At 49.2% G+C, this 57671-nt stretch carries 45 protein-coding genes, 13 tRNA genes, 3 pseudogenes and 1 riboswitch (2 of these 62 cut by a window edge); of the genes and pseudogenes, 10 read left to right on the top strand and 51 right to left on the bottom strand.

Annotated features, from left to right (window positions below):
* The 4 genes from THEAE_RS0114305 to THEAE_RS21145 all read right to left on the bottom strand — a co-directional run.
* Positions 1-1043, bottom strand: the 5' portion of a protein-coding gene (locus tag THEAE_RS0114305; protein ID WP_281169610.1) for a heavy metal translocating P-type ATPase. 1399 nt of this gene lie to the left of the window's left edge; 1043 of the gene's 2442 nt are visible here — the first part of the coding sequence; the start codon lies at positions 1041-1043; the stop codon falls past the left edge of the window.
* A 124-nt stretch (positions 1044-1167) separates the two neighbouring features.
* A complete protein-coding gene (locus tag THEAE_RS0114310) occupies positions 1168-1368 on the bottom strand; it encodes a cation transporter (RefSeq protein ID WP_028987956.1) in 201 nt (66 codons plus the stop codon).
* A 34-nt stretch (positions 1369-1402) separates the two neighbouring features.
* On the bottom strand, positions 1403-1729 hold the full coding sequence (locus THEAE_RS0114315; RefSeq protein ID WP_028987957.1) for a metal-sensitive transcriptional regulator: 327 nt from the start codon (positions 1727-1729) through the stop codon (positions 1403-1405).
* Positions 1730-2068: 339 nt separating this feature from the next.
* Entirely contained in the window at positions 2069-3277 is a 1209-nt protein-coding gene (locus THEAE_RS21145) for an IS4 family transposase (protein ID WP_052330039.1), read from the bottom strand.
* Between the two features lie 244 nt (positions 3278-3521).
* Between THEAE_RS21145 and THEAE_RS0114325 the strand changes: the two genes are divergently transcribed.
* Positions 3522-4163, top strand: a complete 642-nt coding sequence (locus THEAE_RS0114325) for a class I SAM-dependent methyltransferase (RefSeq protein ID WP_052330041.1) — start codon at positions 3522-3524, stop codon at positions 4161-4163.
* Positions 4164-4186: 23 nt separating this feature from the next.
* Here the strand turns inward: THEAE_RS0114325 and THEAE_RS0114330 are convergent, their stop codons facing one another.
* Positions 4187-4426: an SHOCT domain-containing protein gene (locus tag THEAE_RS0114330; protein ID WP_245605568.1), complete on the bottom strand. Its 240-nt coding sequence runs from the start codon at positions 4424-4426 to the stop codon at positions 4187-4189.
* Positions 4427-4704: 278 nt separating this feature from the next.
* Between THEAE_RS0114330 and THEAE_RS23095 the strand changes: the two genes are divergently transcribed.
* On the top strand, positions 4705-4902 hold the full coding sequence (locus THEAE_RS23095; protein WP_156920638.1) for a hypothetical protein: 198 nt from the start codon (positions 4705-4707) through the stop codon (positions 4900-4902).
* 35 nt (positions 4903-4937) lie between these two features.
* Here THEAE_RS23095 and THEAE_RS0114335 read toward each other — a convergent pair whose 3' ends face one another.
* Entirely contained in the window at positions 4938-5159 is a 222-nt protein-coding gene (locus tag THEAE_RS0114335) for a hypothetical protein (RefSeq protein WP_028987960.1), read from the bottom strand.
* 383 nt (positions 5160-5542) lie between these two features.
* Between THEAE_RS0114335 and THEAE_RS22695 the strand changes: the two genes are divergently transcribed.
* A complete protein-coding gene (locus tag THEAE_RS22695; RefSeq protein WP_084213572.1) occupies positions 5543-5875 on the top strand; it encodes a four-helix bundle copper-binding protein in 333 nt (110 codons plus the stop codon).
* Positions 5876-6175: 300 nt separating this feature from the next.
* Here the strand turns inward: THEAE_RS22695 and THEAE_RS0114345 are convergent, their stop codons facing one another.
* The 5 genes from THEAE_RS0114345 to THEAE_RS0114365 all read right to left on the bottom strand — a co-directional run bounded on the left by THEAE_RS0114345 (position 6176) and on the right by THEAE_RS0114365 (position 10896).
* On the bottom strand, positions 6176-6889 hold the full coding sequence (locus THEAE_RS0114345) for a cytochrome c biogenesis CcdA family protein (RefSeq protein WP_028987962.1): 714 nt from the start codon (positions 6887-6889) through the stop codon (positions 6176-6178).
* 206 nt (positions 6890-7095) lie between these two features.
* Entirely contained in the window at positions 7096-7854 is a 759-nt protein-coding gene (locus THEAE_RS0114350; protein ID WP_028987963.1) for a ZIP family metal transporter, read from the bottom strand.
* 72 nt (positions 7855-7926) lie between these two features.
* Complete coding sequence (gene lspA, locus THEAE_RS0114355) at positions 7927-8394, bottom strand: signal peptidase II (RefSeq protein ID WP_028987964.1); 468 nt, start codon at positions 8392-8394, stop codon at positions 7927-7929.
* A gap of 32 nt (positions 8395-8426) precedes the next feature.
* Entirely contained in the window at positions 8427-10535 is a 2109-nt protein-coding gene (locus THEAE_RS0114360; RefSeq protein WP_028987965.1) for a heavy metal translocating P-type ATPase, read from the bottom strand.
* Positions 10525-10896 carry an ArsR/SmtB family transcription factor gene (locus tag THEAE_RS0114365; RefSeq protein ID WP_028987966.1) on the bottom strand — a complete coding sequence of 124 codons (372 nt, stop codon included), beginning with the start codon at positions 10894-10896 and terminating at the stop codon, positions 10525-10527. The genes THEAE_RS0114360 and THEAE_RS0114365 overlap by 11 nt, the downstream gene beginning before the upstream one ends.
* A 407-nt stretch (positions 10897-11303) precedes the next feature.
* Between THEAE_RS0114365 and THEAE_RS21150 the strand changes: the two are divergent.
* Positions 11304-12764, top strand: a pseudogene (locus THEAE_RS21150) (electron transport protein); the annotation flags it as partial.
* Between the two features lie 50 nt (positions 12765-12814).
* On the opposite strand, the gene istB reads toward THEAE_RS21150, so the two are convergent.
* The 4 genes from istB to istA form a co-directional block, all read right to left on the bottom strand.
* Positions 12815-13570 (bottom strand): IS21-like element helper ATPase IstB, encoded by a 756-nt coding sequence (gene istB / locus THEAE_RS0114375; RefSeq protein WP_028987967.1) that lies wholly within the window; start codon positions 13568-13570, stop codon positions 12815-12817.
* A 1-nt stretch (position 13571) separates the two neighbouring features.
* On the bottom strand, positions 13572-14084 hold the full coding sequence (locus THEAE_RS0114380) for a hypothetical protein (protein WP_028987968.1): 513 nt from the start codon (positions 14082-14084) through the stop codon (positions 13572-13574).
* A gap of 164 nt (positions 14085-14248) precedes the next feature.
* Positions 14249-15526, bottom strand: a complete 1278-nt coding sequence (locus tag THEAE_RS0114385; RefSeq protein ID WP_028987906.1) for an ISNCY family transposase — start codon at positions 15524-15526, stop codon at positions 14249-14251.
* A 42-nt stretch (positions 15527-15568) separates the two neighbouring features.
* Positions 15569-16603 carry an IS21 family transposase gene (istA, locus tag THEAE_RS21155; RefSeq protein WP_245605569.1) on the bottom strand — a complete coding sequence of 345 codons (1035 nt, stop codon included), beginning with the start codon at positions 16601-16603 and terminating at the stop codon, positions 15569-15571.
* Positions 16604-16717: 114 nt separating this feature from the next.
* On the opposite strand from istA, the pseudogene THEAE_RS23590 reads away from it, so the two are divergent.
* Positions 16718-17216 (top strand): annotated as a pseudogene (locus THEAE_RS23590) (electron transport protein); the annotation flags it as partial.
* Between the two features lie 449 nt (positions 17217-17665).
* Here THEAE_RS23590 and THEAE_RS21160 read toward each other — a convergent pair.
* From THEAE_RS21160 to selA, 18 genes and pseudogenes are all read right to left on the bottom strand, one after another.
* Positions 17666-18286, bottom strand: a pseudogene (locus THEAE_RS21160) (flavin-containing monooxygenase); the annotation flags it as partial.
* 99 nt (positions 18287-18385) lie between these two features.
* Positions 18386-18823 carry a MarR family winged helix-turn-helix transcriptional regulator gene (locus THEAE_RS0114410; RefSeq protein ID WP_028987970.1) on the bottom strand — a complete coding sequence of 146 codons (438 nt, stop codon included), beginning with the start codon at positions 18821-18823 and terminating at the stop codon, positions 18386-18388.
* Positions 18824-19036: 213 nt separating this feature from the next.
* Positions 19037-19678, bottom strand: coding sequence for a hypothetical protein (locus THEAE_RS0114415; RefSeq protein WP_028987971.1), 642 nt, complete (start codon positions 19676-19678; stop codon positions 19037-19039).
* Positions 19679-20110: 432 nt separating this feature from the next.
* Entirely contained in the window at positions 20111-24829 is a 4719-nt protein-coding gene (locus THEAE_RS0114420) for a DUF3320 domain-containing protein (protein WP_039944485.1), read from the bottom strand.
* A 145-nt stretch (positions 24830-24974) separates the two neighbouring features.
* A tRNA-Leu gene (locus THEAE_RS0114425) sits at positions 24975-25057 on the bottom strand.
* 414 nt (positions 25058-25471) lie between these two features.
* Positions 25472-25548, bottom strand: a tRNA-Arg gene (locus tag THEAE_RS0114430).
* A 39-nt stretch (positions 25549-25587) separates the two neighbouring features.
* Positions 25588-25676: transfer RNA gene (locus THEAE_RS0114435), tRNA-Leu, on the bottom strand.
* Between the two features lie 12 nt (positions 25677-25688).
* Positions 25689-25764: transfer RNA gene (locus THEAE_RS0114440), tRNA-Gly, on the bottom strand.
* Positions 25765-25788: 24 nt separating this feature from the next.
* A tRNA-Gln gene (locus THEAE_RS0114445) sits at positions 25789-25863 on the bottom strand.
* Between the two features lie 127 nt (positions 25864-25990).
* Positions 25991-26066 (bottom strand) — tRNA-Phe (locus tag THEAE_RS0114450).
* A 13-nt stretch (positions 26067-26079) separates the two neighbouring features.
* Positions 26080-26155, bottom strand: a tRNA-Asp gene (locus THEAE_RS0114455).
* A gap of 20 nt (positions 26156-26175) precedes the next feature.
* Positions 26176-26252 (bottom strand) — tRNA-Met (locus THEAE_RS0114460).
* Between the two features lie 30 nt (positions 26253-26282).
* Positions 26283-26358, bottom strand: a tRNA-Val gene (locus THEAE_RS0114465).
* A gap of 42 nt (positions 26359-26400) precedes the next feature.
* Positions 26401-26475 (bottom strand) — tRNA-Glu (locus tag THEAE_RS0114470).
* Positions 26476-26536: 61 nt separating this feature from the next.
* Positions 26537-26612 (bottom strand) — tRNA-Thr (locus tag THEAE_RS0114475).
* Between the two features lie 5 nt (positions 26613-26617).
* Positions 26618-26710: transfer RNA gene (locus THEAE_RS0114480), tRNA-Ser, on the bottom strand.
* A gap of 1 nt (position 26711) precedes the next feature.
* Positions 26712-26786 (bottom strand) — tRNA-Asn (locus THEAE_RS0114485).
* Positions 26787-26933: 147 nt separating this feature from the next.
* Positions 26934-28406, bottom strand: a complete 1473-nt coding sequence (gene selA, locus THEAE_RS0114490) for an L-seryl-tRNA(Sec) selenium transferase (protein ID WP_028987973.1) — start codon at positions 28404-28406, stop codon at positions 26934-26936.
* Between the two features lie 88 nt (positions 28407-28494).
* Between selA and mnmH the strand changes: the two genes are divergently transcribed.
* Positions 28495-29562: a tRNA 2-selenouridine(34) synthase MnmH gene (gene mnmH / locus THEAE_RS0114495; protein ID WP_028987974.1), complete on the top strand. Its 1068-nt coding sequence runs from the start codon at positions 28495-28497 to the stop codon at positions 29560-29562.
* A gap of 31 nt (positions 29563-29593) precedes the next feature.
* On the opposite strand, the gene THEAE_RS0114500 is transcribed toward mnmH, so the two are convergent.
* From THEAE_RS0114500 to THEAE_RS0114555, 11 genes are all read right to left on the bottom strand, one after another.
* A complete protein-coding gene (locus THEAE_RS0114500; protein WP_028987975.1) occupies positions 29594-30385 on the bottom strand; it encodes an NAD kinase in 792 nt (263 codons plus the stop codon).
* An 11-nt stretch (positions 30386-30396) separates the two neighbouring features.
* Positions 30397-31266, bottom strand: coding sequence for a fumarylacetoacetate hydrolase family protein (locus tag THEAE_RS0114505; protein ID WP_028987976.1), 870 nt, complete (start codon positions 31264-31266; stop codon positions 30397-30399).
* Positions 31267-31318: 52 nt separating this feature from the next.
* A complete protein-coding gene (locus THEAE_RS0114510) occupies positions 31319-32260 on the bottom strand; it encodes an RluA family pseudouridine synthase (RefSeq protein ID WP_028987977.1) in 942 nt (313 codons plus the stop codon).
* A gap of 63 nt (positions 32261-32323) precedes the next feature.
* The gene (locus THEAE_RS21165) at positions 32324-33739 is read right to left on the bottom strand and encodes an LCP family protein (RefSeq protein WP_169729998.1); all 1416 of its coding nucleotides are present in this window, start codon (positions 33737-33739) and stop codon (positions 32324-32326) included.
* A 205-nt stretch (positions 33740-33944) separates the two neighbouring features.
* Positions 33945-35783, bottom strand: a complete 1839-nt coding sequence (locus THEAE_RS0114525; RefSeq protein ID WP_028987978.1) for a cation:proton antiporter family protein — start codon at positions 35781-35783, stop codon at positions 33945-33947.
* 106 nt (positions 35784-35889) lie between these two features.
* On the bottom strand, positions 35890-37908 hold the full coding sequence (locus tag THEAE_RS0114530) for a hypothetical protein (protein WP_028987979.1): 2019 nt from the start codon (positions 37906-37908) through the stop codon (positions 35890-35892).
* A 101-nt stretch (positions 37909-38009) separates the two neighbouring features.
* Entirely contained in the window at positions 38010-39515 is a 1506-nt protein-coding gene (locus THEAE_RS0114535; protein ID WP_028987980.1) for an extracellular solute-binding protein, read from the bottom strand.
* Between the two features lie 15 nt (positions 39516-39530).
* Complete coding sequence (locus THEAE_RS0114540; protein WP_005583720.1) at positions 39531-40442, bottom strand: ATP-binding cassette domain-containing protein; 912 nt, start codon at positions 40440-40442, stop codon at positions 39531-39533.
* A 1-nt stretch (position 40443) separates the two neighbouring features.
* Complete coding sequence (locus THEAE_RS0114545; RefSeq protein ID WP_028987981.1) at positions 40444-43362, bottom strand: ABC transporter permease; 2919 nt, start codon at positions 43360-43362, stop codon at positions 40444-40446.
* Between the two features lie 3 nt (positions 43363-43365).
* Positions 43366-44553, bottom strand: a complete 1188-nt coding sequence (locus tag THEAE_RS0114550) for an efflux RND transporter periplasmic adaptor subunit (protein ID WP_028987982.1) — start codon at positions 44551-44553, stop codon at positions 43366-43368.
* Positions 44510-45199, bottom strand: coding sequence for an ABC transporter ATP-binding protein (locus tag THEAE_RS0114555; RefSeq protein WP_005588232.1), 690 nt, complete (start codon positions 45197-45199; stop codon positions 44510-44512). Before THEAE_RS0114555 ends, THEAE_RS0114550 begins: the two co-directional genes overlap by 44 nt.
* Before the next feature lie 197 nt (positions 45200-45396).
* On the opposite strand from THEAE_RS0114555, the gene THEAE_RS0114560 reads away from it, so the two are divergent.
* The 3 genes from THEAE_RS0114560 (at position 45397) to hutH (ending at position 48911) form a co-directional block, all read left to right on the top strand.
* Positions 45397-46479 (top strand): type III polyketide synthase, encoded by a 1083-nt coding sequence (locus THEAE_RS0114560; protein WP_028987983.1) that lies wholly within the window; start codon positions 45397-45399, stop codon positions 46477-46479.
* Between the two features lie 2 nt (positions 46480-46481).
* Entirely contained in the window at positions 46482-47084 is a 603-nt protein-coding gene (locus THEAE_RS21170) for an isoprenylcysteine carboxyl methyltransferase family protein (protein WP_211233506.1), read from the top strand.
* 306 nt (positions 47085-47390) lie between these two features.
* Complete coding sequence (gene hutH, locus THEAE_RS0114580) at positions 47391-48911, top strand: histidine ammonia-lyase (protein WP_028987985.1); 1521 nt, start codon at positions 47391-47393, stop codon at positions 48909-48911.
* A 10-nt stretch (positions 48912-48921) separates the two neighbouring features.
* On the opposite strand, the gene THEAE_RS0114585 is transcribed toward hutH, so the two are convergent.
* The 3 genes from THEAE_RS0114585 to cysK form a co-directional block, all read right to left on the bottom strand.
* Positions 48922-51054 carry a DUF2325 domain-containing protein gene (locus tag THEAE_RS0114585; protein WP_028987986.1) on the bottom strand — a complete coding sequence of 711 codons (2133 nt, stop codon included), beginning with the start codon at positions 51052-51054 and terminating at the stop codon, positions 48922-48924.
* Positions 51055-51213: 159 nt separating this feature from the next.
* Positions 51214-51795 (bottom strand): ECF transporter S component, encoded by a 582-nt coding sequence (locus THEAE_RS0114595; RefSeq protein WP_028987987.1) that lies wholly within the window; start codon positions 51793-51795, stop codon positions 51214-51216.
* A gap of 138 nt (positions 51796-51933) precedes the next feature.
* A riboswitch (FMN riboswitch) is annotated at positions 51934-52064 on the bottom strand.
* Between the two features lie 78 nt (positions 52065-52142).
* Positions 52143-53075 (bottom strand): cysteine synthase A, encoded by a 933-nt coding sequence (gene cysK / locus THEAE_RS0114600; RefSeq protein ID WP_028987988.1) that lies wholly within the window; start codon positions 53073-53075, stop codon positions 52143-52145.
* Between the two features lie 158 nt (positions 53076-53233).
* On the opposite strand from cysK, the gene THEAE_RS0114605 reads away from it, so the two are divergent.
* Positions 53234-54385, top strand: coding sequence for a THUMP domain-containing class I SAM-dependent RNA methyltransferase (locus THEAE_RS0114605; protein ID WP_028987989.1), 1152 nt, complete (start codon positions 53234-53236; stop codon positions 54383-54385).
* Positions 54386-54440: 55 nt separating this feature from the next.
* Here the strand turns inward: THEAE_RS0114605 and sleB are convergent, their stop codons facing one another.
* From sleB to zwf, 4 genes are all read right to left on the bottom strand, one after another.
* On the bottom strand, positions 54441-55079 hold the full coding sequence (gene sleB / locus THEAE_RS0114610; RefSeq protein ID WP_028987990.1) for a spore cortex-lytic enzyme: 639 nt from the start codon (positions 55077-55079) through the stop codon (positions 54441-54443).
* Between the two features lie 227 nt (positions 55080-55306).
* The gene (locus THEAE_RS0114615; RefSeq protein WP_028987991.1) at positions 55307-56095 is read right to left on the bottom strand and encodes an SDR family NAD(P)-dependent oxidoreductase; all 789 of its coding nucleotides are present in this window, start codon (positions 56093-56095) and stop codon (positions 55307-55309) included.
* A 44-nt stretch (positions 56096-56139) separates the two neighbouring features.
* The gene (locus THEAE_RS0114620) at positions 56140-56787 is read right to left on the bottom strand and encodes a cyclase family protein (RefSeq protein ID WP_028987992.1); all 648 of its coding nucleotides are present in this window, start codon (positions 56785-56787) and stop codon (positions 56140-56142) included.
* Positions 56777-57671: the 3' portion of a glucose-6-phosphate dehydrogenase gene (gene zwf / locus THEAE_RS0114625; RefSeq protein ID WP_028987993.1), read on the bottom strand. 650 nt of this gene lie beyond the right edge of the window; only the last 895 of its 1545 coding nucleotides appear in the window; the start codon falls outside the window, past its right edge; the stop codon is at positions 56777-56779. Before zwf ends, THEAE_RS0114620 begins: the two co-directional genes overlap by 11 nt.

The raw sequence follows: 57671 nt of genomic DNA on the forward strand, positions 1-57671 counted from the left end.
ACTTCCCCGTCAACCGGTACTTTCTCTCCCGGTTTGACAAGCACGATGTCCCCTACAACCACTTCTTCTACAGGGACACGGATTTCTTGGCCGTTTCGTATCACCAGCGCAGTTTTTGCGCGCAAACCCATCAACTTTTTGATCGCTTCGGACGTACGCCCCTTGGCAAGAGCTTCAAAGAGTTTCCCGAGGACGATCAGGGTAATTAAAATGGCACTCGTTTCGTAATACATGGCCGGGGCATGATGTCGCTCGGCCATATTGGCCCATTGCGCAGTCAGAAACAAGCTGTAAAAATAAGCGGCCGATGTGCCGAGTGCGACAAGCACATCCATATTGGCGCTTTTGTTGCGCAACGCTTTGTAAGCACCGACATAAAACGGTTTGCCGATCACAAACTGAACGGGGGTAGCCAGCGCAAGCTGGACCCAAGGATTCATAAACCATGATGGCACCCAAATAAAAGACGTAAACGAAAAGTGGCCGACCATCGACCAAAGCAAAGGGAAGGAAAGAATAGCCGAGAGCACAAACCTGCGTTTTTGCCGGTCAATTTCCTGCTGCCGATGGTCTTTCGCATCATTCTGCTCTTCTTTTGGAATCGCTTTGTATCCCAGTTGTTCCACCTTGCGAATCATTTCTTCAACTGAAACAGCTGAAGGCGAATATTCCACATGCGCCGTTTCCAAAGCGAAGTTCACATTGGCTCTGGTTACACCAGACAGCTTGTTGAGCCCTTTTTCAATTCGGTTGGCACAGGCTGCGCATGTCATTCCGCTGATTTGTAAATCGACAGCCTCTTTTGCTGTTCCGTAACCTAATTTTTCTATACTTTGCTCCATTTTGCTTAGATCCACTTTGCTTGGATCGTAAATGACCGTTGCTTTTTCCAAAGCGAAGTTTACATTCGCTTCCGCGACCCCTTCCAGTTTGCTCAAACTCTTTTCAATCCGGTTTGCGCAAGCTGCACAAGTCATTCCGGTGATTTGGATTTGAGCCTGGTTCATTTCCTTGGCCTGGTTCATTTCCTTGGCCTGGTTCATTTCCATAAAAAGCACCTCTGAAATATACCCCTATAGGGTATAAAATTAATCAAAAAAAAATAAGGTTTGTAATAATGATAGGGCCGCTCGACTCATCTGAACCGAACGGCTTTGGCCGGTTAGATTAAACAACGTCGTAACCTTGATCTTCAATGGCCTGCTTCAACTTTTCCAAAGAAACTTTGTTTTCGTCATATTCAATCGTCACAGTCCCATTTGCCAGATCAACCGAACCTTTGGCCCCAACTTGTTTCAATGCATTCTCCACAGCGTTTACACAATGCCCGCAGGACATTCCTTCCACCTTCAACGTAACTTTTTGCATATATCCTCTTCTCCTTTACCCGTTATTGTAAATCTCATTTTAACAACTTATTCACTGTGGTGAGCAACTCGTCGATGACATCGAGATCGCCTTCCTGAATCCGTTCCACCACACAACTTCTCATATGTCCGGCAAGCAGTAGCTTACCTACACCATTCAGAGCTGACTGAACTGCGGATATTTGATTGAGCACGTGATCGCAATACGTATCTTTTTCAATCATGCCTTTTATGCCGCGGATCTGTCCCTCAATACGATTCAACCGAGTAATGAGATCCGTTTTTACTTTCTCGGAGTGGTGGCTTTTCCTGTGATCTCCATGAGGACAAATTTCTTCTTCTGCATCATGAATGGTTTCCATTACATTCACCTTCCTTGTTTTTATAGTATACCCCTGTATAGTATTTGTCAAGGTTCAAATTGAACTACGATATCGGTTTTCGGTTGTCAACATTTTTTCAATCTGTTTTAATTTCGGTATATTATTAAATATCGGGTGAAATCCAATTAAACGTGGTAAAACGCCTTTAGGACACTAGCGTTGCACTAAAGCTACCATTGGATTCCTTATAAAGGAGGTTTCGTCTATACCAACAAAGAGAGCAAAATATTTACATTTGCATTTCCTGGTCCAGCGCCAAAAGGTGAATGACGCCATAAACGTAGAGCATGTTACCAGGAAATGTAAATCTCGGTTGTGCTATTTCACAATCAGTCGTGCCGGTTTTAGCTTCAGCGGATGCTTGCGTGGTCGGCCTCGCTTGCCTTTCTTCACGCGCCCTCTGCTGGTGCGACTCGGCTGACGATTCAACGCCTGCAGAAACGCTTCCCAACTCAGGCTCATGTAAAGCCTGAGCAACCGGAGCACTTGCCATGGTGTACGCGTTGTTCCGGTCATGTGTTTGACGATGAGCACCAGCGCGTAGGCCGTCAGGGCAAGGTACATCTGCGTCCAGACCGCTTCCGGATCATAGCTGTACAGTTTCACCAGCTTCAGATGGCCTTTGATCCATTTGAAGAACAGCTCGATCATCCAGCGGTGTCGGTAGACTTCGCAGATTTGCTCCGACGTAAGGTCTTGCACATTGGTGAGCAAGCGGTACGTCTTGCCCTGGTCATCGGTGAATTCCACCAGGCGAAGGTCCGCTGTTTTCACCTCGTGGTTCCATCGGAACGCCATGCGGACATCCGCATCGCGCAACACCTTCGCCCCTTCCGGAACCGGCCGTTCGCGCAGGATCTCCACCCTGTTGCGCTGCTGGATGCGCGCCACAAACCGCTTGTTTTGCTCGGTCCAGCGCGCGAAGTTGCCGTACACGATATACCCGCGGTCCATCACATGGATGGCATCATCGTCCACCACCAGATCCATCACGACTTCGGAGTCGGCTACATCCGCCGTGGAAGCGATGATTCGCTCCGGGTAAACCGTGTCGGGATCGGTGACGATGAGCCGGGTATGCATCTTCACCGCATTTTTGTGTTTCGAGCAGTACGCCCAGCGGCCGACAATTTCCGGCAGAGCGAGCTCCGTGGAATCGATGATGCGCAGTCGGCCGAGTCCCGGGATGCCCTTGCCGTCTCGGGTGAGCTCTTGCAGTTTGCAAACGGCATTTAGAAACAACTGCTGGCAGTAGATGTACGGCAAGGTCCGCAGCTTGCGGGAGATTTGGGACTCGCTGATCGACGGAAGCCCGAGGTACTCTTGAAGCACGCTTGAGGAACGCAGATGTTCGGTGATGACCGCATAGCTGCTGTGTTGCTTCAACTGAGCTTCGATCATCAATTTCACGAAAATTGCGACCGTGAGCTTCTGCGTGCGAAAATCTAAGAAATCATGGCGTTTGCTATCGATGTCGAGCAAATCGAGACATTTACAAATCACCTGGTCGCTTGGTATGTTACCCATGCGTTTGACTCCTTTGTTGTGGAGTAGGGTAACATGCCTACACCTCAACAATAGGAGCTTTTTTATGCCTTGAACAGGTGAAATGCATCTTTATCTTGCAGAAATAGGAATTTATTCAACCTAACTTTCTTGATGTGAAGTTTGATGCAACGCTAGTGCCTTTAGGAACCAAGTTGTTGATTATTTTTTCGTATATTCATAATAAAACCTTAAAACCTTTGTTTACTTTTCTTTTAAGAAGGAGATGATAAACTTTATCGAAATCGGGGAGGCAGGAATCCATGGAGAAAATAAATTAGTTCAAAAGTTTGATAAGCAAGCGGCCAAATATGCCAGAAAGCGAAAAAAACAAGAACAAAATAAATGGCGAAGGCAAATTTTTCAATTTGTCAGAGGAAAGACTCTTGAAGTGGCTGTTGGAGCCGGAATGAATTTCGCCTTCTATCCTAAAGACATTGAATATATAGGTGTTGATTTCAGTCCCAAAATGATTGATGAAGCCAAAGAAGCGGCAAAAATTTATGGGATCAAAGCCGATTTTATCTTATCCGATGTTGAAAGCCTTGACTTCCCGGAAAATACCTTTGATACAATTGTATCGGCAGGTTCTTTATGCGGTTATGACAATCCTGTCCATGTTTTAAATCTTTTCAATCGATGGTGTAAAGAAGACGGGCAAATCTTGCTTATGGAGCATGGGTTATTTTCTGTGCCAGCACTGGCCTGGATTCAAAAAAAATTGGATTCTCTGGCCTTCCAAGTTATCGGCTGCCATCAAAACCGGGATATCTTAGATATTATAAAGCAATCCAATCTAATAATTAAAAGGGTTGAACGTGCTTTGTTGGGATACCTTTATTTGATCTGGGCAAAACCACAAAAATAGTACGAAATGTATCCCTTCATTATTTATTTCAACTCATTAATGGTTTTTCTTATTCGCGCATAATCTTCATCGCTAATCTCGCCTTTCACGTAACGCAGTTTCAGCATCATTAAAGGTCGGTCCACAACCCTGCTCTTCATCATGAGCCATCGGGCAACAACATAAACCGTCGCCCCGATAATAATGATAAACATCAGTCCTCCAATCCACATCATCATGCACATCATGAACATCATCGAATTATCGATTATCATGCCATCCATCATCGCATACACCTCCCATCTTAGGATTTTTATTTTTTAAATAATTATTCGTCTTAGCTAGCGGCCCTCTTTCAAATTCATTAATGGATAACGGATCGTATGAATAACCCACTTTTCGCACAAATTTTTTCGCGCAGCTGAATTATCCGAGGCGCCTGGGGCGTTTTGAAAGCGATCGGGAAAAATCGAGAAGTTTTTGTGACCGTGGTCAACGTCAGACACTTTCGAATGCCATTTGCCTTTCCTTAAGTGGATCGCTCCTTGAAGCGGGTTCAGATATGGGCTGTTTCGACAAGCCCGGTCATATAGCTCAACAAGTCATAGCCGGCCAGGCCAAGACGCGCTTCACCTGGTCGCTGAACGTTCGCCGACACCGTTCGGATTACCCGACCATCTTCCATCTAAAGCAAGATCACCTGAATGGTTTTCAGCAAAATCAGCGCATTTCGCCGGTAGGGGTAAAGCCTTACGGGTAAGACGAGTGGTTCGTTTTCCTGTTTCAGATTCGTACTCACGCGCCATTCCAAAATTCCGAACAAGAAAAGGGCAGGACGAATACGATGCCCAAGACATCGATTTGGTTCGGCTTGTCCAGATACAACGCATCCAGAATCGCCGGATCTTTCAGCAGCCGAAAATGCATTTCCGCCGCTTCTTGCCCCTTGCAGGTTTCCAAGTTCCGAAGCGCGTCCCATCCTTCTCCCTTCGTCCGGTTGGTCATCAAGATGAACATGCCCGCATTTCGAGGTTTCCGTATGGCGAGTTCGTTTCGTTTGTGGCTCTTGCAGGGTGATTTCCCATCGAATCGTTTTCCGCAGGAAGCTCTCCCATTCTTGGACGACTTTTACCGGTGCGTTTGAGGACGGTGCGTTCCGTCTAAAATCTCATAAGGCGAACCAGGCCGAGCCGTGTTCTTTCTTAAAGGCGGTCAGCGCTTGTTCCCATGGCGCAATCAAAACGTTCTTTTTTCCAACCCGTTGACGTTGAACCGTTTGCGTCAGCTTGCTTCTTCCTTTGGCAGGCGCTGTTCGGAAAATGTGGGATGTGGGTGAATAAAAGAGCCAAAGTTGCTTAAGATACAACCGGATACCTAAAACCGAGGAGGGAAAATTTTCAATGGCTACCGTAGTAAATTCAACCATTCAACAATATCAAACCTGTATTGATGCTTGTAACAAATGTATGCAAGCATGTGAAGAGTGTTTAACTTCATGCTTAAAAGAACCCGATGTACAAGCCAGAATCCATTGTATCAATCTGCTGAGGGATTGCATCGATGTCTGCGCTTTAGCCGCTCAATTTATGGCGCGCGACAGCGCATACGCCAAGCAAATTTGCAACTTGTGCGCAACAATCTGTGATGCATGCGGAGCAGAATGCGCAAAATTTCAGGACACTCATTGTAAGCAATGCGCTGATGTCAACGCCGGGTTTAAATTGACCCGCTAGCGCCGACTTAAAATTGACCCACCCACAGTCTCACGTTTCCTTGTTGGCAAGTTGCAGACGGTCTTTCAAGCGGTAGCTGTTGCCGCGAATGTTCAGGATGTGCGCATGTAATATGTACACGAATATAAGCGTAAGCTACACCAATGTTAAAGGGATCATACCTAACAGGAACCTCCAACGAAGTATCGAATCATAAAATGTAAGCCAATGAAATCGTAGAGCAGGAATATAATCGGTTCCTATCTTCCCCTTTTTCATCCCAGAACCCCTCTTAATCCGGTCTTTAGGTCAGAACTCCAATTAAAATCCCGTAAACCCTCCGTATAGTTGGATGAGCCAGATGGTTATCTTGGTCATCTTATCTGTGTACAAAAGAACACCCGTCAAAACCATTAGCCCCCCGCCCAATTTCATCATCAAACGGGAATATTTTATCATCCACTTCATGCTTCCTATAAAGAAAGCCATGATAAAAAAAGGAATGCTGAAGCCGAAAGTATAAGCGAACACATACCATAATGCTTTATCCGGATTTGTAACCCCTAATGCAAATATGGCGGATAATATCGGTCCAACGCATGGAGTCCACCCTGCTGCATAGATAATCCCTACCAAAACCGAACCCAAATACCCCGTTGGCTTGCTCTTCAAATCTAGTCGGATCTCTTTCATCAAAAAATGCGGTTGAAAGATTCCTAGCATCACAAGTCCCATAACGATGACAACAACAGCGCCCAGTTGGCGTATCAAATTCCGGTTATTCGAAAACATCTCACCCACTAAGCTGGCTGACAGTCCCAAGGCAAGAAAGATCACTGAAAAGCCAAGGACGAAAAATAACGTATGTGATAAGGCCTGGCGTTGAAGCATGCCTTTTTGTTCGGTTAAATCTTTCACCGATACGCCTGTAATATAGGATAGAAATGATGGATACAGCGGCAGACAGCATGGAGATATGAATGATAAGAATCCTGCACCGAAAGCCAGCCATATCGTGATGTCGGTCGTGTTCATAATAAACCCCTTTCTGGCAACTAAAAGAGAAAAAAAACAGACCCTACGCTCATTCAGTCGACGAGCACGGGAACATCGCTTACTGGGGGAACCCGAATCTCGGCTTTATCTGTACGTAGCGGCACAAAAGGTACAGCAGCATAAAGTAACTAAGTCGATATGTTTTCCGATAAGGTGACCCTCCTTTTCCAGTTTTGACAGCATGGTTAATGTAGAGAAGGGGCAAGCCAGTTTGAACCCCATTGAAGCAGATAGTATAAAAGAATACCAACGAAAAAAAATAGGGCCGATCGACGGTCCCCGGCAGTATTCACTACCGGAAGTAAATCCGTCGCCGCAACATACAGGAAGATCCCCGAAGAGAATGCAATGGAGACAGCGGCTATCTGTTCGCCCGGCAAATAAAAATCCGATAGAACAAATGCAGCAACGGCTCCCGTAAGAGTGGATATCCCTAATAAGAGAGCGGCTCCTATTGCCTTTTTTCGGTCTTGAAGAAGGGTAAAAATGATGGACGAAATGGTTAATCCGTCGGGAATTTTATGAAGAAGTACAGCAATAAACACCGTAATTCCCAAGCTAAAATCAACCTCAAAGCTGGCCGCGATCGATAACCCGTCAAAAAAGGTATGGATGAGCATTCCCGTCATAGCTCCCACGGTAGTACTTTTGACGTGGTCATGAACATGAGTTTCCTCGCCAAAATGAAAATGCCCGGCTACATACTGTTGAAAAAAATAAACGGCAATCACGCCCAAGAGTATAAATACCGGGCTTGATGATTCGTGCTCCAAAGCGTCGGGAATGAAATCCAAAATAGCGATCGCCATCAAGAGACCCGCGCTCAATGCCATCAAAGCATGGATTCCCCTTCTCGACCAGCTTTGTTTCATCACAAACATCAGCCCGCCCACCACATTGGCGCAGGCAGTCAGCATAACAAACAGAAAAATGCTCCAATTCATTCCACCACTCCATTATTCGTGCGACAGTGCCGTGATAATCTCTTCAATTCATGGCTTGAGCTTTGTACGCTATCATTCTGTGGTGCGCTTTTTTTCCATTCTCGCCTCCAAGAATGTATGGAGGAAAATGATGGCCACACCAATAACGATAAAGCAATCCGCCATGTTAAAAATGGGATAGTCAATCAAGCGAAAATCAAGCATATCAACGACTTCCCCTTTGATGGCTCGGTCAACAAAATTTCCAAGGGTTCCGCCTAAAACAAAAGATAATCCGTAAGAAAAGAACTTTTTCTCGCGGTAAACTTTACGTAAATAAACGATGATTCCGATGATGACAATGATCGTGATGACGATCAAAAACACTCGTTGGTTTTGCAAAATCCCAAAAGCTGCTCCCCGGTTTCGATGAGAGGTCAGATGAAAAACGCCTGGAATGAGAGGAATCGTTTGTCCCATGTTCATGTACGTAGCGACAGCCCGCTTGGTTAATTGATCGACCGTTAGAACGAAGATGGCAAGTATATAATAACGAAGCAATTTATCACCCCTATATAGAAGGAGTTAGGGGATTACCCCCTAACTCGCATTAAACGCAGTCCGTTCAACGTTACAATCAGCGTCGCCCCCATATCGGCGAAAATTGCCATCCATAACGTAAGCATGCCGGGGATTATGAGAAGCAGCGCCAATGCCTTGATGAGCAAAGAGAATGTAATATTTTGCTTAATGATTTGCAACGCTTTACGGCTAAGCTTAATCGTAAACGGAAGTTTGGTCAGGTCATCCGCCATGAGGGCAATATCGGCTGTTTCAAGTGCTGTATCCGTACCGGCCCCACCCATCGCGATGCCTACGTTGGCGCTGGCCAAGGCGGGAGCATCATTGACGCCGTCACCTACCATCCCGACGCGTCCAGTTGTTTTTAACTTCTTGATGGCCTCCAGTTTATCCTGCGGCATAAGCTCCGCTTGAACCTCGCGAATGCCAACTTGCTTCCCGATTGCTTCCGCCGTGGCTCGGTTATCGCCGGTTAGCATAACCGTTTTTTGCACGCCCAGTTCGTGAAGTTTCCGTACGACTTCGCGGCTGCTTTCACGAATTTCGTCAGCGACTGCAATGAGGGCAAGCGCCTCGCTTTCGGTTCCAAGCACCATCACCGTTTTGCCTTCCCCTTGCAGGTGATGGATCTGTTCCTTAACTTCGTTATTCAGTCCCATCATTTCTTCAAACAATTTCGGACTTCCGATGTAATATAACGTTCCGTTGACAACGGCTTTCGCGCCTTTACCGGTAATGGACGAAAAATCATCCGCGGTCCATTTTTCCGAAGAAATGTTCTCTTCATCCGCTTTACGCACAATCGCGGAAGCGAGCGGATGCTGGGACCATTTTTCAATCGCCGCGGCGATTCCCAACAGGTCGCCCTCTTCAGGACCTTTCAGACGGATCAGATCGGTTACGACAGGGACTCCTCGGGTCAATGTGCCGGTTTTATCAAATGCGATCACGGAGAGTTTACCCGTTTCTTCCAGGTGGATACCACCTTTAATTAGTACACCGTTTTTAGCCGCATTCCCAATTGCTGTAACGATGGAAACCGGGGTCGAGATGACCAAGGCGCACGGACACCCTACTACAAGCAAAGCCAATCCCCTATAAATCCAATCGCTCCAAACACCATCGAATAAAAGTGGTGGAACGACCGCAATGACAAGTGCTGTAAACATAATGGCCGGAGTGTAATACTTGGCGAACTTATCTACAAATGCTTGAGAAGGCGCTTTTTCCGCCTGCGCTTCTTCCACAAGGTGAATGATCTTGGCGATAGTGGTGTCTTCCACTCGCTTGGTGACTTCGACTTCCAGCAAGCCCTCTTCGTTTAAAGTCCCTGCGAACACTTCATCGCCCGGCGTTTTAGATACCGGGACGGATTCGCCCGTAATGGCCGCCTGATTTACCGCTGAATTCCCTTTGATGACTTTGCCGTCCATGGCGATCTTTTGACCCGGTTTTACAATCATGATGTCACCAATCTGAATGTCATCGACAGGGATCTGCATCTCCTGATTTCCTCTGCGGATCGTCGCTTCTTTCGGCGCCACGTCCATGAGCGAGCGAATGGATTGACGGGCTTTCTCCATCGAAAATGACTCCAACGCTTCACTGATGGCAAATAACAATACAACCGTTGCGCCTTCGCCCCACTCCCCGATGGCTGCCGCTCCCAAAATAGCCACGGTCATCAATGTGTTCATGTTAAAGTTGAGGCGCACGAGACCTTTGATGCCCTTTATAAATAATTCATAACCGCCAATAAGGATGGATAAACCGTAGAACAAGGTCGATACGGTTTGTCCTTCACCGGCAAGGTAACCTGCAAGCAGAAAAATGGCGGAAACAGCGGCGGTTATCGTGGATTTCCGCTTCCAAAAAGGTACGCGTTCGATCGCTCGTTTTTCACTTTCAGGATATACTTTTAATCCTTCGAAAGAACCGGCTTCCTCCAATTCCTGAACGCTGACTTCCCCATATACCGTAATTTTGGAAGCCCCAAAATTGACTTTCGCATCAACCACTTTGGGCAAAGCCTTCACGTTTTGTTCGAACTTGGCCGCACAGTTCGTACAGGTAAAGCCCTGAACACGATAGACGCTTTTTTTATTCACGCTATTTTCCAAGTGAAACACCTTCTTTCTGATGGGTTACCGCCAATAAAATTAACTGTTTGACGTTCTCGTCTTCCAGTGAATAGAAAACCAGTTTTCCTTCTTTCCGATATTTAGCCAATCCCATATTGCCAAGCAGACGCAAATGATGTGAAGCAGTAGCGACGGTAGAACCGATAATGTTGGCAACATCACATACACATAATTCGTCCTCGCCACTCAAGGCGAATGCAATTTTTAGCCGCGTTTCGTCAGCAAGCGATTTGAATACTTTAGCCATGTCTTGAAAGTTATTTTTACATAGTTTTTCCTTGACCCGGTTGACTTTATCCTCGTCAAAGCAAAATATTTCGCATGCATCTTCTCGTTTCATGGATTCACCTCAAGTCGACGTTATTCTTATATTTATTTGAATATTAGTGTATTCCGGTTTATTGCAATTGTCAAGAGATTGTTCAAATATTTATTTTAACATTTAACAAATGGACATGGTATGGCTCAGCCCAAACAGCCCAAACGGAAGATTTTTAATATGGAGTCTATTGGCCAGCAGAAAGTCCAGGTTGAAGCTTCCAGAGCTTCCAGATGGCCCGTACTCTCCATCGCGACGTAGTACAGCTTCCATGACTAGACATTGCCCGAGTTACATCAGTTAGTCCGTTATGGTTCCTTGAACTCTTTGAATAAAGAAGCGCTGTAGTAATCAAAATACCCCATGATTGATACTTTTGGTTATGAAAGAGGGAAATACTAATGAAAAAAGCCGTATATCTAATGAAAATGGCCAGACGGTTATTTTTTTCGATTTTTGCTTTGGCTGTAATTATCTTGATAACCGTTTATGTCATTGAACCCGAATACGCTTATGTTCCTCCGGAAAAGAAGTTAAAAAGTGATTCAGCGATTAGCATAGCACAAAAAAATAACGCTTCCGGATTTGATGTTTGGGGAAAAACCATAACACAACAAGAAGCGGATCAACTGAGGCAAACTCAAAACGGGCGTGAACTCTTATCGCCCGATCACGGTGCAATAGAAGTAAATCAATCCTTATTGCAATTAGGTCGTAAAGCCTTTTACCAAGAAACTTTCGGCAATGAAGTTTTCTTGACCGACATTATGGGAATCGTCGACGGGGCACTGACCATTCCCAATATGATGAAAGCCATTCTTCAGCTCAAAGGGCAAGGTACCACCAATTTGCAAGTGGAATTGGCGAAGGATGTAACGATTGGCAACAAATTTTTCAAAAAAGGTATGAAAATTGATACAGGCATTGATGTGCCCAAGGGAGCCTATGCTCCTTTAGGAATGCCAGTTAAACTTTCTGAAGGAAGGATGAAAGTAGGCATTAGTTGTGCCGCATGCCATGCCACGGTAGACCGGGAAACCAAACGGGTTATTGAGGGGGCTCCCAACGCAGATCTTAACGTTGGGCTTATTATGGCTCTTGCAACCAATTCGGCCGCATACTTCACTCATGCTCAAATTGAGGGGTTAACCCAATACATCAAGAATTTGGACAGAACCGTCGTTACCTCTGATGGTAATACGGAACCGCTGCCCGATCCCGAAGCCATCGAAAAAGCCGTTGACGAAACATTTGTCAAATGGCCGCAGGGGAATTTTGATTCCACCATCGATATGAAAAGCAATCCTTCACAGATTCCCGATTCATTCACGCTGGGCGACCATCCGTATGGTTGGAGTGGCTTTGCAATGGCTGGACCGTTCAAGGGATTAAGTACGTTCAGTCAAAACGTCCATGCCCAAAATTCGGATTCCCTATCCCAGGCAGACGTCAGCAAAGAGCTTTTTGGGATGGATAAAGAAGTATATCTCGGGACGATATTACAAAATGCTGCAAATCCCAAATACCGTTTTGACCCAAAAAAAGGGCAAAAACCCTCGGAATTTTTCGCAACCGTTGACCCGACACCCGGTTCCCCCGGGGTCAATGAACTGATTCCGTCTCCGACATTCCCCAAAGTATCGTTGATTGCCCCCGACGGTTTATTGGCAAGTTCTCCGGGGTATAGGGTATGGGAACAGATCAACGGAATATCGGCATGGCAAAATACGATTGTACCACCAAAGCCTGAAGAACAAATCGATTCCCGGACACTTGCATTGGGCAAAACCGTATTTCAGCGTGCAGGGTGTATTCGTTGTCATGCAGGGGACGCTTTTACCAATAACCGCATCATATCAGTAAAAGACATCGGAACCGAACCTTCAAGGTGTAACCGTCAAGTACTTTTGAGCAAATTCCGCTAAATAAGTTTCAACACCTAGAAATCTCCAAATATGGTTTCTCTGTGTTTGAGGCGAAAACTGTCCCCATCCAATTTAATCACCTCGCTCTTATGCAAAATCCGATCAAGAATCGCTGTTGTAATCGCTGGATCACCTAGCAGCTCTCCCCAATCCTCCGGACCTTTATTTGAGGTTAGAATAATGGAGGCTTGGCCATAGAGTTGATTCACAAATTGAAAAAATAAATTCGATTCGCTTTTGTCCATGGCCATAAACATGAGATCATCGATGATCACAAGATCTGACCGTAAGATCCGTTTCATGCGAGTCTGTGACGTCCGTGCAATCTCTTGAGTCTTCATCAGATGGACCAGGTTACCCATGGAAACAAAGCTGACCCGGTAGCCTCGTTCCAATGCTTCCAATCCCAGTCCCACTGACAAATGCGTCTTACCAACGCCGGGCGGGCCCAACAGAATCAGGTTATATGTATGCTCCAGCCACAACATCTCCCGAAGTTGTTCCATCTGTCTTTTAGTAAGGGATTGCTGTTCTTCCAGCCGAAATTCATCCAGGGACTTAATGAAGGGGAAGGCCGCCCATTTCAGGCGTTTCAATCGCTGCTTTTCTTCCCGTCGCTGCAGTTCATGCCTCAAGATATGATGCAGGAATTGACCACAGCTCCAATCCTTCGTTTGAGCGTCCATGAGACTTTCCTCCAAGATCTGTGCCGCCTCCGTCAGGTGGAGTGCGCTCATCCATTGCTTCAATTCGCCCGTAGATGCTGACATCCTATCTACCTCCCAAGATGCGTTTATATGTCTCGTATCCCCGTATTTGGGGCTTTATTTTTAGCTTTGCGGGATCCACCTGAGCCAGCAATTGAATATTGCTTTCATTCGGCTTCTCAACGATTTGCCTCTGCGCCGTATCCATGTAGTATTTAACGGCATCTGCAAAGTCTGCAGCACGGTACAGGCTGCGCTTTAGACAATAAGCTAGAGCTTGATCGGCCGATTCGGTGGTCGCCTCCGAGACGCTCCGTTCTATCGCTTGCAGTTGATCGCGTATGTATCTAGGTTTCTGTCGGCGAATCTCCTCTAGGTAACGCCTAGCTCCATGAGAATCCGTGAATCTTTCCGCAACATGATCCATGTATGCTTGAATGCCCTTCGTTCGATCCCGGCCATGGTTATTATTACGGATGAGTTCTCCCTTTCGATGGAGGCTAAGTGGATGCTCTGCCAAAATTTCTCCTGTATCCCCATCATAGATGAGAAGGCGATTGTCCTCTGTTACCTGCACAGCCACTTCTTTATCGGTTCCATCGTATGTGCCGAGGGGAACAGTGTATCGATTGGATTGATACCAGATGGTATGTCAAGCGTCTGTGAATATGTCAGGTTAACTGTTCTATGAAAATGTCAGGGAGATGATAGCTGATTAAACAGCCGCCGTCCTCTTGCAGACTAGCCGGATGCTGTGCTACGCTGTAACTGCTTGCTGGAGAATGGTTTTCTCCAGGGATGGTTTGCAGCGGGCTTGCGCGGGGACGCAGGCGCCGCTTCTTTTTTGGCCGTTGTTGGCGCCGGGGTCTGTGTGGCCTGTGTCTCCACACAAGGCCAGGCCCGCCCTTGATCCCACAGCCACACTTGTCCATCCATGCCGACACGCACTTCGACGACGCTCTTCGCTTCCCAGCGCGGAACACCGGGGACGGGCTTTGGCATGTAGCATTTCCCTTTCCAGAAGAACGTCTGCCCGCCGCTGATGCGCCGGTATTCCCGACGCGTGAAGATATGCTCCAAAGGCGTTTCGGGCAGCGGCCGGTAGGCCGGTTCAGCTTCTTGCGGCGCGACGGCAAACTGACGATTGTGCTTGGCGATAAGTTCCGGTAACACGCGATTGGCTTCCTCCATCGTGCACACGTTGCGCAGCCTAAGTTCGATCACCAGGCGATCCTGAAAGGTTTGCCAGAGCCGTTCGATCCGTCCTTTGGCTTGGGGTGACAGCGCCTCGATATGGGTAATGCCCAGATCGGCGAGGGCCTGTCCGAAGGTGGAAAGCGACGGCGGCTCACCGGCCAATTCCTGCTCGAGGGTTGGCTTGCCCTTGGGCGGGTGAAAAATGGAGTGTTGGTCGCTGTAGAGCGCAAGCGGTACGCCTTTGCGCCTAAGCCCCTCGATCATGACGGTCACGTAGCCCTCCAGTGTTTCGGTCGGGCGGAAGGTGGCCGCGACCACTTCCCCGGTGGCGTCATCGATGATGCCGTGCAGGGTGAGCATGGGACCGCGATCCTCCAGCCAGGCATAGGGAGAAGCATCGATCTGCCACAGCATGCCCGCCTGAGGTTTGCGGGGCCGGGGTCGGTGAGCCTTCGGACGACGGCGCAGCCGCGCGGGACGCAACCCGCCTTCCAGCAGAATGCGGCGGACCGAAGAGACGCTTAAATGGATGTTTTCGTGTTCGGCCAACAGCTCGGCAAAGTGGGTGGCATTGCTTCCGAAGTAGCGCTCCTGATACAGGAGCATAACGCGTTGTTTGAGCGAATCGGTCAAGGTGTGAGCCGGCTTACGGCCCCGATTCCCATGTGCGATCGCTTGTGCACCTCCGTGACGATATTTGGCCTTGAGCCGATACGCTTGACGGACACTGATGCCCAGGTTGCGTGCAACATCCTGTTCCGTGAGATGGCCGTCGATCCATTTTTCAATGACCATAACGCGTTTCAGTTCGTTCTTTGTCAAGGTGATCTGCTCCTTGCTCATACTGACATTTTCTCGGATCAGTTACACCCTGACAATATCACAGAACAACAACAATTGATACCAGATGGTATTGTCCTTTCGCACGGTTCTCGTTATACTAGAGTTAACATTAATTTCTATCTTTTTGTGGATCGGGCGAAGATACACTTTTTCTATGGCGTATACTTCGGCCGGTATTTTTTTGGTCGTTTGGTGCATTTTCGCATTTCCCGTTCGGTGTAACCAGGCGATGCATTGCTCATTCAACTTGTCCACGTTGGTGAAAGGGCGGTGCCGGGCGAAGTTTCGTTTGATGTATTTCACTACGCTCTCAATTTTGCCTTTGCTCTCGGGATCGCCTTTGCGGCACATGTGTATCCGGAAGTTTCGTTCTTCCACATACTTTGCAAATTCGTGGGTTAGAATGAGATCGCCGTGGTTTTCGCTGGTTAGCAGCAAATGATCCTGATCGTAGACGATTTCCTCTGGCAAACCGCCGTAGAACTCAAAGGCTTCTTCATGGGCATGCACGACATCCGCCGTTGTGAACGGCCGGTCTTGCCATTTCGCGTATTTGTACCGAGACCGGGATAGAACAAAAGTGATGAACCAAAGCCTGACCAGATAACCTTCCGGGTGCCGAAGCTTGGCTTCCCCGAAGTCCACCTGCATCTGCTTTCCCATTGGCAGCTCTTCAACTGCTTCATACTGTCTCATGCGCTTTTCTTTCGGTATTCCATACTCCATTCGCAGACCGCTCACATAATTTCGGACGGTGCTTTCAGCGATCTTCACATCCTTGTAACGTTCCTGCAGCCAGTCCATCACCTGAGCACCAGATAGGTCTGGGTATTTACGCAACCAACTGAGGATCTCTGTTTCGAATGAGTCCAACTTTTTGGATCGAGTTTCGAGACTCTCTAAGAACTGCTTATACTCATCGACGGACATGTTCCAGTATTTCATCACCGTATTCCGGGATAGATTTAAGTTTCGGGCCACCTGCGATTTTCTCAACCCTAGTTTTTTCTGCTCCTGAATGGCGAAGTACATAGGCCACCTTTCCTTCTTCCTCATACCTCTTCCTCCTGGTGCTAAATTACCAGTTCTATGATAGCTTAATAGGAAGGGTATGGTAAATGTTGCTCATTCTTATTTAGCGGAATCTGTTGATTCTATTCTAGCGGTTACACAAGGGCTAAAGCATTAAAGAAAACGGAGAAAATTTTTGGAGAATCCTACATGTATTCGCCTAAACACTCCTGTACCCCTTCCTAATGGAGCACGTGCGCTGAAGGTTCCTACGGATCTATTCGACAAAGAGCAAATCAAACTTGCTTTTGCCCACGGGGATTCCGAGGGAGGATACAAGGTGCCAAGCCTTATCGGTCTTTATTGGACTGCCCCTTACCTGCATGATGGGGGTGTAGCCGTTGGTAAGGACGCCAAAACCCAACTTGGAGTAACGGCAACCCTAATGAAGGGCATTCAACCGGACCCAACGAACAGCATCCGGGCACTCGTGGACAAAAAACTGAGGGAACAAGTGGTAAACGCCAATCGCTCATCAAAAGATTTACAATCCGTTCACGTTCAAGGAATTGGGCATGAATTTTGGGTGGATTCCTCCACCGGATTTACGGAGAAGGAACAGGAAGCCTTAATCAAATATTTGCTGTCGTTAAAATAACCGTTTTTTTTCAAAACGAGGGAGCCAAAGGGCTCTCTTTTGTTTTAGGTCTAAAATCCACGTCCTCTTGGGTAGGTGATTTGACCGATCCACGTGGCATCACCCCAAAGTTTGGATATGAGCCCCCTAGTCCGAGTCACAGCGGAACTTTAACCCGCCTGATAATCTGATGATAGTAGTACCAGCGTAGTCAATTTGAAAGCGATTTTTACTTGAAAATTCAATCTGCGTCATGTTATTGATTTTGCGGATATGTTTGATTCTCTGCCCAATATCATCCATTTACATGTCCCCTCTTTAAAATGCTTGCTGGAATATACAAAGAAGCCCTCAAAATGAGGACTTCTTTGTATGTGGCGTAGTCTCGTCTGCCATTAAAGCATTTGTTTGCCGGGAGTTTTTTAAAGCATATACTTGCCACAACGGCAAAAATATGCTTTAACTCACACTCGCCCCAGGATTCTTTGTTTGACAAACTTCACGGGCCGCAGTACCGCCAAAGACGTCTTGCTCACCTCCGCCAACTCGACGGCGATCTGAACGGCGGAATTTCCGGCCCCGACAACCACCACCCTTTGGTTCACAAACGGAGTCGGGTTGCGGTACTCGGAAGAATGAAGGATATTTCCCCGAAACTCTTCCCGTCCTTTTATTACGGGCATATATGGATGTTGAAAAGCCCCAGTTGCGTTAATGACGGTTCTGCTCAGATACGTATTTCCGGAAACCGTTCGAATCGTGAATGTATCGCCGGTTTTCTCCACCGACTTCACCCGCTGATTGGTTTGAATCGGCAGCCGAAATTGTTTGGCATACTTCTGCAAGTAACGAATGACTTCATCCCGCAGCGGGTAATGATCACCTGCCCCTGGGAACTTCATGCCGGGCAACGATGAAAACCGCGCGGGAGAAAACAATTTAAGACTGTCATAGTAATTCGGCCACGATCCGACTGCTCGCTCGTTCGCCTCCAAAATGAGAAACCGCAGTCCATTCTTTTGCAAGTGGTACCCTGAGGCCAGACCAGCCTGACCTCCTCCGATGACGATGGTATCCCATAGCTCTTTCATACCGATTCCTCCCCAGACTTTACTTGCAAATTGCAAGTATTAGAAATTTTATTTGCAAACTGCAAGTATGCGGCAAAACAAGCCATGATTTTCCCGTTGTTAACCGCAACAAAACCCCGTTTTCTCCATGCATGCGTTCAACAGCTTCAGCGAGCGGATCACGGTTTCTTTTTCAAACTCATTCATATGGGAGAAAATTTGACTCAAATATTCTTGCACCTGCTGCTCAATCGCTGCCGCGACAAATTTCCCTTCTGTCGTCAACTCTAATATATATACCCTTCGATCTTGGTCGAAAGGCGTTTTTTTCACGAGCTTTTTCCGAATCAACGATTGAATTTGCCGGCTGAATGTGGTGATATCCATTCCCAAAGCATCCGCAATCTGTTGCATGGACGGACGATGCTGGCGATCAATCTCATAAAGAATGTGGCTCTGAGTTAAGGAGACACTCATTCCGCCAACCGAACAACAATTTTTGTTCAGGAAACCAAAACGCCGGGTAATCAATTGGAGAACATGGCGAACATCTTCCATCGAGTTCACCTCCAATGATCATTATACATTTTTATTTGCAATTTGCAACTATAATGAAGAAGAATTTCGACCCTTTTTCCAAAGCGAAAACAGGGTCAGACTCAGAAACAGTTTCTGGAACCTGAATTTTGTGCGGTGCAGATCAACACCAAACCACTGAAAAATGTATCAGCCAAACAAAAGACCGGTTTCGTTACCGGTTTGCAAAATAGTTCATACTTGGTCGGGATGAATATTAAATTGCTGAATTCCGTGATATGAATTCCGTATATTATCTCTATAAGTTCGTCTCTTTGCTAATTTCAAGTTCCTCTTCATACTTTCGAGCTTTATTAGCCATTCTTCTTCCGTCCACTTATCCAACATATCCTTGTTTCTGCAATCATTTGTTTCAAAAAAACGACCCGAGGTTTCCCAAAGGGGAATTAAATTGATCTTCGCTCTCAATTCAAGCTTTTTCATTCTGTCTTGAGAATCATTCCATCTCCGGCACCTTCCACATCGTTTCCCGCTCAAGAAGTTATTCAAACAAATCTCCGTCTCATGTCCATAGGGGCAAATGACTTTAATCGGCGCTTTCCCATTAATGTAAATTGAATCCAAAACTTTATATCCTTCCACCGCGAAAATATTTATCACTTGATACAGAGAATATTTCTTTTTTCGTCCACATACGCTACATCTACGTCCAGAACCAAAATTACTCATATTGGTCGTCCATTCATGACCTTTGGGACACATCACGTTCAAATTACTTTTTGCATTTTTATATTCTGTGGAAAGTAGCTTGTAGCCTTCCTTTTCAAATCTACTCCGTACTTCTTCATACGTAAGCTTATCCTTAATAAATATCATATTTACCCCTTCCGGGGTCTAGCGCAGCCGTCGTTTTCTATGCGTTATATTTTCTACGTTTGTAGACGCGACACCAATGCCATGTTATTGTTCAAAAACAATAATAAAACCCTCCAGACTCTGAAGGGCGTAATAATATGTATGGTGCGGTTGAGAGGACTCGAACCTCCACGGGGTGTTAGCCCGCACGGACCTGAATCCAGCGCGTCTGCCAATTCCGCCACACCGGCATATTACCGGGCGTAAGTGTAAACACTACGGTAATTATTACAGGCGCAAATAATAGGTGTATTCGGGCGAATATTGTCATTCTCTTTCCCGTCACGATATCCGGCAGCACGGCCAGTTTCGCCCATCAACCGATCTGGTCTTTTGGAATACAATCGCAGCCCATTTTGATGTGCTAAAATTGATGAAACCCAGTCTTCCAAGCTAGGCTTCTTTCAACATGCAATAATTACCTTGTTTATCAACTACTTTCTCTTCTATCATCTTGGCTAGATTTTTTTCGATTCGAGTCCTCATCTCCTCCGTTACTCGCATAAAACCGAATAATCTGCAGACTGAAGGAGCGATTTCATCTTCTTTCATCCCAAACGCATCGGAAATCACCTTTTCGATGGCAACCCGGATCTCCTCCGTTGAAACCCATTCCAGTTTTTTGGATGAAGCGGGAAGGTTGCTACGGTCTCGAATAGTAGGTCGATTCATTCCTTTTAACCACAGAAAATCATCTTTAATTACAACTTTTCCCGTTCGGACAAGTAATCTGCATGCCTTTTCGATAGCTTCCTTAATGCGATTGCCTGCCCGTTTAATACCCGCCGCCTCACAAATTCTTTTTAGGACTTCATGAATATGCACAGGACTTTCGACTTTCACCACTTCCAAGACCCAGGAAGAAATTTGTTCTAATGGAATCTCGTGAAACTCGTAACCGGGCGCACCTATTCTAAAAGTGGCACATTGATAAGGAGTTACAGCATGTTGTTCTTCACGCGTGCTTTCGTCCCGTTCCAGAGAAAAAACATTCGCTTCTTCCTTCCGAATTTCCTTCGAGCTAGACTTTATATGAAGCCGCGCCTTCTCTATGGCTTCAGCCAGCCGTTTTCGTTCCCGATCCGGATGACGAAACCAGTCGGTACTCCATATCCGGTGAATGTTCCACCCCAGTCCTTCCAGCACTTGCTGCCTTAACCGGTCACGATCCCGCGCCGACCTGGCACTGTGATAGGTGGCTCCATCGCATTCCACACCCAAAAGGTATCGGCCAGGCGATTCCGGATCCACCACAGCCAAGTCGATGTAAAATCCTCCGGATCCTACCTGTTTTCTGACTTCATATCCCATCGAAAGGATCGCTTCCGCCACCGCTTCCTCAAATGGCGAATCCGCCGCCCTGTCCGTGGCCTTGGGAATATCCAGGATTCCGGTCCTAGCGTATTTGAGGAATGTTTTCAAGGCTTTCATTCCTTGGGCTTGCGTGCGGCTTAAATCGATATCATCGTCCGTGATGTTGGTAAACACTTCGCAACGCAAACGAGCACGGGTGATCAGCACGTTTAGTCTCCGCTCTCCTCCATTGCGATTCAGCGCTCCGAAATCCATGGATACGTACCCGTCTTCCGTTTTGCCGTAACCGATGCTGATGAACATCACGTCGCGTTCGTCGCCCTGGACATTTTCCAAATTTTTAACAAAGAACGGTTCATGGGGATGCGCTTGGAAAAACGATTCGCACGACGGGTCTTCCCGGCGCAAAAGTTCCAGCTGATCTTGAATCGCCTGCATTTGCGCTACACTAAATGCGACGACACCCAAAGTCAAATGGGGATCCCGCTTGGCATGCGCCATGACCGCCTGTGCGACGGCTTTGGCTTCTTCCATATTGGTTCGGCTGCGTCCCCGGTCATACCGGGTATGTGGCAAGTATTGAAACACAAGGCCCGAACGGTCTTTTTGCAAGTCAGGGCTTGGAAAAACGACGAGCCGGTTATCGTAAAACTCCAAGTTGGAAACCGCGATTAACGATTCGTGCCGGCTTCGATAATGCCAACGGAGCATCCGCCGCGGCGCATTTTGAGCCAGAAAGAGCCCCAGGATACTTTCCAGATCGCCAACGGTGTCATCCTCTTCGCTTTCTTCCCCTTTGGTGATAGAGTCGAAAAAATGGGTCGGTGGCATTTGTTTGCTGTCTCCGACGATCACCACCTGTTTGCCGCGAAGAATGGCTCCGAACGCATCCACCGGCTTGACCTGACTCGCTTCATCAAATATAACCAGGTCAAACTTCAAACTTCCCGGCGGAAGATATGTCGCGATCGAGAGTGGCCCCATCATAAACACCGGCTTGAGGGCTTGTATCGCATAGCCCGCATTTTCCATGAGCCGGCGGATGGGCAAATGTCCCTTTTTCTTTTCAAATTCGCGTTTCAGGACCCCCAACTGTCCTCCTGCTTCGTACTGGGGAATCCTTTTCCAATGAATTTCGGCCAGTTTCATTTTGTTATGTTCCAAAAGAGCGCGATCCAATTCCTGAAACGTTTCCACGACATGGCGATGCCGATCCCCGTCAAACTGCACCAATACGGATCGTTCCTGAAAAGCTTGTTTAGTCAGCGCATCATACCATGTAAAGCGAAAAAGATCGGTTAACTGTCGCGAGGCGTGTTCCCAAGTGCGGCTGAGCGACACAACGGCCCCCATCTCTTCCTTGTTGCATGCGTCGCACAGCAAGTTGTAGGAAGCCAGCGTTTGTATCGAATCAGCATGATCCGCCCAACGCTGAAACCGTTCATCCAACTCTTGAAACGGTTGATCCGAGAGCGACTGAGAATTCCCGAATACAGTGGAAGTGTCGAGCTCCAGAAGGTTGGCCAGTTCTGCAACCCATTCCCGGAACTGCTCCAAACGTTGTCCGACTGTTGCCATACTGTTTTCTAATTCCGTACGATTCACGGGTGTAGTTAACAAAGGAATGATCCAGCCCGGTAAACGGCCGGTTTGGATTTCTTTGTGCAATGGACACAACCATTGAACCCACTCGTTGATGCGAGTCCAATCCGATTGTTCTTTCTTCCAGTGCACGCCAAAACAAGATCCCCCCAAGGCATCCATGCTTTGAATGAATTGTTGCTGACGCCTTGCTTCGATGATGTCCTCCACAACTTGGAGGACATCCAGTTTTTGATAAGAGACGTCCTTATATAAACGAAAAAGCTTATTCCTTGCTTTCCGATAAGATCCCGATAACCATCGCCACCATTTTTTCTGGTACATCATGAGCGTTTGTCGAACATCGAGCAGATCCTGATCCCACGCTTCGGGAATCAGAATGTCCCGATATCGGTGCCGTAATTCCGAAAATTTCAGACCTGACGAAACGAGACGTTGAATTTCTTCAGCTTGTTGAGTCCATTCGTCCGCACTTATCTTGACCCCTTGCAATTCCGGCGCTTCCAGTATTTTGCTTGCGACAACACCGACCATTTGGACTTCTTTTACGTCCTGAGGAGTTTCCACATGCAGCATTTGCGCCAACGCTTGGGAAGATTCCTTTAAGGTTTCGAGCGCCCGTTTCGCTTTGTTCACCATCTCCCTTAATTTGCCCACTTCCGTTGGCAAGAAAACGGTTCGCCCGCTTCCCCAAAACGGATGCTCCTTCGGAATTCCCATCGTGCCCAGCAGTTTCTGGAGCTCCTCCACGAGCAGAAGACGGCGCTGGAACGTGGAGCGATCCCATTTCTCCATCCCGTTGATTTCCAGGCTGGGGAAAATAAAGTCGTCACCAATCTTGTGCCCGAACCGCACCAGTTCGCCTAATAGTTGATAAGGGGTGAGCCCGCTTTCCCCCACCGGTGTATGATTCGCCGCGCAATAATCATTGAGCCGTCGACGAAAGTCTTCTAGCACATTAACTTTGTCTTCAAACTCTTTCACTTTCGGTTTGCCCAACTCCAACGTTCTGGCCAATTCGCTGAGGAGCGTTTTTTTGTTGGTCTTATGGCTGTGTAATTCAAGACAAGCGTCTCCCAATCCGACGTGATCCAGCCGCCGTTTGACCACTTCCAGGGCAGCCATTTTCTCCGATACGAACAATACCGTTTTCCCGCGTCCCACAGCTTCGGCAATGATATTGGTGATCGTCTGCGATTTCCCCGTTCCCGGCGGACCCTGGATGACCAGATTCCGGCCGCTGTTGACGTCGAGAATGGCCTGCAACTGCGAGCTGTCCGCATCCACCACATGATGCACATCATGAAATGAAACATGCGGATCCATAAAATCGTCATCTTGAATGACGGAAGCCGGTTCCGAAAATCCTTCATTTAACAAACTGAGCAGGATGGCATGATCGGTAGGTTTGCTTTCTTCCGGCCAGTTCGTTACGTCCAAATCCCGGTACATCAAAAACTTGCCGAATGAAAAAAATCCCAAAACGATGGCCTGTTTGTCCACCGTCCACCGAGGCTCGCTTTGAATGGCTTCTTCCACTTGAAGGAAATACTGGACGACATCGATCTCCTCTTCTTCCGGAAGAGGCGGAATGGAAATCCCGAATTCCGCTTTCGCCTTCGCGATCAGGGATAAGTTGGATCCGATGTCTTCTTCGGTATAAGAGACTTTGAACCGTTCCCGCGCATTCGTCCGTTCCAGTTTCACCGGGATCAAGATAATGGGAGCCTTTCGAACCTCTTGACTGCTTTCGGATTCATGCCAGTGCAGCATTCCAAGAGCCATATACAAAATGTTAACGCCCTGTTCTTCGATAAAAGTCCGGGCTGTGTAATATGTATTTAACAACCTTGCCTGCAATTGTTTTTCGGTCAAATTCGTTTTCAACTTGGATTCAGGAACGCGCTGTTGGGATAGCGAAAAATCCTCTTCCGAAGACGGAATTTCGTTTTCAGTTTCTTCAGCTTCCGCTTCAGATGGAAGCAATTCGTTTTTTCCTTTCTCCACGGGCATGAAGGTGACCGATTTTTGATTGCAAACCAGAATTTCAAAAACGTCCAGCGGTGACCCGCCTACCACTTCCAAACCACGGGATTTCAAAAGACGGTAATTCAGTAGAGAATTCCGTAATCCGAGGTCCAATAATTCTTGTCGAGCCATCTCCAATTTATGATGCACGGACGGATTGCCGTTCACTTCCCAAACCCCCGAACCTCTACGTCAATCATGGGTATATTTCGACAAATGTTAGCATTTCCCTGTTTGCAGTGTCAAACAATTCTAAAGAAAACAAGGTAAAAATAAAAAAAGCCCATCGGGCTGGGTTATCCAATATACGTAATGGTGCCGGTGGAGGGACTCGAACCCACACCCTTTCGGACGCGATTTTGAGTCGCGCGCGTCTGCCAATTCCGCCACACCGGCATATTATTATATTATAACACAAGTTGAATCATATTGTCCACAATAAAATTTTTACAGATTTTTACATTCGAACAACTTGACTCATTTATCATTTCGAGGTAATGTCGACACACCAACCGCACACAACTCCACCTCTCAACGTCGCTACAAAAGCGAGGCGGGTCAAAAGCGGTTGAAATTTACGGAGTTTGGCGATGCCTAACCGGAAAAAGCGAGGTCGACATTTCGCAAACCCCTTATCTATCAAGGCGTCCCGGCATTTCGCGCGAACCAAAACCGCCTCGTACAATTTTGAGTCGTGCGCGTCTGCCAATTCCGCCACACCGGCATAATCTATCGATTTCAATTACTTTCGCAAATCCATTCTATTTCTGATTCCCGTTCTCCGGCATCCGACTTCTGATTTCCGTAATATGGCGTGCCCGGAGGGATTCGAACCCCCGACCTTCTGATTCGTAGTCAGACACTCTATCCAGCTGAGCTACGGGCACATGAAGTATTCGAATTGGGGAAATCCCGCATCGATGAAATGGTGCCGAGGACCGGACTTGAACCGGTACGGTAGTCACCTACCGCAGGATTTTAAGTCCTGTGCGTCTGCCAATTCCGCCACCCCGGCACATGAAGAAAATGGAGCGGATGACGAGGCTCGAACTCGCGACCCCAACCTTGGCAAGGTTGTGCTCTACCAGCTGAGCTACATCCGCAAGTTTATGGCTATTGAAATAAAATGGCTGGGGTGGCTGGATTCGAACCAACGCATGACGGAGTCAAAGTCCGTTGCCTTACCGCTTGGCTACACCCCAATTTGACGATCAACCAAAGAACCCGTACAAAAGTTATTTTATTATTTTTTATTTCTTTTATCAAGGGGAGTTCATTCCTTCCCCTTAAAACGATGCCCCCGAGCGGGGATCGCTATACGACCTATGGTGGTGGCTCGAGACGGAATCGAACCGCCGACACGAGGATTTTCAGTCCTCTGCTCTACCGACTGAGCTATCGAGCCATCTGTTCATACATGGCGGTGCTGACGGGATTTGAACCCGCGATCTCCGGTGTGACAGACCGGCATGTTGACCCCTACACCACAGCACCACGAGTGCGACAATAAATATTGGTTGCGGGGGCAGGATTTGAACCTGCGACCTTCGGGTTATGAGCCCGACGAGCTACCGAACTGCTCCACCCCGCGATCTGAAGGATCACAGAAGATTCATGCGGATGGTGGACGGTGACGGGATCGAACCGCCGACCCCCTGCTTGTAAGGCAGGTGCTCTCCCGGCTGAGCTAACCGTCCTTTTCAATGTAAATGTAAAAGCGGTGAGGTGTAAGGGAAGATTGGTGACCCGTAGGGGATTCGAACCCCTGTTACCGCCGTGAAAGGGCGGTGTCTTAACCACTTGACCAACGGGCCGTCTCCGAACCGCGCCAAAGTTCCTTACACGAATTTCGTTTACCGTCTTCAACTTCTTAACTGGTGCTCCCGACAGGAATCGAACCTGCGACCTCATCCTTACCATGGATGCGCTCTGCCTACTGAGCTACAGGAGCATAGATGGCGGATAGGGTGGGATTTGAACCCACGGTACGGCTTATAACCGCACACACGATTTCCAATCGTGCTCCTTCGGCCACTCGGACACCTATCCATGGCTCCGCAGACAGGACTCGAACCTGTAGCCTACCGGTTAACAGCCGGTTGCTCCACCATTGAGCTACTGCGGAATAGTAGGGGCAAGACATATCATACTATGAAACCCATCGGGTTTTCAAGTCTTTTTTCCGAAAAGGGAAACACGATCGATACGGCAGCGACGTTTTTAAATATACCATCAATGCACCGGTGAAGTCAACAGGTTTTTTCTCCCTAATTTACTCCATTTCCCCATACTCTTCTCTTTGAACGTTTGCCAACCCATCCAATAAGGAGCGGAAAAGGGCGGGATATTCTTCCTCGCGAATGGTGCGAAAATCGAGGCAGAAGCGGTCTTGCACAATCCTTCCGATGACCGGAGGATTTGTTTGGCGAAGGGCTCTTTCTAATTGGACGGGACGGACTTGATCATGGGATAGAAGAAGCGCCCAGCTCGGAATCACATGGGTAGGCAGGGTACCTCCACCCACTTCGGATGAGACTTCCCCTAATTCAACCCGCCATTTCCTCTCCTCCATTTCGTTTAGGATGCTTTCAAGAAACCTTTCCGCCTTTTTCTTTACCTGGTCTGCGGGAAGGAAGAGATCCCTTACGATCGGAATCTTCTCCATCGCCCGCTTCGAGTTCAAGTAGAGACGAAGGGTCGCTTCCAAGGCCGCCAATGTAAATTTATCCACCCGGAGAACCCTGGCCAATTGGTTCTTTTTCAACCGCTCGATCCATTTCCGCTTTCCGGCGATAATGCCTGCCTGGGGTCCGCCGAGCAATTTATCCCCACTGAAACTGATGAGATCCGCACCGGACGAAAGCGTCTTTCGTGCTGACGGTTCATTTCCAAAGGAATGCCCCGGAAACTCATCCAAGATTCCACTTCCTAAATCCTGGTAAACTGGTAAACCGTATTTTTTCCCTATTTCCGCCAAGGCAGAAATCGCCACTTCCTGGGTGAACCCGACCATGCGGAAATTACTGGGGTGCACTTTAAGTAGAAGAGCGGTCCTCTCGGTAATGGCCTTCTCATAATCGCCTCTATTTGTCTTATTCGTGGTTCCCACTTCCACCAGGATGGCGCCGCTCTCTCGCATGATCTCCGATACCCGGAAAGATCCACCGATCTCCACCAGTTCTCCCCGGGAAACGATCACTTCCCTCCCGGCCGCCAATTCCCTCAAAACGAGAAAAACGGCGGCCGCATTATTATTTACCACCATCGAGGCTTCCGCCCCGGTGAGACGACAGATTAATTCCTCCACATGGTCATGACGCGACCCTCTCTCCCCCTTTTCCAAATTATATTCCAAATTGGAATAGGACCGGGCGATTTCCACCATCGCATTGACCGCTTCATCGGAGAGAGGGGCTCTTCCCAGATTCGTATGAAGGAGAATTCCCGTCCCATTGATCACCCGTTTCAATTGCGGCTGAAACCTCGCCTGAATCGAGGAAGAGATCTCTCCCATTACTTGCTCCTCGTCTACCACTCTGCGTCTCCCTGCCAAGATCTCCTCACGAATGGTTTGTAGAAGTCCTGCCACTTCTTGGGCCAAATATTCCCGGGAGCAGATGCCTTCCTCCACCCAACGACGGATCGGCGGATAATCCAGCAGCCGATACACCGCAGGGAGGCGGCGGAGATCAGCCTCCGTTTTATTTTCATCTCCCCTCTGTATGGGGAAAGACTCCCCCTTCATTCTGCAGCCTCCTTCCAACCAACCGTTTTTGACAATTCCCCGAAAAAAAGTAGAATTTATGCTATAAGAGCCTGAAGGCGGTGTGGTTATGCGTGATCTTCCCATCGAAGAAATTTTCCTGAATAAAGCGTATCAATATGTCGATGTAAGGGCTCCTAAAGAATTTAATGAAGCCCGTATCCCAGGAGCCGTCAACCTCCCTTTGTTTTCAGACGAGGAGAGAGCCGAAATCGGCATCTTATATACGAATAAAGGACCGGAAGCCGCCAAATGGAGGGCGATGGAGATGGTCTCCCCGAAGATTCCCCACTTGATGGAGGGGCTAAGGAAAATTATCCGGTCGGGAAAAGAGCCTGCCTTGTACTGTTGGCGGGGAGGAATGCGTTCAAAAGCCGTAGCTACCTTTGCCGGCCTAGTCGGCCTCTCAGGGGTACGCCTGATTGGCGGCTACCGAGCCTATCGTCAATATATTCTGGAGCACTTAAACGAAAGCCTCATCCCCGACCATCTCTTTTACCTTCATGGATTAACCGGAGTGGGAAAAACGAAGGTTCTCCTCGCCTTACAGGAAAAGGGATGGCCAACCGTCGATCTGGAAGCCTTCGCCAATCATCGAGGCTCCGTATTCGGGAATTTTGGCTATGGGGAGGCTTATAACCAAAAGATGTTCGATTCTCTTCTCTACGAAAGGCTCTTCACTTTAAAAGGAAGCCCCTTTCTGATTCTCGAAGCGGAAAGTCGCCGCATTGGAAAAGCGACCCAACCTGATTTTCTCTTAGCGGCCCGGGAAAAAGGGGTTCATCTCCTCCTCACTGCCGATCTTGAAACAAGGGTCACACGACTCTATGAAGAGTATGTAGAGCCATATCTCTCCCACCGTGATTTTAAACCGCGGGTGGAGCATGCCTTAACGCTGATCGCGAAGCGAATCTCCCCGGCAGCTGCCAAAGAGATGGCGGATGCGCTCAATCGGGAGGATTATCCTTCCTTCATTCGCCTTCTTCTCCTCTACTACTATGATCCCATGTATCGGCATAAACAGCAGGAATATGAAAGCTTATATCGCGAATTTGATGTGACCGATCTGGAAAAAGGCGTCGGGGAATTGGAATCCTACTTAAACAGCGAGATTCCTGAACCGCTGCTCCACCCGTGACCGATTAGATCTCGTTTTGATTCTCTCCTCATTATTCCACCAAGAATTTCTCCCGCACTCGCTGCCAAAAGGGGAAAATGCGATACCGGGCAAAGCGGAGCTTCTCCGGTGCGACCTGCATCCGTACCCGGGTAAGTCCCGTTATGAAATGTTCCTTTCCATCAATCCCAACCAGGATGTCGCGATCCGGGTTTTTGGGATAGAGGTCGAGGACGTGATGGGCAGGCAAGATAAAGGAGCGGTTTAACGTGCGGAATTCCCGGTTATTGATGGCGGCCAGCTCCGAAACCTGAATGGCCTCAATGGAAGGATGAATAATGCTCCCCCCTACGGAATGGTTATAACCGGTGGAACCGGAAGGAGTGGAGACGATGATGCCGTCCCCTCGAAAAGACTCGAAGCGCCGCTCGTTGATCCACACTTCCAGCACAAAGGTGGAAAGGGTTTTACTGCGTAAAATCACCTCATTCAAAGCGAGATGGCGGTTTACTTTCCCTGTGCCCAGCTCAAAACGGGCCTCCACCAAGGGGTAATCCACCATCCGGGGCGTTTTGAACAAAAGATGATGGAGAAAATCCTCCGCTTCATCCCTGTCCCAGTCTGCATAAAAACCAAGGCGCCCTGTATGAAGACCGACCAAAGCCACCTCAGGACGGTAAAATTGGTGAAAAGCCTCAAGCATCGTCCCATCTCCACCGATGGCGATCACCAACTCAGGCTCCTCGCTCCTTTGCCATTGATGCTCTTGGAGTTTTTCTTCGATCCATGCTGCAATTTCCCTGCTCTGGGAGTCTTCTCGTACCACCAATTGGTATTTCTTCACAACCTATCCTCCTAGTTTTTCTCTCCTGGACCCACTTGATTCCTGAGCACCCCGATTTGATCAATATGAACCTCCACCACATCTCCAGGACGTAAGTAACGGGGAGGAGTAAAGCCCTGTCCTACTCCGCTCGGCGTCCCGGTCGCCAGGATATCGCCGGCTTTTAACGTCATGCCTTGGGAGAGAATATGTATAAGTCTGGGAATGGAGAAAATGAGCTGATCGGTCTTTCCGTCCTGCCGTTTCTCACCATTTACGTAAGTTTCAATATGAAAAGGTTGGGACATAAGATTGCCTTCATTCACGAGAAGGTAGGGCCCAAAGGGGGCAAAGGTATCAAGGCTTTTCCCCTTAAAAAATTGCTGATGCCTCTTCTGCAGATCCCTCGCCGTCACGTCGTTAAATATGGTGTACGCGAAAATATAGTCAATCGCCTCTTCTTCCAGGATATTTCTCCCCCCCTTACCCAGGATGACGGCCAATTCCCCTTCATAATCTATCGCGTTCGTAATCCCGACATGGGGATCAATCTCATCGAGATGGCCGATCACGGTGTTTGGCCCCTTTGTGAAAAAGAGGGGATATTCCGGGATTTCACCACTGCCTGTAAAGTTGCTCACCTCTTTTACGTGTTCTCTATAATTTTTCCCTACACAGTAGAGATTTCTCTCCGGGCGATAAGGAGGTTTTAAGCGCACCTCTTCAAAAGGGATTCCTTCTTTCAGGTTTTTTAATACCGAAAGGTCCCTCTCTTCATCCTCGATGTAAGAAAGGAGTGTGGGATACCCCAGCTCTTCCGGAACCGGAAAAAAGGCCTCTTCTCCCCACAACCCCCATCTTTCTTTCCCTGTTTTTCGATGTAGTACCGTTGCCAATTTCATATACGTTCTCCTCCCATTCGATACAAGAGATGAATGACACTTTCAAACTTCCTCAACGGGGCGTGAATTTCCCGTCCATCTCTCTCCATTGCCGGATGACGCTCTCCATATCCTGTGGAAGAGGGGAGGTAAACCTCATCTCCTGTTCCAAAAAGGGGTGGAAGAAAGAAAGTTGATGAGCATGAAGAGCCTGTCTTCTTATCCATCGTTGATCTCCACCGTAGAGAGGGTCTCCCAGGAGAGGATGACCCAAATGGTTTAAGTGAACCCGGATCTGATGCGTTCTTCCTGTTTCTAATTCTAAACGAAGGAGGCTGCCTTGGCTATACTCTTCCACCACTTGATAATGCGTAACCGCACGCTCCCCTGTTTTGGAGACTCGCCTTCGGGTGGGATGATGCCTGTCCCTCCCGATGGGGAAATGGATCGTTTCTTCCTTTTTTGGCAAAGTTCCTGCGATGATGGCTAAGTAGATCCGCTTCACCCGTCTTTCCCGAAGTTCCTCATCCAAAATGGAATGGGCCAGCGCGTGCTTGGCCACCAGGAGTAGGCCTGAAGTTTCTCGATCCAAACGATGGACATGCCTTACCTTGGTACGTAAACCCTCTTGGTAGTAATGGTAAGCCAGCGCATTGGCCAGGGTGCCTTTTTGGCCTACTTCAGTGGGATGAACCGATATCCCTGCCGGCTTATCCACGATGAGCAGATGTTCATCTTCATAAGGGATGAAGAGGGGCATCTCTTCCGGCTCCACACCATACTCTTCATCGGGGAAGAGGAGGACTTGAAGAAGATCTCCTTCCCGGATGTTTTTTTGCAGGGAAACCTTTTCACCGTTCAGTCGGATGCCATCCATTCTCGTTAATTTTTGCAATTTCCTGCCGGAGATGTGCATACGCTCCCGCAAGGCTACTTCAAGGGGAATCCCCCCTTCCCCTTCTTCTACGCGAAGCATCCACCACTTCCCTTTTCGAAAGGGACGACCCATTTCCATCCACCTCTCTCTCCATTATACCTTTTTTAATAGGATAAGAAAAAGCCTGAAAAAATCAGGCTTTTATGGTGATGCGGTATTTCCGGGAGGGACCTCCCCCCCTCCATTTTGAGGTGGATTTGCCGAAGCAGGCGGCACGGTTCCTTGATCCGGAGGAGTTTGTTCTCCCGGTGTTTCTCCTTGGCCTGAAGGATTCGTCCCGTCGGTGGAAGGCGCGTTCCCACTCCCCGGGTCATTTCCATCCTTTGATGGGCTGCCCTTCGAGTCGGTAGGGGGTTGAGCTGCCTCCGGACTATTTCCGGTATTCGTGGAATCCTTTTGATTATCCCCCGCATCATGAGCAGGAGGGTTCGCTTCCTTGGTCGTCTCTTTTTTCGGTTTAGCGGTCGATTTTTTCACCACTTTTTTCACCGGTTCTTCATCGTTCGCAGGATCAACCAGAGCCAATCCCTCTTCTTCCGTCATGCCCATGGCGGCCCACAGTTCATGACGTATGCGATCGATCTCTTCTTTTGAAAAGAGCGTGTAGCTAACTCCGTCCCAATACGCATTGGCCTCAATCGTCTCAATGGCCGAGGAACCTACGGGAGCAAAAGTATTGGCAAGCCCAATGATTTCATCCTTTGATAAGTCGGTGGTGATATGGTCGCCCACAATGTCAAGAATGCCGAAGATGTGGGAAATTCCGGCCAGGGACTTGACTTTGTCGGCGACGAGCCTGATCACTTCCCTCTCCCTTTCATTCCGCTCAAAATCGGAGGAATAATACTTCGGGCCACGATCATCATGGCGGTGGCGGACATAATCCAGGGCATTCTTTCCATCTAAAACCTGGAGCCCAGGCTGAAGATCGATGCTGGTGCCATCGGTGGGATCGTGATAAACCAATCGACGCTCCACGTTCACTTCGATGCCGCCCAGTTCATCAATCACTTTTCTAAAACCTTCAAAATCGACCGTCACATAATGTTCAATGGGTATGCCCAGAAATCCCTCCAGCGTCTTTTTCACCATGCGGATACCCGTCATATTGACCGGCTCTTGGTTCCGTTCCGCTTTTAACCGCTCCGATTCGCCCCGGGCATACGCAGAGTTGATTTTGGCATATCCCACATCCGGGATCATGACCCGGGTATCTCTGGGGATGGAAAGGAGCTTTACTTTCTTCTCCTTCGGTTGCACGACGGCCACGATCATGACATCGGTATTGAGAAGACCCAAATTTTGCCTGGAGTCTTTGCCAAGGAGAACCATGGCGAAGGGGTCTTCCGAAAAGGGACGACTGGGGGGAGGCGAATTTTTCTCCTCATCGGTAAGCGGTTCCCCATTCGTTGTAATTTTATCCAGTACCGAATTTACTTTTATATATGCATAAACGACCCCGGATCCCAAGAGAACGACGAAAACGATGACAATCCACTGCCAGCGTTTTAACTGCAGTCGCTTTCGTTTTCGACTGCGCGTTAATTGTGGTTCCATCATGAAATACCCCTTTGTCTCAAAAAAATTTTTCTTCTTTTCCTCTATGATTCATCTCTATGTTTACTGCTTCGTATTTATTAACGGTAGCCCGGTCCCTCCTTTATGTTAAAAAACCTTTTTTCCCGTTCCCTTTCCAGCTTATACGAAAAAAGTGGAAGATGCAATGAAAATTCTTGAAAAGCGACGGTTTTCTCCTTTCCATTTACCGCTCCAATTCCTCCCGGATCCGTTCCAACTGTTCGGAAGAGCCGCTAATCAACAGGCGGTCTTCCAGCTCTATGTGGGTCTTTCCATGGGGGATGATCGATTGATCTTCTCTGTAGATGCGAAGGACAAGGGCGTCTCCCAACAGATGAAGATTGCGAAGGGCAACCCCATGATATTTTTCATTATTTACCTTAATCTCCCTTAACCCTTCATCCTGATGGGTAAAGATTCGGATGGCATCCGGATGTTCAATCAACCCCATCAGAAGGGTATAAGTGGAATAGAGGGTGGAAAAGTGGGTAAGCCCCAATCGGTTCGCCTGTTCCTGATATTCCGTCTGTTCAAGGCGGAGGATGATCCTCTTACCCTTTCCTAGCGATTGGGCAGTCTCTGCCAATTGCAAATTCCGCTCATCGGAACTGGTGGCAAAGACCTGAATCTCTTTTTGGAAAGCCCCTTTCTCTTCAAGAAACCTCCTGGTTAGTTCCTCCACCTCCGTGATCTGAACGTTTAACTTCTCGTGGCCCTCCCTCCCCTCTTCCTGCCTGGTTCCATACAATTCTACCTCATATCCGTCGTGGATGAGATCCCTTGCCGTGAGAATCGTAAAGGGACTGACCCCTACGATGGAGACCGTGATCTTCCTTTCCTCCGGAATGGGGAAGAGCCGGGCAAAAGAGGCAGGAGCGATAAAACTGGTAAGAACCGCAGATACTATGAGGGAAGCCGCCACGTCTTGGGCCATAAGTCCCAAGCCCTGAGCAACCGTTACCGCCGCGATCAGCAGACTTAATGTAGAAGTGGTAAGAATCCCCGTCCCAAAAGCCTCCCGGAGAGAAAACCAACGCAAGAGGAGAAAGCTAGGGAGGAGTTTGGTTAAAAATAAGGCGAGAAGTAAGAGGGGGAGAAATAGGAGTACCCGTCCGTTCTCAAAGAGGGAAAAAAGATCAAGGCGGACCCCTACCATCACAAAAAAGATCGGGATGAGAAACCCATACCCAAAAGACTCCAGTTGTCGGACAAAGGCAGGTTCCGGTGAGAGAAGCGAGAGGGTCACCCCCGCCAGAAAGGCGCCAAGGATGCTTTCCGCCCCAAAATTATCGGCCAGAGCGGCAAAAAGAAGAAGAAGGGCAAAGACACCCCGGGTTCCCAGTTGAGCGGCTCCTGTAAAAAATTTGGGATTTACCTTTCCCTTTCTGGAAAAGGCTAAAAGAAGACGATAAATGGCAAAAAACAGGACAAATAGAACAAGCAGAAGAAGAGCCTGCCCCCTATTCTCCGATTGAAGGGAGACATAGAGAGAAAGCAAAATCATGGTGACGAAATCGGCGATCACCGTGATGAGGAGAATCGTTTGGCCCAGGGAAGTGTGCATCATCTTCCGCTCTTTCAGGACCGGAACGACGATCCCTAACGAGATGGTGGAAAGGATAAGGGTCATCAGGAAAGGATCCCGAATAAATCCAAAGTAGGCAAAGAGAAAGGAACAGATCGCCGATAAGAGGAAGATAAAGAGGAAGAGGAGAGAGGCGATGAGAAAGGGATTTCCCTTCCCCTCTTCTCTCTTCGACTTTTGTCGCATGGGAAAGAGAGAGAAATCAATCTCCAGTCCGGAGAGAAACATCAGATAGATAATCCCAAAGAGGGAGAGAAGGTTTAGCCACTGATCTTCATGGATGAGGTTAAGCCCGCTTTTTCCAATCAGTAAGCCGACCATAATCTCCGCCACGACAAAAGGAATAAAGCGCACTCGGAACCTGGCCAAAAGAGCAGGGACCAGGAAAGAGAGGAGGACGACAATCATCAGGGAATTCAGTGAGGCATTTTCCGTCAATCATTCCTTCCTCCTTTCCTCCAATTTTCTTTCTATTCTATATGGGAGTCCCCATTCATGTCAAAAAAGAGAGAACCCCCAATGAAACGGGGGTTTTCTTTTTTGACTACCTTAAACTCTTTATCCCAATCAACCTCCTTCCTCCCTGGAACTCATCATAAACGCTAACAAATTGATAGGAACCCATCACCACTTTTTCCGACGGCAGTGTTCCGTCAAAGGTAAAGGTTTCCGTCTGGTCAACATTGGAATTTCCCGCATCCGAGGAGAATTCAAAGGTAATGCGCCGATCCCCGAAGTTTGCGGTCACTCCCGATTCTTTCTTGATGCGGATGGTTCCTGAATAGCCTATTTCCGAAGAGGTTTGTATAAACTGGAATGTATAGGGGTATATGGAGATGTTGCTAAGATTTCCGGTTGGAGAAGTGACTTCCTTTGGCAGGGCGAAGGCAAACGCATTGCTCACCCCTTTATCCTCGATGCTTTCTCCCAGGATCAGACGGGTCGTCTCCGTCTTCGTTCCCTCCGGCATCTCGGCGGAAACCGTGATCACCCCACTGCCTCCGGGCATCAGGTTGGCCACTTCATCGATCTTCGCCGGATAGAGTCCTCCATCTTCGCTCTGGAAAAAGGCGGTCATTTTCGTATACGGAAGACCTCTTCTCTCCATGTTCTTCACTTCAACCCGGCTCGCCATAATGACCCCGTTTAACGTCATATAGGTTCTGGCATCGGCCACCTTGACAGAACGCTGATTCCCAGGCTGGCCAAAGAGGGCTTCTTTATCCGTCGGGATGAGATCTAACCTCAAGTTTCCTTCCACGAAACTAAACTTCGGCAGGTTACTCAGGAGAATTCGCTTTCCGCCTTCGCCTACTTTTTCCTTAAGCTGTACCGTTCCATCATGGAAGGTCACATGGTACGGAAAGGGAGCGCTTAAGGTGTAAGCTACCGTATCCCCCGGATTTAGGAGCGTCTCTTTTGTAGAGACAACCACATCTCCGGTGTATGTTCCACCGGAAAGAGAAGCGGAACCTTCAAAAGCGGGGAGGGTGAAAGGCTGATCTCCGGTATTCTTTACGGTAAAGCGGGCGGAGAGAAGATCCTTGTCGCTCCAGGGGAGACGCTGCACCTGATCCAGCGTAATCGTCCCCTTTCCATTGGGCCCCAAAGGAAGGGAGAAAGGCGTGCCAAAGGGGATACTCGTTCCTTCATCCACCGGTGAGCCGACCGTGGCAAACGCACGAAAAACGGTGATGGGAACCAGCACGGACCCCTTATCATCCCCATAGCTGTTGAGGAGATAAAGCCCTACCTTGGTAAGGTCCACACTGGCGGGGAGCGTTCCGGTTAAGGCGATTCGTTTCTCCATGAGGGGAAGGAGCATCTCCCCCGAACCTCCTTGCTGCCCTCCTGCCGGAACCTCTCCGCTCGCCGTGAAGGGATAAGCATAGCCGTTTTCCGTCACCAGCATGTATTGGTAATTGGGCAGCGGAATGGGCTGATATCCTTTATTGGTCAAGCTTAAAATGTAAGTTACTTCCTTATTCCCGTCTAGATCTACTTGACCCCCTTCCTCCACCTTGGCGATAAGGGTATTGTGGGTGAGGGGAATCGCCTTCGTGATCGATTTTCCGAGCAAGGGGATGGAAGGAGCATGGATGGGGAAAATCCCGATTTGTCGTTCAAAATTGGGTTGGGAGAAGTCCCATTTGATCAATTTAACCTGCAGGTCCTCCACCTTCACCCCAAAGGGGAGCTGAGTGTAAAACAGGAATGTTTCCGTCTGGCCCGGATAAACCCGGGTTCTCCCCGGATCCACCATGTTAATGGGGTAACGGCTCCCCGATTTCGTCTGCAGGCGAATCCAATAATTATAAAAATCGATCATCCCGCTGCTCCGATTCTTCAGTTCGAAGGTAAACGAGACCGCCTGACCCTCTTGGTTCGGAACGGCGAATAATGTCTTAAGCTCTATCGTTCCCATTCCCTCCAGGTTAAGGGGTTTCGAGAGAGGAACCCATGCAGGGGCGGAAGCGGCCCGCTCAGAATAATAAGGCGGTAAAAAGGAGGTGATCAGAATGAAACTAATGAGCAGCAGAGTAACAATGGTTCGACGGTGCATCCTACACCTTCCTTTCTTATTGATGAAGGCGAACTTTTCAGGCTCCGACATCATCGTTCATTTCGTCCCTGGCGGAAAACGGATGGCTTTCCTCACCACCGTTAGGGCATTACGGGCATGGGGCGAACACCGCTGGCGCCGCCTACCGATTGCTGCGGAGATTGCTGCCCGTTCGTCATTAACCCTTTATTCAGATTATCGAGCATCTCTTGCCCTTTCTTTTGGTAATCGGCCAGCGCTTGCTGAACCGTCTTTTGTCCCGTGCGTGCCGCTTCAAATTCTTGTTGGCCGACCTGGTAAATGGACCAGGGATCAAGGCGATTGAATTTCGTATAGAAGGCATTGTCATCTTGCATGGGAGCGGGCTTCAGTGCGGTAAAGGCTTGCATGTTGATGTTTAACCCCGCAGGAGGCTGGTTGTACTCGGTCCGGGAGCTCAACTGCCAGCTCGCTTGAGACCTCGCTTTGGCCACTTTATCCCCATTCATGAATGCGACATATTCCCAGGCAAGATCCGGTTCTTGTGCCTTGGCGTTGATGGCCATCATCCCGTTGTAATAAACCAGCCCTCCGATATCGGAGCCCTCCTCCATCACCGGATAGGTGACCACATCCCAATCAAACTTCTCCGGCATCTGAGCATCAGGACCGAAATACATGTTACCGTTCATCACATCGTAAAGCTGGCGAATCTCCTCATAGCGCATCACCATCATGGCAGCCCGGCCGGAGATGAAGTCATGCTCTACAAAAGGCATCATCTTCCCGCCGTTTTTTTTCACCTGTTCTTCATAGTTAAAGGGCGGAGCAATGACTTCCTGTTTCTGCATGTCAATGAAGGTACTCCAAATCTTTTCATATTCAGGGGTATTTACCGTAAAGGTTTTAAAATCTTTATCAAAAGGGGAAAGCCCGGACTGACTGACAAACTGCTGCACCTGATTATAGAGATCGCCATACCCCATGGAGAGTCCATATTTTTTCTCCCCATTCTCTTCATAGGTAAGCTGACGGGCCAGATTAAAGATTTGATCCCAGGTCATGTGGTCTTTGGGATATTCCACCCCCCGCTTATCGAAGAAGGTTTTGTTGTAAAAAAGGGCGGCAGCGCTGAAATTAGGGGCGAGGGCATAGAGGGTCCCGTTCCCCATCTCCTTAATCCCGTCAATGACGGCCGGGGCGATGCCGGTGGTATCATATTTCTCTTTTTGAATGTAAGTATCGAGGGGTTGCAGCAATCCTTCCTCCACCAATTTGGGGAAGATAGCCACGTTATCGATGTAGACCACATCGGGGGGATTGGGGCCGGTCAAAGCCTCCCTGTAAATATCGATGGGTTCTATCGGCTTCGCATTGGGGTCCTTCATGTTTTGCTGTTGGGAATACATTTTTTGGTACAGTTGGTCCATATTGATCAATTCGGTGGTCACATTTTCATGGGTAATTTCAAACAGTTGACCGAAGTCTCGATACACCCATTCGCTGGCCAAAACTTTTAACGTCTTTGGCTGGCTGTTGACCGGCTCCGTCTGTCCGAAACATCCCGTCAGTAACGTCATGCCCATGCTTAAAAGAGCAAGAATCAAGAACCACTTGTTTCGTTTCATCACGTCACTCACCTCTCATGATATGGTTTGGGTTCCGGAGGGGAACGTTTCTTCCGCATGCGTCAAGGAGTCCTCCTGGGAAGGGGGTTTGATCAAGATCTTCTCCCCATCAAACTCCAAAATCACCTTATCCCGGATCCCCATTTCTTGTAAGTACTCCTGAGGGATTTGCAGCCTTCCCACCCGGTCCACCACGGTAAACTCTTGGTGAAGATCTCCCTGCCCGCCTGGTGCGCCCGAGGGAGCATATCCCCCACGGAGAAATTCGCTGCTGGTTAATCCATCCCGGATGGCCACCACCCGATCCACTTTCTTCGCTAACGCCAAATCATGGGTGACGATCAGAACCGTTACCCCCATTTCCCGGTTAATTTCCCGAAAAATGTTCATAATCACTTCTGCGGTTGCGGTATCTACCGCACCCGTCGGCTCATCCGCCAAAAGAAGTTTCGGCTGATTGGCCAAAGCGATGGCGATGGCTACCCGTTGTTGTTCTCCTCCTGATAATTGTTCCAACCTGTTCTTCATGCGGTGGGAAAGACCTACCGCGTCAAGCAATTCCTTTGCCCGGTTTACATCATACCGTCCGTTTAAAAGCATGGGCAGCGTTACATTCTCAAGGGCGGTGAGATAAGGGAGCAGATTGCGGGCATTATTCTGCCAAATAAAACCAACCGTCGAGCGCTTATATCTCACTAAATCCTGCTCACTAATCTTGGTTAGATCCCATTCCCCCACCCTCACCTGGCCGGCGGAAGGGCGGTCCAATCCGCCCAAGATATTGAGCAAAGTGGACTTGCCGCTTCCGCTCGCTCCGATGATCGCCATCATCTCCCCATCTTCCACGTCGAGATTAAGTCCTTGGAGGGCCATCACCTCGACCTCTTCCGTCTTATAAATCTTTACCAACCCTTCGCAATGGATCATCTTATCGCTCCTCTCCCAATTTTACAGCCTGATGAATCCGGAGACTGCGGATCCGATAGGTGAGGAATAAAGCTCCGATCGCGATCATCAGGAGAACCATGGTGAGCAGGCTGTAGAGATCGCTTTGGCGGAAAATCACCTCAAAGGGAGGCACCTGGGTCTGATTCGTTCCCGTCACCTGCATGAAGGGGATGAAGAGGCGGCTCGCCATCCCTCCGGAAACGAGGCCCATGAGGATAGAAGTCCCCGCGGTGAAAATCTGTTCTAATAAGAGCATCGTGATGAGTTCACTCCGCTTTAGTCCGGACGCCCGCAAAATGCCGAACTGAACGGAGCGGGAGGAGAGGGAGTAGAACCAGTAAAGAAGGTACCCCAGGAGTGAGATGAAGATGGATACGAGAAATCCCAAACTTAAGACGCCGAAAACACCGCCACGGGAAGGATGTTTTAACTGGCGAATCATCTCAGACCGATGGTCCTCCACACTGAGGAGATAGATTCCTTGATCCGCAAGGCGGTTCATCATCTCCACCACGCTGCCGTCCGGGGCCATCTTGATCCATACCTGATAAGGCTCAATGGGAATCTGGTCCTGAAGGTAAGCCAGATTTACGATGAAGAAGGGGGCTTCATCCGGATAGAGGGTCGGCCAATACGGAGCCCCTGCATATAGGATGAAGTCTACCGGCTGGGACTTAATCACCAACGTGAGAACGGTACCCGGTTTTAGGTCATATTTCTCCATGAACTTCTTGGAGGCGATAAGGGCCGCCTCATGCTTGCCCAGAAGCTCAAGATATTGGTAGGGATGGTAAGGCGCGAAGAGGGAGCTCTTAAAATAGGCCACTTTGGCAAAATCGGCGTTATCGATGGCCATCATCTTCCCCTGCCCTAACGATTTCCCCCCCACCGCGACGCTTACATCCTTCGTGAGGACGCGGGTCACCGCCTTCGCCCCCTTTAGGTTTTGAAAGGCTTCAAAGGGAGGTTCAACATAACGAAAGGGGATCTCCACAGGAGCGGGTGGACCCCCCCCTCCCGGACCGCCCGGACCTCCCGAATTCCCCCCCGAACCCCCTCCGGAGTACCCAGGCATTCCTCCCCCCGGACTCCCACCACCGGGATTGGCAGAGGGCATACTCCCCATCTCGCTGGGATCAATCTGCTTCTCCCATTGGGCTTCCATTACCACATCGGTCCCCGTCTTATATAGAAACCGCTCCGTTTCGTTCTGGTCGATGGTCCTGGCGGAAGAAGCGCTGTAAACCCCTAAACCCAGCGTCAAGGTGAGGAGGAGCATGACGGGATGGTATTGCTTCGCCGACCGGGAGAGCTGGGTCATGGTTAAGTAAAACGGAAGGTTTAACCAACGCTTGGTCAAGACGAACAAGAGCCGCAAAACAAGCGGAAGAAGGCGAAGGAAGAGAAATCCCGCACCAAACAAAAATATGGCAGGAATGAAGAAGAGCAGGGGATCGACCTGCAGTTGATCGGCGGTAAGCCCGGTAGATAGAAGGGTGATCTTCCGCTGCATGAAGAGATACCATCCATAGGCGGCCACTCCGAGCAATATGAGATCCAGAAAGATCTTTTCCCAAAAAGCTCTTCTCCCCACATTGGCCAATTCCTGCTTGTAATTCACCACGCTTTGTTTCGCAAAACCCAAGATGGGAACGGTGTTGGCCAAGACGGCGAATAGAATGGCAAGGAGAGCATAGAGGAGAATATCCGGCGTAAACTCCACCATGACCGCTTTTCGGTTGACGAAAGAGAGGAAACCGTTGCTGGATCCCAGAACTTTGGCCATCCAATATCCCAGGATCGGCCCCAGGATGAATGAGGCTCCGCCGATTAGCAAGGACTCCAGGAAATAAAGGAGGATGATCTGCCGGGTGCTGCTCCCCCGACTTCTTAGGACAACGATATCTCCCCGCTGACGTTCCAACCCTTGTCTTGCATTCATGATGATAAAGTAAAAGAGAAGAACCAGGATGGGTGCCGCCAATGTAAAGAGCATAAGGCGGAGCTGGCCGCTTTCCCGCTGGAATTGATCCAGCAGGTCATAAAAGGAGATTTCCGTTTTCGTATTGGGAAGGATCTTGTTTAACTCAATATCAAGATTGGCCAAGGCATTCCTGGCAAAAGCCATTTGGGAACTGGTCAGGTCGTTTAAATTGAAAAGATAGAGCCAGTTGGCCACGTTTAAGGGGACTCCCTTTTGTATCAGTTCCTCTTTCATGACCTTTTCACTGACCAGGAACATATTCCGCATTAAATCCTTTCCCAGGTACCAGTAAGGGCTTTCTTCATCTTTTATTTCATAGCTTCCCACCACTTTGATCTTAAGGGGTGGGATCCCCTTCCCTCCGGTAACCGGGTAACTGACCACTTGCCCGATCTTAAGCCCTTGGATATAGAGTGATTCCCTGGGCAGTATCGCTTCAATCACTCCATTTTGGATTTGATCGGAGAAGAGCTTCCCCTCCACCATCTGGATCTCATCCTTTGGGTCGGAGAGGGATAGGATGCCCAGCTGCCTTCTCTTACTGCTCTCCCCTTCCGCTCCCGAAACGATCTCCACAGGTTGGATCTTCAACTGATAGGCGGGAATCATGCGATCGAGAGGGAGCCCGATCCGCTTCGCCAACTCCTCCCGGGTGAAACGGTCCATTTGGGCCACTTGCTCCTTTTCCGGGAATTGATTGGCGATGGTCTGGTAGCGGAGAACGAGGGCTCCGGCAGGCAGCCCTTTGGCGCCATAGTCCATGAGCTCTTTATAAACCAGATTTTTGATCGACCCGTTGGTATACATGGGAATGCTGGTGGTTAGCGCCACTGCGATGATGAGACTGACGAGGGATATAAGGGTCGTCCCCTTTCGACTCCACATTTTCATAAAGAGAAAACGCAAGATGTGCATGGTTTATCGCCCCACGATCCGTTCGCCGCCGCGAAGTCCGCTCAGGATCTCCACTTCCGTCGCAGATTGAAGCCCCAGTTCCACATCGACCTCCCGTTTTGTCTCACCATCGGTGACGATCACATAATTCCGCCCTCCGTAGGTATAGAGGAAGGAAAGGGGAATTTTCACCACATCCTCTTTGCGCTGCAAAACGATGGAAGCCGTCGCATTGGTCCCTCGAGTCACCCCTTCGGGAACCTTATCCAGAGAAATGAGGAGATACTGGCTCCGTTCATCCTGAACTCCTCCCGATCTCCCATTAACCGGTTGATAGGGATTGTATGGGTTGTATGGGTTGTATGGATCTTGTTTTTGCTGATTGTTTGGGTTGGGCATGGCGATGATCCGACCCGTTAGCGCCTCATTCACCCCGCTGATGGTTACCCTTGCCTCTTGATCGATATGGAGAGACTCCAGGTCTTTATCGGTCACCCGGACGCCCACCATCAAATCGTTCGGGTTTATAAGTAGAAAAACAGGATCATACGGTTTCACCGAGTCTCCCGGGTTATAATAGACCGCCTCCACCCTGCCTGCGTAGGGTGCGGTAAGTTTTGAATTGACCAACTTCCTAACCAATTTCTGATGGGCAATCTGCTTTTCCAAAAAGGCGGCCTTCATCTGCTCCTGGGCGATGCGGTCGGCCTCCGTCATCGGTTCCTTGCGAAGCTCGGTGATCAGCTTCTGTTCCTCAACCTTTAGATCATTGGCGCTCCGCTCAATCTCCAAGTCCAAGTCTTGGGTCTCCACCTCTGCAAGGAGTTGCCCTGCCGTCACATGATCTCCCGGTTTCACATACACTCCTTTCAAACGAAAAGTATCGGTTGACGTTCCTTGCCCGGTATCGTTTTGTCCGTTAGAAGGCGGTTCGCTCCCGACGAAATAGAGCAGTTCCTCTTCCTTAGAGAATACTTTCCCTTGACCTTGGATGCTGATCTCGATCGGTCCTCGGGTGACGGTCATCTCCGGCTTCTTTGAGATTTTGGGAGGTTCAATGTTTGGCAGGTTCTCCTCCGTCTGCTCCGCCGGAAGAAGGCCACAGCCAACGAGGAGATTGATCATGAGGAGAAAGGCGAGGGGCGCGAGGAAAATCCGGCCCTCTACTCTAAATCTTCTGTACTTTGCCGTCCACCATCTCATAGATTTCATCGGCTACCTCCAATAATGCGGGATCATGGGTGGTCATAAGAAGGGTTACCCCTTCTCGGACGATTAGGGATTTAAACATCTGAATCATTTGCAAGCTCCTCTTGCTATCCAGCTCGGCTGTCGGCTCATCGGCCAAGACAAGGCGGGGGCGATGAACCAGAGCACGGGCGATGGCGACCCGCTGCTGCTCTCCCCCGGATAATTCGTACGGTTTGTGCTTCATCCGTTTCTCTAATCCTACCAAAGCGAGGGTTTCTTCTACTCTTTCTTTCCATAGCTTCGGCTTTACCCCGGCCAAACGAAGGGTAAGCTCCACATTTTCCGCAGCGGTAAGAAGAGGCATAAGAGCAAACGCCTGGAATATAAAGCCAATTCTCGTTCTGCGAATCATGGTTCGTTCCATATCGGTGAGGCTGGAGAGGGGATGCCCCTCAAACCACACTTCTCCCTGGGTGGGAAGATCAAGACCTCCAATGATATTAAGGAGGGTGGTCTTTCCCGAACCGGATCTGCCTTTAAGCATCACGAGGGTTCCAGGCTTAATCTTTAAATCCACCCCCTTGAGAACCTCCAGCTCCCCTCCCGCCACCGGAAAGGAGCGGGTTACCCCTTTTACGGAAATTTCGTCTTCAAATGTGGCGGCCACCTCTTTTTCTACAATCTCCTCGATTTCGATCCCTCCTTTATCCTCTGTGGGATTTTATATTTGCCCCTTATACATAATAAACGAATGAGAACTGGAAAGGTTGCAAATTATATCTAAATTTTTGATGTTATCCCGGATATTTTTTTAGGAGTTGGATAGGGTAAAAATAGAAGATCCATTTCAGAAAGGAAATTCCCATGCCCATCATTCTTTCCGTTGGGACGGCAACCCCTCCCTACCGATTTGCACAGGAACAGGTGAAGGAGCTGGCCAAAGAATTGTTCCGTTCCTTCCCCAACCTGGAACGGTATCTTCCTGTCTTTGACCACACCGAGATCAAGGAAAGATATTTCTCGATGCCCTCTTCCTGGTTTTTTGAAAATCATTCTTTTTCGGAGCGGAATCGCCTCTATCTGGAGAAGGCGGTTTCCCTAGGAAAAGAAGCAATTCAAAGGGCGCTTCAGAAGGCAAATCTCGGAACGGATCAAATTCGTCATTTTCTTTTCATCTCATCCACAGGCATTGCCACGCCCACTGTAGATGCCTACATCATCCAGGACTTAGGAATGGATCGTCATGTGATGAGAACCCCCATATGGGGACTGGGTTGCGCCGGAGGGGTGGTGGGACTCGCCAGGGCTTTTGAGCTGGCCAAAGCTTATCCAAAAGACCGGATTCTCCTCCTCGCCCTCGAGCTTGTGGGGCTCACCTTCATTCCGGAGGATCTAACGAAAAGCAATCTGATCGCCGCCTCCCTTTTTGGGGAGGGGGCAGCCGCCGTTCTCATCCAAGGGGAGGATCTGCCTCTTCCCGATCAAGGCAGGGTTTATCCCCACTTTCACTCGGCTTACGGCACCCTTTTCCCGGACTCCTATGAGGTGATGGGCTGGGATCTGGATGAGAATGGCCTGAAAGTTCGTTTCTCCCGAGACATTCCCGCCTTCATCCGCAAACATCTACGGAATGCCGTAGAGGAGTATCTCGGGAAAGAAAATCTTGCCCTTTCAGGCATCTCCCATTATCTCCTTCATCCAGGAGGGAAAAAGGTGCTGGATGCTTACGTGGAGTCGTTCGGTCTTCCCCCGGGAAAGGTGGAATATTCCCGGGAAATATTGCGCCACTACGGCAATCTCTCCTCCGCTTCCGTTCTTTTCGTGCTAGAAAAGATATACCCCCAGGGTCAAGAGGGGGAATGGGGGATGATGGCTGCCTTAGGTCCCGGCTTCTCCCTTGAACAACTTCTCCTGCATTGGAGAAGGGGAAAAAAAGGGGAATCCTAACCATGCGACTCGTCTTCTCTTCCACACCTTCCGTTGTCCTCTTCTTTCTTCTTCTGCTTTTCCTTGCCGCCCAGCGCATGGGGGAATTGATTTTAGCCCGGCGCAACGGGAGATGGATCAAGGAACAGGGGGGATTTGAAGTGGGCAAGGGTCACTATCCTTTTTTCATTCTTCTTCATCTCCTTTTCTTCTTCTCCCTTCTGGGGGAATTTTTCTGGAAGCGGAAGCCCCTTCCCTCCTGGTGGGCGGTCCCTCTTATCTTCTTCCTTCTCTCCCAAGGGCTTCGCTACTCAGCCATCTCCTCATTGGGACCTTTTTGGAATACGCGCATCTATATTCTTCCCCGCGCATCCCTTCATCCCAAAGGGCCTTACCGTTTCCTACGTCATCCCAACTACTTGGCCGTCATGGCAGAGCTGATTTCTTTTCCCCTCACCTTTGGTCTCTATGGCACCGCCATCCTCTTTTTCCTTCTTAACCTCCCCCTGATGATCTGGCGAATCCGGGTAGAAGAACGGGCCCTCTCCCGCTTTTGTCCCTATGAAGAAGAGATGGGGGATAAGCCCCGTTTTCTCTTCAAGATTCCTCGTTTGCACCAGCATTAAACGCCTCTCCCTCCCTTTCTAAAAACGAGATTTTACCCCTCACTCCTGATGAGTTTAAAGAATTCTTCGCCCCCAAAAAAATGACAAGGAAAAGAAAATGGAATACAATAATAGAGATCGTAAGTTTTACTTTCCATCCATATACGGAGGAATAATAAGGAGGAATTCGGATCATGGGAGGGTGCCCTCATCCATGGAGAATATCGGAAAAGGGATCGATCACGGGGATTGGCTGAATCAGCCAATCCCCTTCCTTTTTCCTTTCTTCTGATAAAGCAAGAAAGAAGGAGCAAGGAGGATAGAAACATGGTGAAACCAACTTTACTTCTTACGGGGAACACCCTGCTTTTAGAAGAGATCGAAGATGTTTTGCAGGAAAAAAGAGAGGTGGCTCTCGCGCCGGAAGCGATCGAGAGGATGAGCTCATCGAGGAAATTCGTAGAGAATCTGGTCCGAGACGGGAGGGTGGTCTACGGGATCACCACCGGATTCGGGAAATTTAGCGATGTGGTGATACCCAAAAAAGAGGCCCTCATCCTACAGGAAAACCTGATTAAAAGCCACGCCTGCGGCGTCGGAGCCCCATTGACCAAAGGAATCGTGCGGGCGATCATGCTTTTAAGGGCGAATGCCTTAGCCAAAGGGTTCTCCGGTATCCGCGTGGAAACGGTTCAGTTCCTCCTTCAATTTCTGAATCGGGGAATCCACCCTGTCATCCCTGAGCAAGGATCTTTGGGCGCAAGCGGGGATTTAGCCCCCCTCGCTCATATGGTCTTACCGATGCTGGGATTGGGAGAAGTGGAATACAAGGGGCGCATCCTGCCTGCAAGGGAAGCATTAGCAAAGGAACATCTCCATCCCATTCAGCTCACGGAAAAAGAGGGACTTGCCCTGATCAATGGGACCCAAGCCATGGCCGGCATCGCCGCATATGCATGGAAAAAAATAAACGACTTACTCCTTTTGGCCGACCTCATCGCCGCTTTAAGTGTAGAGGCTCTCCACGGCATTCCGACGGCATACCATCCCCTCATCCAGGACGTCCGTCCCCATCCGGGACAAAGAGAGACGGCGGAGAACCTGCTCATTTTCCTGGAGGGGAGCAAAGAAGTGAGCAAACCGGGGGAAAGGAGGGTGCAGGATGCTTACAGCCTCCGCTGCATTCCCCAGGTGCACGGGGCGTCAAAAGCGGCCTTCCGTCACTTCAGCGAAATTCTGCAGGTGGAGATTAATTCTGCCACCGATAATCCTCTCATCTTTCCCGAAGCAGGTGAAGTCATCTCCGGAGGAAATTTTCACGGACAGCCCTTGGGACTGATCGGCGATTATATGGCCATCGCCCTCTCGGAACTGGCCGATATCTCGGAACGCAGGATCGAGCGCCTGGTTAACCCCGCTTTAAGCGGTCTGCCTCCGTTTCTGACCCGTCACGGCGGTCTGCACTCTGGAATGATGATCGCTCAGTATGTGGCTGCTTCACTCGTATCGGAGAACAAAATCCTCTCCCACCCCGCCAGCGTCGATTCCATCCCCTCCTCCGCCAACCAAGAAGATCATGTGAGCATGGGGACGACCGCCATGCGGAAGCTGCTTCAGGTAATGGAAAATCTCACCCATGTTTTGGCCATCGAAGCGATCGTGGCGGCCCAAGGGGTTGAATTCGGTGGCAAGAGGCTGGGCAAATGGACCTCCCGGCTTTACCAAGCCTTGCGAAAAAAAATCCCTCCATTGGAAGAGGATCGCATTCTCCATGAGGATATTTTAAAAGTGGTAGAAATGATAAAAGGGGAGGAAATTCCCCTCCCCGAAAAAGTACCTGCGGTATAGAGCAAAACCCTCAAGTACCCGATTTCGAATTGGTCTCACTGCTGTTTTGAATCTCCTCTCGGTGCTCCCATAACATCGCCCGCAAGTTCGATTTCGAACCTCGAATAATATAATGGGGGATATCATACTCCTTTGCGATCTCCATGCAACCCCAGGTTGCTCTGTGAGAATTTGCCGTCAGAAGAAAAAAGAGAGCATTGGACCGTTTCAGATCCGCATAAATCCTCTCCGGCGTCTGTCCGTCATCATGAATCAATTCCGCTCCCGTCTCTAACACCACATCCTCAAACCACTTCCGCTGTCCTCCCACAATCGCAATCCGGCAACCCTGAAGGAAGGGGATGATCTTCCTCTCCTCTTCTGTTTCTTCCTCGATTCTTTTGGAAGGGATACGGGAGGGTTTCGGTTCTCCCCTCGAATCAACCCCTCCTCCCTCCACCTCCTCTTCCACCGGAAAGCTATACAGGCGGGAAATCCTCGCGATTTTACTTCCTTCGAATACATTAAACGTACAGGGGGTCCCATCTTGGGGTTGCAAGATATTGAGGTCTTTCAGGTGAATGAGGAAGCGGTTCTCAGGATTGCTATGATCGACGCAATACCACTTGTGATATTCTCCCAATTCCACATAGCCGAAATATTTTTTCACTTGGGAGGCGCCATCGTCCCCGGGGTAAAGGAGCTTGATATGATACCGTCCGTTGCCCATCGGCGTACAGGCCACGCCCGCCCCATGCTCCAAACCGATATTTAACACCAAAGATTCGGAGATGCTAAAGCTCTTCCCATCCTCCAGTTCGATGTATCCCCCATGATCCCTCCGGTAAAAAATGCCCGTCAGAGGCTCCACTGGAACGGACGGCAGCACTTCCCCGCTAAGGTTTTTTTCTTCCTCCTCTTCTCTTTCCTCGGGGATGATCATTACATCCGATTCCAGCCCCTTTACAGGTTCTACTTGCTTTGGGATGGGCCGATTCGCTTTTTCGAGTTTCCCCCTGTACTCATCGAGAAGATCGAGGAAGTCCAGATGGAGGCGAAGGCGATCCCGGACGCGCCGCTCTTCTCCTTCTTCTCCTTTCGCAAGAATCTGGGTAAGTTGCGCCACCTCCTGATAGAGAGATCCTTTGAGCCCGTCGATCAGCTCATCACGGCTCTTAGGCTTTTGCAAGCGGTTTGCTTCCTGGCGTAATTTTTGAATTTCCTTGTCCCGTAATTGGAGTTCGGTCTGAATTTCGTTTCCTTTGGCTTCGAGCTGCTGCTTTAGCTGCTTATTTTCTTGGAGCAGTTGGCCCCGTTCTTCATACCATTCTTGTTGTTTGGAAACCCCCCTCTTTTTTTCTTCCCCCCATTCTTTGAGCAATCTCTCCATCTCTTCCTCTCTCATCCGGTTTCTCTCCTGAAGTCTCTTTACCTCTTCTCTCAGAACATGGAGTTCCCGTTCGCTCCGATTTAATTCCTTTCGCTTTTGGTCCAGTTCTTTTTCCAGGGCTACCCTGATTTCCATCTCTTTTTTTATTTTCTTCTCCAGTTTTCCGATTTTAATCTCTTTCTCATCATCCTGGGCAGGAGACTCCTTCTCCCTTGGCTCCCCGGAAGAACCCTCTCTCTCCGACTCGCTCTCCTCCTCCGATTCAGGAGGACCTCCTTCATGTTGTTGAACCGAGTCTTCTATATTCTGTAATTCCCTTTTCCATTCTTCCGTTCCTCTTTGCGGATGGAAATATAGAGCCCAATAATAGTGCCATATTCCATACCGGGAGACCCATTCGCTCTTTCTTTGGATGAATCCGTCCAGGTCCTTCTCCTCATCCAAGATCGGTTGTATAATTTGCATGATCGCTAAAATGCATCTCTTCTTTGAAGAATAACCCATTTCTGATCCGCTCTTGCAAAGCATGGCCACCTCCTTATAAAGGAGCAATTCTGAAATCGCTTTCTTCATCCTGATGTTTTGCATCTGTATCATTTTGGCAAACTGGCGCTTTTCAGCATCTGTCATCTCCTTGATGAGTGCATTGACCCATTTTAATGGATGATTTACCTTCACTTCTTCTTCTATGGTTTCTTTGAATTTTTGGTAATCTTCTTCTAGCTCAAGTTCCTCAAACTGTTCTTTTAACTTTCGGTAGATCACTTTTGACATCATATTCCTCTCCCCTTTTCCATCATTTTTATTATTTTATCATTTATTCTTCTATTTAGAAAGAAAAAACACCCATAAAACATGGGCGCCTTTTTCTTCCCTTCTACTTGAACGATGGGGGCAGAATCCGGATCGATTGGGTCTCGATTTAGAATCATTTTATCTCGTGGAAAAGATGGCCTTTTTTTCTCGAATGAAATCTCCCAGCTTAGAATAAAGGAGAACGGTCAAAACCGAAAGAATGAATCCTTTGATGAGGTTAAAAGGAGCAATCCCGAACAAAACCGTTTTTAAAAGCTCCTCTTCTTGAAGGGGAAAGTGAAGGAAATAAGCATAAGCAGGGAAGAGAATGTAATAGTTGGAGATGGACATAAGAGCCGACATGGCAATGGTCGCCACAGCTAATCCCAGGATCAACCCTCGCATGTTCCTCCCCTTTTGATAAAGAACGGAAACGAGGTAGACGAACAATCCTCCCGCCGCAAAATTGGCCAATTGGCCAATCGGGATTCCCGTTTCGCTTCCCTTCACCATATAGTGAATCAGGTTTTTCATTCCTTCCACGCCTACCCCGGCCCAAGGGCCAAAGATCAGTCCGACCACGAGAGCAGGGATCTCGCTAAAATCAATCTTCAGAAAGACGGGAAAGGTAGGAAGGGGAAACTCGAAATACATCATGAGAAAGGCGACCGCTCCCATCATCGATATCGTAACAACCCTGACCAACCGCTTTTGTGACATCAGAATCTCTCCTTTTTACCTTCTTTCGCGCATTCTGATGACAAGGAAAAGCAAAACATGCCCCAGGAAACAAAATCCCTGGGGCACGCAAACGGAGCCTTCCTCTCCGTGTTCACACGAAAAGAAGCCTGCTGTCCTGTCATCCTTCTCCCATCCAGACTATACTGTCGGCTCTAGATTCTCACTAGATCCTGCCTTGCGGCTCGCGGGCTTAAGACAATCCGTCCATCACCGCCGATCGGGAATTCCACCCTGCCCCGAAGGAAGTTATTCTGTTTCCTATTATTCTATTCCACCCTCTGAAAAAAAGCAAGGATAGGATATAGGGTATTGTGACAAATGATTGTCTACTGTTGAAAAAGGTCGCTGGATAAGTATCGTTCACCCGTGTCCGGGGCGATGCAAACCACATTTTTGCCCGGACCCAACCGTTTGGCCAAAAGCAGCGAGGCATAAACCGTCGCTCCCGAAGAGGGGCCCACGAGGATCCCTTCTTCCCGAGCCAACCTCCTCGTCGTTTCATACGCATCTTCATCCTTGATTCGGAAAATTTCATCATAAATGTTCTGATTCAAAATAGGAGGAATAAAACCCGGGCTTGTCCCCACCAGTTTATGCGGGCCCGGTTTCCCTCCGGATAAGACCGGCGATCCTTCCGGCTCCACCACACCGATGAAAAGCTGAGGGAAGACCTCTTTCAATCTCTCCCCCGTACCGGTAATGGTGCCGCCGGTTCCGGATGAGGCGATAAACCCTTCCAGATGGCCTCCGATCTCTCTGATCTGTTCAATGATTTCTTTCGCCGTCGTGAGACGGTGAATCTCCGGGTTTGCCGGGTTTTCAAACTGCATGGGGATGAAGCTATCCGGAATCTCCGCCGCCAGTTCCTGTGCCTTCCGGATGGAGCCGGGCATCTTCTCTGCCGCAGGGGTTAAGTAGACCTCCGCACCGTATGCTTTTAAGAGTTTAATCCTCTCCTCCGTGCTGTTATCCGGCATGACGATGATCAGCCGATACCCTTTTGCCGCCGCGTTCATCGCAAGTCCGATCCCGGTGTTTCCCGAGGTCGGTTCGATGAGGGTGCTTCTCCCAGGGCTGATGAGCCCCTTTTCCTCTGCGGTTTGCAGCATCCAATAGGCGGCTCGATCCTTCACGCTGCCGCTCGGATTGAAATATTCCAACTTGACGTAAACATCGGCATCCTCCTTTGTAGTGAGGCGGTTTAGCTTCACCAACGGAGTATGTCCAATCAGCTCGTAAATATGATGAACCACACGCACTTAAAGTCCCCCCAATCATCCTTCGGTACGACGTTATCGCCTCATGATCTCATTTCCCATGGGTCCATGTAGGATTTCCTCTATTATCCCCCTTTAAGAACAATTTGTAAACGAATGGGGGATATGATATCGTTACTAGAAAAAAGGATTGCTGTGACATGAAAAGTCTGGAATATATTGTACCGGTTCCGATGGGGATTGAAGCGATTGTGGCGAAGGAATTGAGAGAATTGGGATACGAGAAGCAAATCGTCGAGAATGGCAAAGTTCTTTTTCAGGGAGGGATGGAGGCGATTCCCCGCGCCAATCTCTGGCTTAGAACCGGGGATCGGGTCTTGATCAAAATGGCGGAATTCCATGCAACCACCTTTGAAGAACTCTTTCAAGGGACGAAAGCGATCCCCTGGGAAGAATGGCTTCCTAAAGAGGCGAAATTCCCGGTGTTGGGACGCTCCCATGCCTCTCAATTAAGCAGCGTCCCCGCCTGTCAAAGCATCGTAAAGAAAGCCGTCGTAGAAAGAATGAGGGAAAAATATCACCTCTCCTGGTTTGAGGAAACCGGTCCCCTCTACACCATCGAAGTAAGCCTCCTTAAGAATAAAGCGCTCATCACGTTGGACACCACAGGTCCCAGCCTCCACAAGCGGGGATACCGGGAGCTTACCGCCCAAGCTCCCATCAAAGAGACACTGGCCGCATCTCTTATCCTTTTAAGCCGCTGGAGTCCCGATCGTCCCTTTCACGATCCGGTTTGTGGCTCCGGGACGATTCCCATCGAAGCGGCCCTCCTTGGGCGAAACATCGCCCCCGGCCTACATCGAACCTTTCCCTCCCAAGAATGGAGCATCGTGCCCCAACGTCTCTGGGACCTGGCCAGGGGAGAGGCAAAAGATCTGGCGCGAAGAAATCTTCGCCTGGAAATCACCGGGACAGACCGGGATGAGAAAGTTCTCTCCTTGGCCCATTATCACAGCCGGCGGGCCGGGGTGAGTGAAACCATCCGTTTTCGTCCTTTGCCTGTGAAAGAGGTCACCTTAAAAGGGGAGTATGGGGTCTTGATCGCCAATCCCCCTTATGGAGAACGGATCGGAGGGGATCAAGAGGTGGAAGATTTGTATCGGCAGATGGGGCGGCTCTATGAGAGAAACCCGTCGTGGTCATTCTTCGTCATTACCTCCCATCCTGCTTTTGAAGCCCTGTTTGGGAAAAAAGCGACCAAAAACCGAAAACTATACAACGGGAGGATAGAAACCCACTATTATCAATATTTCGGCCCCTTCCCCCCCAGAAAAGAGGAAGAAGAGGCCTAATCGCCTTCCGTACGATTTTACGGAAGAAGTTTACGTTCTCTCCAGGATTCAGGCTTCAGGCCGCGAAGATGTGATGACCAATGGTGGCCAACGGTTTCCTGGACCAAATCCATTTCGATTTGGCCGTAGCCGGGTTAAAGAAAAAGAGAGCACCGTGCGTGGGATCATACCCCCGAATCGCATCGTAGACCGCTCTTCTGGCCGTTGCATCGGGAGTTTGCCAAATGGTTCCGTTGGCCACCGATTCAAAAGCATAGGGTTCATAGATGATTCCCTTAATGCTTTTGGGAAAGTCAGGTGATTCGAGACGGTTTAAGATAACCGCCGCCACCGCCACTTGACCCGCATAAGGCTCTCCATTTGCTTCCGCATGGACGACCCGGGTCAGAAGCCGGATCTCCTCTTCGGTAAAGGTGCGAGAATAGAGCGCTCTCCACGTTTTATCCCCGACGAGTCCATCCGCCTTAAGCCCATAATCTTTCTGGAAACGGAGGACCGCTTGGTAGGTTTCTTTGCCAAACCGCCCATCTTGTCTGCCCGTAAAAAACCCCAATTGATTTAACCGATGCTGCAGGTCGTAAACAAACCCCTGTTGATCACCATACCCCAAAAGGGGATTTGCCTCCGCCAAGCTGGGCAAAAAGGTGATGAGAAGAAGTGTTAAAAGAAAAAGAACCTTGGCCTGTTTCTTCATCACTCCACCGTCCTTTCGATTTTTTTGGATCGTACGGGCGGAGTCGTTTGGGCTAAGGTTAGTATAAAAGAAAAAGAAGGGATAGGAGCGCTTAATTTATGGGTCTAATCCCTTATATACGTATTTATTCTATTTTTTTCATAATTTAAGCCCATTCCTTGACGAACGGGGCTCTCATTCTTTTAAAAAAAGATCTTTCTTCACTTCCCATCGGATTAGCTCAATCCTTACCCCTTAGGGAAAAGACGGGCGGAAAGGAAGGAAAATGCCTTAGGAAAGAGGTTCTTCATGTGAATGACGAGTTTCATGTATCGAGGAAGGATCACTTCCCTGGGCTTTTTCTCGATCGCCTTGAGAATCGCCCTGACCACCTTCTCGGGGGGAAGCAGGAACTTTGCACCCCGCTTACCCAACACCCGCTCCATCTCCCCATCCTTGAAGAAGGGTGTGTCGATGGGGCCGGGGCAGATGGTCGTTACGTTTACGCCTGTCCCTAATAATTCGATGTATAAGCTTTCGGAAAAACCGACGATGGCAAACTTGGAGGCATTATACCCGGCGAAAAAGGGCGAGCCTAACTTGCCTGCGATCGAAGCCACATTGATGATATGCCCTTCTCTTTGAGAAAGCATCTGGGGGAGAAAGGCGCGGATCAGTCGGACGGACGCCAGGTAATTGACCGTCATCATCTTCTCCCAATCTTCCGGATCACCACGAACCACCGGATCAAAGACTCCAAATCCCGCATTATTAATGAGGAGATCCACTCGGCCAAAGCGGGATTGAATGAGCCGGCTCATTTTTTCCACCTCCTCTTTCCTGCTCAGATCGACCGGATAGATGAAGGCTTCTCCTCCCTGGGCGCGAATTTGGTTTGCCACTTCCGTTAGGGATTTTTCATTGCGGGCGGCTAGTAGAAGAGTGGCCCCGCTCCCTGCCAAGGCAAGGGCGATCCGCTTGCCGATGCCGCTGGAAGCGCCTGTGATGAAGAAAACTTTCCCCCGATGATTCTCCATTTCTCTCCATCTTCCTTTCACTCCATCTCCCAAAATCCGAATCCCTACGTCCCGGAAACAGGGGGCTCGAACTGAAGAAGGAGGGCTCTTGCCGGTGCCGCCTCCGTCGTAAGGAGGTGAAGGGGGGCAATAACCATGAAGTAATCCCCTTCCGGAACCTCTTTGAGGCGAAGCCCTTCCACGATCAAAATCCCTTGGCGAAAGAGGCGTTTGTGGGTGGGGTGCCCCGGCTGACTTCGTTCGATGCCAAGGGCGTCGATTCCAATCCCCCTCACTCCCGTTTCCGCCAGATACTCCGCCCCATCTTCACGTAAGAAGATAAAGTCGGGCCGGAAAGAATCGGTCTCCGAATTCTTCGTCTTCAAAAGGAGAAATTCCCCCTTTTGAATCCCGTGGGGAAGGAGATCTTCCTTCCCGATATGATCCTCTGCCTGCGTCAAATCAAGTACTCGGCATGGTCCAACCAAATCTTGCAGTGAGATGCTCCCAAAGTCCTCCCCTCCTGGAATCATATGAAGGGGAGCATCCACATGGGTTCCCGTATGGGCATCCAGATGAAGGCGGCTCTCCCGGGCTGAGGAGGCCGGGAAATCCTGAACCACCTCAATGCGGGGCTGCTTCTCCATTTTATTCTTGTAAACGGGCATCCCTTCAAAGATGGGTTGGGAGATGTCGTAGAGCTTATAGTTCATGGGGCAATCCCTCCTTCACCGGGGAACAAGGGCGATCCGCCGGGGTAAGCGGCCACCAATCGACGCCATCCTTCCGCAATAATTCATGGGCCGCTTCAGGCCCCATCGTTCCGGCGGCGTAAAAGTGTAGCTGCTTTCCTCCCGTATCCCGCAAAACTTGGGTAATCGGATCCACCCACTCCCATGCCCCGGCCACCTCATCCCAACGGGTAAAATTGGTGGTATCCCCGTGCAGGATGTCGTGAAGGAGGCGTTCGTAGGCTTCCGGGGAGTTATAGCCGATCCCGCTGTCTTTGCTAACCTCCATGGCGATGGGAAAGACCCCACCCGCCGTACCTGGCCGCTTGGCGTTCAGATGTAAGGTCATTCCTTCATCCGGTTGAATGTGAATGGTAAGAAGGTTCGGTCCCAGCTCCCCGCTCTTTTCAAAATAGAGGTTCATGGGAGGATTCTTAAACTGAACGGTAATCTCCGTCGATTTTACCGCCATCCTCTTCCCTGTACGAACGTAGAAGGGAACGCCTGCCCAACGAAAATTATCCACCATCAATTTCGCCGCCACATAGGTTTCGGTGACGGAGTCGGGGGCTACCTTGGCCTCCTGGCGATAAGCCGGAACGATCTCTTCCCCAATCTTTCCTTCCGTATATTGACCGCTCACCACATTTTGTAGGACCGCATCCCCCTCATACCGGCGCAGCGAGCGGAGCACCTTCACCTTTTCATCCCGAATCGCCTCGGTCTGAAGGCGGCTCGGCGGCTCCATGGCCACCATGGCCACCATCTGCAGAATATGGTTCTGTACCATGTCACGCAGCGCCCCCGCCTTCTCGTAATAACCACCCCGCTCCTCGACTCCCACCGTTTCGCTGGATGTGATCTGA

It is taken from the genome of Thermicanus aegyptius DSM 12793, from assembly GCF_000510645.1.
Taxonomy (GTDB): domain Bacteria; phylum Bacillota; class Bacilli; order Thermicanales; family Thermicanaceae; genus Thermicanus; species Thermicanus aegyptius.

Bases quoted from the DNA above. Each gene is read 5' to 3' on its own strand.
- THEAE_RS0114325 (WP_052330041.1), top strand. From the start codon at position 3,522: ATGATAAACTTTATCGAAATCGGGGAGGCAGGAATCCATGGAGAAAAT.
- THEAE_RS0114310 (WP_028987956.1), bottom strand. From the start codon at position 1,368: ATGCAAAAAGTTACGTTGAAGGTGGAAGGAATGTCCTGCGGGCATTGT.
- THEAE_RS0114335 (WP_028987960.1), bottom strand. From the start codon at position 5,159: ATGTTCATCTTGATGACCAACCGGACGAAGGGAGAAGGATGGGACGCG.
- THEAE_RS0114585 (WP_028987986.1), bottom strand. From the start codon at position 51,054: ATGTCAAAAGTGATCTACCGAAAGTTAAAAGAACAGTTTGAGGAACTT.
- THEAE_RS0114410 (WP_028987970.1), bottom strand. From the start codon at position 18,823: ATGGAAGATGTTCGCCATGTTCTCCAATTGATTACCCGGCGTTTTGGT.
- THEAE_RS0114530 (WP_028987979.1), bottom strand. From the start codon at position 37,908: ATGCACCGTCGAACCATTGTTACTCTGCTGCTCATTAGTTTCATTCTG.
- THEAE_RS0114345 (WP_028987962.1), bottom strand. From the start codon at position 6,889: ATGAACACGACCGACATCACGATATGGCTGGCTTTCGGTGCAGGATTC.
- THEAE_RS23095 (WP_156920638.1), top strand. From the start codon at position 4,705: ATGGGCTGTTTCGACAAGCCCGGTCATATAGCTCAACAAGTCATAGCC.
- THEAE_RS21170 (WP_211233506.1), top strand. From the start codon at position 46,482: ATGCGACTCGTCTTCTCTTCCACACCTTCCGTTGTCCTCTTCTTTCTT.
- THEAE_RS0114315 (WP_028987957.1), bottom strand. From the start codon at position 1,729: ATGGAAACCATTCATGATGCAGAAGAAGAAATTTGTCCTCATGGAGAT.
- THEAE_RS0114560 (WP_028987983.1), top strand. From the start codon at position 45,397: ATGCCCATCATTCTTTCCGTTGGGACGGCAACCCCTCCCTACCGATTT.
- THEAE_RS22695 (WP_084213572.1), top strand. From the start codon at position 5,543: ATGGCTACCGTAGTAAATTCAACCATTCAACAATATCAAACCTGTATT.
- sleB (WP_028987990.1), bottom strand. From the start codon at position 55,079: ATGAAGAAACAGGCCAAGGTTCTTTTTCTTTTAACACTTCTTCTCATC.
- THEAE_RS0114545 (WP_028987981.1), bottom strand. From the start codon at position 43,362: ATGCACATCTTGCGTTTTCTCTTTATGAAAATGTGGAGTCGAAAGGGG.
- mnmH (WP_028987974.1), top strand. From the start codon at position 28,495: ATGCGTGATCTTCCCATCGAAGAAATTTTCCTGAATAAAGCGTATCAA.
- THEAE_RS0114505 (WP_028987976.1), bottom strand. From the start codon at position 31,266: ATGAAATTGGCAACGGTACTACATCGAAAAACAGGGAAAGAAAGATGG.
- THEAE_RS0114330 (WP_245605568.1), bottom strand. From the start codon at position 4,426: ATGGATGGCATGATAATCGATAATTCGATGATGTTCATGATGTGCATG.
- THEAE_RS0114365 (WP_028987966.1), bottom strand. From the start codon at position 10,896: ATGAAACGAGAAGATGCATGCGAAATATTTTGCTTTGACGAGGATAAA.
- selA (WP_028987973.1), bottom strand. From the start codon at position 28,406: ATGAAGGGGGAGTCTTTCCCCATACAGAGGGGAGATGAAAATAAAACG.
- hutH (WP_028987985.1), top strand. From the start codon at position 47,391: ATGGTGAAACCAACTTTACTTCTTACGGGGAACACCCTGCTTTTAGAA.
- THEAE_RS0114550 (WP_028987982.1), bottom strand. From the start codon at position 44,553: ATGAAATCTATGAGATGGTGGACGGCAAAGTACAGAAGATTTAGAGTA.
- THEAE_RS0114350 (WP_028987963.1), bottom strand. From the start codon at position 7,854: ATGAATTGGAGCATTTTTCTGTTTGTTATGCTGACTGCCTGCGCCAAT.
- THEAE_RS21165 (WP_169729998.1), bottom strand. From the start codon at position 33,739: ATGGAACCACAATTAACGCGCAGTCGAAAACGAAAGCGACTGCAGTTA.
- THEAE_RS0114415 (WP_028987971.1), bottom strand. From the start codon at position 19,678: ATGATATTTATTAAGGATAAGCTTACGTATGAAGAAGTACGGAGTAGA.
- THEAE_RS0114620 (WP_028987992.1), bottom strand. From the start codon at position 56,787: ATGAACTATAAGCTCTACGACATCTCCCAACCCATCTTTGAAGGGATG.
- THEAE_RS21145 (WP_052330039.1), bottom strand. From the start codon at position 3,277: ATGGGTAACATACCAAGCGACCAGGTGATTTGTAAATGTCTCGATTTG.
- THEAE_RS0114605 (WP_028987989.1), top strand. From the start codon at position 53,234: ATGAAAAGTCTGGAATATATTGTACCGGTTCCGATGGGGATTGAAGCG.
- THEAE_RS0114595 (WP_028987987.1), bottom strand. From the start codon at position 51,795: ATGTCACAAAAGCGGTTGGTCAGGGTTGTTACGATATCGATGATGGGA.
- THEAE_RS0114510 (WP_028987977.1), bottom strand. From the start codon at position 32,260: ATGGAAATGGGTCGTCCCTTTCGAAAAGGGAAGTGGTGGATGCTTCGC.
- istA (WP_245605569.1), bottom strand. From the start codon at position 16,603: ATGAGGAAGAAGGAAAGGTGGCCTATGTACTTCGCCATTCAGGAGCAG.
- istB (WP_028987967.1), bottom strand. From the start codon at position 13,570: ATGTCAGCATCTACGGGCGAATTGAAGCAATGGATGAGCGCACTCCAC.
- THEAE_RS0114540 (WP_005583720.1), bottom strand. From the start codon at position 40,442: ATGATCCATTGCGAAGGGTTGGTAAAGATTTATAAGACGGAAGAGGTC.
- THEAE_RS0114615 (WP_028987991.1), bottom strand. From the start codon at position 56,095: ATGGAGAATCATCGGGGGAAAGTTTTCTTCATCACAGGCGCTTCCAGC.
- THEAE_RS0114535 (WP_028987980.1), bottom strand. From the start codon at position 39,515: ATGAAACGAAACAAGTGGTTCTTGATTCTTGCTCTTTTAAGCATGGGC.